We start from the raw sequence: 54,156 nt of genomic DNA on the forward strand, positions 1-54,156 counted from the left end.
CGTCGCGTACACCGGGTTGCCCAGGTAGTACGGGTGCCACTTCTGGGCGGTGTCCATCCGCAGGATGCCGTAGCCGACGTCGCGGTCCTTGTCGACGATGTTGGTGTATGTGTGGTGGATGTAGTTGTGCGAGTGCCGCCAGTTCTCGGCCGGCGCCACCGTGTCCCACTCGAAGCGCTGCGAGCTCAGCGCCGGGTCGCGCGTCCAGTCGTACTGGCCGTGCATGACGTTGTGGCCGATCTCCATGTTGTCCAGGATCTTCGCCACCGACAGCGCGCCGACGCCGGCGAGCCACGCGGGCGGGAAGAAGCCGGCGAACAGCAGTGCTCGGCCCGCGACCTCCAAGCCGCGCTGGGTCTTGATGACGTTGTGGATGTAGTCGACGTCCTCCTGGCCCAGGTCGTCGACGATCCGCTGCCGCAGCGCGTCGAGCTCGCGGCCGAACTCCTCGACCTGTTCCGGGGTCAGGCGGTCCTGCAGACCGGTCATGACAATCTCCTCTAGGCGTCGATCTCGACGTCCCCGACGGGGACGGAGATGCAGAGCTGGATTTCTTCGTCTTCGTCGCCGGACACCTCGCCGGTGCGGGCGTTGCGGACGCGCCCGGCGGTCTTGAGCTGCGTGCAGGAGAAGCAGATGCCCATCCGGCAGCCGTGCTCCGGCGACAGGCCCGCCTCCTCGGCCTGCTCCAGCAACGGCTTCCCGGAGTTGGCGCACTCCCGCCCGCTGCGCTTGAAGCGCACCTGGCCCTCCGCGGCGGCCGTGTCGAAGGTCAACGCCGGCGGCGTGAACTCTTCGGTGTGCACCCGTTCACCCAGCTCCTCGCGGACCGCGTCCATCAGCGGCTTCGGGCCGCAGACGAACGCCTCCGCGTCGCGGAACCACGGCGCCACGCGCGCGAGGTGTTCCGGCGTGAAGAAGCCGTTCAGGTCGCCGCCCTTCGAGTGCGTGTAGGCGTGGACGACCTTCAGTCGGGGGTGCCGGGCGGCGAGCTCGGCCAGTTCGGTGCGGTACAGCGCGTCGGCCGGCCCGTTCGAGTACTGCACGAACACGATCTCGCCGGCGTGCCCCTCGGCCACGAGCGTGCGGGCCATGGCGAGCACCGGCGTGATGCCGCTGCCGCCCGCGATCAACAGCACGCGGTCCGGCCGGGTGACCGGCAGCGTGAACCCACCGTCCGGAGTGGACAGGTTGACCACCGAGCCGACGCCGATCGCGCGGTTCAGGTGGCCGGAGACCAGGCCCTGCTCCTTGACCGTGAACTCCAGTTCGCCGTCGTACTGCGAACCGCAGGGCGAATAGCAGCGCGTGCGCCGGACGCCGTCGATCTCCACCTGCAGGCGGACGTACTGCCCGGCGGTGAAGCCGGGCCACGCGCGGCTGGGCTTGACGGTGAGGGTGACGGTGTCCGGCGTCTGCTTGCGCACCGCCGTGACCAGCCCGCGGATCTCGCGGCGGACCAGCATCGGGTCGACGAGCTCCAGGTAGCGGTCCATCCCGTGCGGCGTCAGCAGCGCCTCGGCCAGCGAGGCGAGGCTGCGCACCCGCCGGGGGATGAGCGCCGTCATCTGTCCTCCTCGATTACAGTGAACGACTGTACACTGAACAGTGCACTGCAGGAGTGGACTGCCTGTCAACGAAGAGCGCGGAGGATGTGACGTGAGCAACGCGGTGGACATCCGTACGCTGGACCCCGTGTCCGAAGACCCGCTGACGCCGGTGAGCCGTCAGGAGCGCAAACAGCGCACGCGCCAGGCGCTGCTGGACACCGCCCTCGACCTGCTGGCCGACCGCCCGTTCGCCACGCTCTCCCTGCGCGAAGTCGCGAAGGGCGCCGGCATCGTCCCGACGGCCTTCTACCGGCACTTCGCCTCGATGGAAGAACTCGGCGTCGCGCTCGTCGAAGAAGCGACGCGCACGCTGCGCGGCATGATGCGCTCGGCGCGCACCGACCCGGACACCTACCAGGGGATGATCAGCGCGTCGGTGGCGACGGTGCACCAATTCGTCCGGGCGCACGAGGACCATTTCCGGTTCCTGACGCGCGAGCGCTACGGCGGCGGCCCGCTCGCCCGCTCGATCGCCGTGGAACTGCGGATGTTCTCCGGCGATCTCGCGATCGACCTCGCGCGGTTCGCGCCGCTGCGGGCGTGGACCACCGAAGATCTGCACATGCTGGCCGACTTGATCGTTTCCGTGATGATCACGACGACCATCGAACTGCTGGAGGCCCGCCCAGGTGAGGACGGGAAAATCACCGGAACGGCGGAAAAACGGCTGCGGTTGATCCTGCTCGGGATCCCGCACTGGAAATCCGCCTGAACGTTTCCCGCACGGCACCCGTATTTCCCGGCACACACCCCGGACTTGCGACCCAGGTCACTGGGGACTGTCGGTCCGGCGTGGTACAACCCTCGGATCGTGCCTCGCCGATGAGGAGGTCGTGTGGCGGACAGCGAACAGCATCAGCAGCTCACCGTGGGTGTGGTGGCCGAGTCACGCCCCGGGGAGCGCCGGGTGGCCATGGTGCCCAAACTGGTCGGGAGACTCGCGCAGCGCGGGCTGCGCGTCCTGGTCGAACCGGGCGCCGGGTCGGGTGCGCACCTGAGTGACGACGCGTACACCCAAGCGGGCGCCGAACTCGGTGACGCCTGGGGCGCGTCCATCGTCGTGAAGGTCAACCCGCCGAACCCGGCCGAGGTCGCCAAGCTGAGCCGGGGTTCCGTGCTCATCGGCTTCCTCGACCCGCGCGGCAACCCGGACGGGCTCGCGAAGCTCGAAGAAGCGGGCCTGCGCGCGTTCGCGATGGAGGCGGTCCCGCGGATCTCCCGGGCGCAGGCGATGGACGCGCTGTCGTCGCAGGCCAGCATCGGCGGCTACCGCGCCGTGCTGCTCGCGGCGCAGAAGCTCCCGCGCTTCTTCCCGATGCTCACCACCGCGGCGGGCACCGTCCCGCCGGCCAAGGTGCTGGTGCTCGGCGCCGGCGTCGCGGGCTTGCAGGCGCTCGCCACGGCGAAGCGGCTCGGCGCGCAGACCACCGGTTACGACGTCCGGCCCGAGGTCGCCGAGCAGGTCAAGTCGCTCGGCGCGCAGTTCCTCGACCTCGGCATCGAAGCGGTCGGCGAAGGCGGGTACGCCCGCGAGCTGACGGCGGAGGAGCGCGAGGAGCAGCAGCGGCGGCTCACCGAGGCCATCACGAAGTTCGACGTCGTCATCACGACGGCGCTGGTGCCGGGCCGCAAGGCGCCGACGCTGGTCACCGCGGACGCCGTCAAGGGCATGCCCGCCGGTTCGGTCGTGGTCGACCTCGCCGGCGAGACCGGCGGCAACTGCGAGCTGACCAAGCCGGGCGAGGACGTCGTGGAGCACGACGTCACCATCTCCTCCCCGCTGAACCTGCCCGCCGAAATGCCTTCGCACGCCAGCGAGCTGTACGCGCGCAACGTCACCGAGCTGCTGGAGCTGCTCGTGACGAAGGAAGGCGCGCTGGAGCTGAACTTCGAAGACGAGATCGTCGCCGGTGCCTGCGTGGCCGGGCGCGAAGGGAGCACTTCGTGAGTCCTCTGGTGCAGAACCTCGCGGTGCTGGTGCTCGCCGGGTTCGTCGGCTTCGCCGTCATCTCGAAGGTGCCCAACACGCTGCACACCCCGCTGATGTCGGGCACCAACGCCATCCACGGCATCGTGCTGCTGGGCGGCCTGGTCGTGCTCGGCCTCGGCGTCGACGGCGTCTTCAACAAGATCCTGCTGGTGATCGCGATCGCCTTCGGCACGATCAACGTCGTCGGCGGGTTCCTGGTCACCGACCGGATGCTGTCGATGTTCAAGGGCAAGAAACCCGCTCCGGCCGAGGAGGACGAGAAGTGACCGACTTCATCGCGATCCTCTACATCATCGCGTTCGCCCTCTTCATCTACGGCCTGATGGGCCTGACCGGCCCGCGCACCGCCGTCCGCGGCAACTGGATCGCCGCGGTCGGCATGGGCATCGCCGTCATCGCCACGCTGCTCACCCCCGGGATGGGCAACTGGGCGCTGATCGCCCTCGGCGTCGGGATCGGCGTCGTCGTCGGCGTCCCGTCGGCGCGCAAGGTCAAGATGACCGCGATGCCGCAGATGGTGGCCCTGTTCAACGGCGTCGGCGGTGGCGCGGTCGCGCTCATCGCGTGGGTCGAGTTCAATTCGACCGACGGCTACGCGCACGAGCCGGTGTACATCGCGATCGCGTCGCTGTTCGCCGCGATCATCGGGTCGATCTCCTTCTGGGGCTCGAACGTCGCGTTCGGCAAGCTCCAGGAGCTGATCAGCGGCCGCCCGGTCACCATGGGCAAGCTGCAGCAGCCGGTGAACGCGCTGCTCCTGCTGGTCGCGATCGGCTGCGCGGTCGCCATCGTGGCCGGCGGTGACAACGAGCTGCTGATCATCGGCCTGCTCGTCGCGGCGGGCGTCCTCGGCCTCACCGTCGTGCTGCCGATCGGCGGCGCGGACATGCCGGTCGTCATCTCGCTGCTCAACGCCTTCACCGGCCTCTCGGCCGCGGCGATGGGTCTCGCGCTGGACAACACGGCGCTGATCGTGGCCGGCATGATCGTCGGCGCGTCCGGCTCGATCCTGACCAACCTGATGGCCAAGGCGATGAACCGGTCCATCCCGGCGATCGTCGCGGGCGGCTTCGGCGGCGGCCCGGCGGTCGCGGCCGGTGGCGGGACGAAGGAAGCCCGTCCGGTGCGCTCGACGAGCGCGGCCGACACCGCGATCCAGATGGCGTACGCCAGCAAGGTCGTCGTGGTGCCCGGGTACGGCATGGCCGTCGCGCAGGCGCAGCACACCGTCCGCGAGATGGCGAAGCTGCTGGAGAAGAAGGGCATCACGGTCGCGTACGCGATCCACCCGGTCGCCGGCCGGATGCCCGGGCACATGAACGTGCTGCTCGCCGAGGCCGACGTGCCGTACGAGCAGCTCAAGGAGATGGACGAGATCAACTCCGAGTTCGCCCAGACCGACGTCGCGCTGGTGATCGGCGCGAACGACGTCACGAACCCGGCGGCGCAGACCGACCCGAGCTCGCCGATCTACGGGATGCCGATCCTCAAGGTCAACGAGAGCCGGTCCGTGATCGTCTTGAAACGCGGGATGGCGTCCGGCTTCGCGGGCATCGACAACGACCTGTTCTACGATCCGAAGACCAGCATGCTCTTCGGGGACGCCAAGTCGTCGGTGGGCGAGATCGTGGAGGAACTCAAGGCGCTATGACGACCGGGTCGGATGTGCGTGCCGCGTTCACCGACCCCGCGGAGAACCTCGCGTTCGACGAAGCGCTCCTCCGGGTTGCGCCCGAGTCACCGGTGCTGTGGCTCTGGCGCAACCCGGTTTGCGTCGTGGTGGGGCGCGGCCAGCGGATCGCGCGTGAGGTGCGCGTTCCGGAGTGCGAGCGCGACGGCGTCCCGGTGCTGCGGCGGGCCAGCGGCGGCGGCACCGTGTTCCACGACCCGGGCAACCTGAACGTGACGCTGGTCCTGCCGGGCCCGACCGACCGGCCGTTGGAGACGCTCGGCAAGGTGATGAGCGCCGCCGTCGACCAGCTCGGGCTGGTCCCGCGGATCGGCGACCGCGGCCTGTTCGTCGAGGACGCGAAGCTGTGCGGCTTCGCCGTGTTCCGCACCAAGGGCGGGCTGCTGGCCCACTCGACGTTGCTGGTCGAGACGTCGGCGGCGCTGGTCGGCCGTTACCTGACGAGCGCGCCGCCGGATCCACGGCCGCTGGACTCCCACCGCAGCCCGGTGGCGTCGCTGGCCGAGCACGGACTGCGGCCGGGGTTCCCGGCCGTCGAGGCGGCGGTGCGGGCGGCGGCGTCGCAGATCCTCGGGACGCTGGTGCCGCGGCCGCCGTCCGCCGCCGAGCTGGGCCGGCAGCGGGCGCTGCTGCACACCCGGTACCGGTACCCGTCGTGGCACGCGGACGGTGCCCAGCGCGCGGCTTGACCTTCTGTCTACTGTGGACTCACTCCGGGGCCGAGAACGTGACGCCGGGCACCTTCCGCGCCGTCGCCCGCGTGGTCTTCTTCGGCTCCGCCGCCTTGCGGGTGCGCGTGGTCTTCGCCGGCTCGGCCTTCGCCTTGGTGCTCTTCGCGGCGGCCTTCGGCTCGGCCTTGGCGGTCACCTTCTTCGGCGTCGCCTTCGCCCGCGGCCGCTTCGCGCCCGGGACGATCCGCGGCCGGCGCTTGCGGCCACCGGTGCGGCGCCCGGCGTCGGCGTAGCGCTGCAGCAGCTCGCGCAGCGCGTCGGCGTTGGCGAAGGAGAGGTCGATGTCGTAGTCGATGCCGTCCAGCCCGAACCCGACGGTCTCCGCCGCGGGCTCGCCGGTCAGATCATCCAGCACCTGCACAGCCGTGTTCCTGGCCACGACAAACCTCCCGTGCTCCGAACGTGGTGTTTCGCGCGCACCGGAGCCGACGGCACCCCGGGCCGCCGATACCTTGCAGCTTCGAAGACGAGGATAGCCGCTGGCTTGCGCGAACTCGCGCGGTGGTGTGCGCTGATGCCATGTCCGGACAGACTTTTGACGTAGTGGTGATCGGCGCGGGCCCGGTGGGGGAGGTGGCCGCCGAACGGGCGGCACGCGGAGGCCTGAAGGTCGCGCTCGTCGAGCACGAGTTCTTCGGCGGCGAGTGCTCCTATTGGGCCTGCATCCCGAGCAAGGCGTTGCTGCGGCCGGGAAACCTCCTGGCCGCGGCGAAGCGGATCCCCGGCGTGCCGGTCGGCGACCGGCTCGACCCCGCGGCGGTGTTCGCGCGCCGTGACTGGTTCACCGGCAAGGGCGACGACGCGGGGCAGGTCGAGTGGGCGCGCGGCGCCGGCATCGAGCCGATCCGCGGGCACGGCGTGCTCACCGGTGAGCGGGAGGTCACCCTCGACGGCGACCGCGTGCTGACCGCGCGGCACGCGGTGATCGTGTGCACCGGCAGCGTGCCGAGCAAGCCGTCGATCCCGGGGCTCGACACGATCCGGCCGTGGGGTTCGCGGGAGGCGACGTCGGCGGAGTCGGTGCCGCGGCGCCTCGGCGTCCTCGGCGGCGGCGTGGTCGGCGTCGAGATGGCGCAGGCGTTCGCCACGCTCGGCTCGGAGGTCCACCTGGTGATCACCGGCGAGCGGCCGCTGCCGAAGAACGCCGCGTTCGCCGGCGACCTGGTCCTGCACGGGCTGCGCGAGGCGGGCGTGTACGTGCACACGGAGTCGGGCATCGAGCGCGTCGCGGCGGGCGAGGGCGGCACCGAGCTGACGTTGAAGGACGGCGAGACGGTCGTCGTCGACGAGCTCCTGCTGGCGACGGGCCGGCGTCCCGCGACGGCCGGGCTGGGCCTGGCCGCGTTCGGGGTCGAGGAGGGGCGCCCGCTGGAGGTCGACGACACCGGCCGCGTGTCCGCAGTGGACGGTGGCTGGCTGTACGCGGCGGGCGACGTCACCGGCCGCGCGCCGCTGACCCACCAGGGCAAGTACGGCGCCCGCGCGGCGGGCGACACGGTGGCGGCGCTGGCGGCGGGGACGTTCACGTCGGCTGAGCCGTGGAGCAGGTTCACCGCGACGGCCGACCACCACGCGGTGCCGCAGGTGGTGTTCACCGACCCGGAGGTGGCGGCGGTCGGGCTGGCGGACGCGCGGCCGGGGTCGGCCGACCGGGTCGTCGACATCGACATCGCGGTGGCGGGCTCGTCGCTGCACGCGGACGGCTACACGGGCAAAGCGCGGATCGTCGTCGACACCGAGCGGAACGTCCTGCTGGGTGTGACGTTCGTCGGTCAGGACGTCTCGGAGCTGCTGCACTCGGCGACGATCGCGATCGTCGGGGAGGTGCCGCTGGACCGGCTGTGGCACGCGGTGCCGTCGTTCCCGACGATCAGCGAGGTGTGGCTGCGGCTGCTGGAGGCGTACGGGCTCTGAGGGTTACTGGGCGGGCAGGTCGAGGGCGGCCTGCACGGCCCGGGTGAGGCCGGGATCGTCCGGAGTGGACGGTCCCGGCGCCCAGACGGCCTGGACGAGCCGCACGGACGTGCCTTCGACCTTGGAGGCGTAGGCGGCGTTCTCGAAGCGCGGCGCGGGCGTGGCGCCCCACTTGCCGGTCTCGGTCGCGAGATCCAGGACGCCGCCCCCGCCGGGGGTGTCGGCGACGGCCTTGAAGGCGGCGGCCTGGGCGGCATCGGGGAATTCGACGATCCCGATGGTGACGGCGGCCCCCCGCCCATCGACGTCGGCGGCGTAGGACGCGCGCCGGACGCCGGAGCAGCTGGTCTGCTGCAGGCTGGCTTGAGCGTCGCCGAAGGCGTGCGAAGCGCACCGCTGATCGTGATCGGCGGCGCGAAGCGAGAACTGCAGGCTCTGCGCGACGGGGGTGCTGGTCCGCGGCGGAGGCTGGGTCGCGGGGGTGGGAGGCCCGGTCGGAGCAGAGGCGGTGTCATCACCGGAGGTGGCAACGGCAACAGCGGCGACGACCAGGGCGATGAGGAGCCCGATCGCGGCCAGGGGGATCCAGCGGACGGTCTTGGAGGTGACGGTCTCGGGCGGGGTGGGGCGCGGGGTGGGGAACGGCTGCGGTGAGTCCGCTGGGGGCTGTGGTTGGGCGGCTTGGGGAATGGCCGGTGGGGTCGGTTTGGTTTGGTTGGGCCGTTCTGGGGTGGTCGGCCGCGGGCCGGTTGCCTCGGAGGCGGTCGTGAGGTTCTCGGTTCGCTCGGTGTCGGCGGCGAGATCGCCCGGCCGGACTGGTTGCGGCGGCACGGCGCCCGGGAACAGCGGGAGAACGGGGGCGTGCTGTGCTGGCGAGGGGAGCTTTTCGGTGCGTTCGGAGTCTGCGGGGGACTGGAGCTTCTCGGTTCGCTCGGAGTCCTCTGGCGCCGGGAGCGCTTGGGTGCGCTCGGAGCCTGCGGAAGACGGGAGCTTCTCGGTTCGCTCGGAGTCCTCTGTAGGCGGGAGCGCTTCGGTGCGCTCGGAGTCCGCGGACAGGTGCGAAGCCTCGGCGCTGGAAATCGGCGATGCCGAGTCGAGATCGGCTTCCGCCGACCCGGCGGCGGGCTCGGAGTCTTCGGCGGGTGATGGCGCCGGCCCCGCTTCGGCGGGGAGCGGAGTTTTGGTGTGCCAAACGGGTGTGCCCACAGTGGCCGAACTCGGCTCGGCTGAATTCGCGGCAGGTGAGGTCGGCTCGGCAGCGGAACTCGGCTGGGCCGAACCCGCGGTGGGCGATGTCTGCCGGGAGGGGGTCGCTGCAGGCGAATCTCCGCCGGGCGAACTCGGCTCGGCCGAGCCCGCGGCGGACGGGATCGCCTCGGCAGGGTGTGCGGCAGGCGAACCGTTGGCGGGGGAGCCTTGTTCGGCCGAGCCCGAAGCCGACGAAGCCGGCTCGGCAGCTGCTGCCGGTGCGCTCGGAGTGGCTCGGCTTGCGCTCGCTTCAGCCGAGGAGGCCGCGGCAGCCGCGCCGGCACCGGCCGGGCTTGCACTCGCCGCAGTCGAGTCGGCCGCTGCGGCCAAACCTGTCGCTGGGCCCGCGCTCGCTTCAGTCGAGGCGGCCGCAGCACCAGCCGCAGTCGGCTGGGTGGGCACCGCCGGCCCACTGTCCCAAAGGGACTCCGGTGGCGAATCGTCCGTGAACCTGCTGAAGCCCTCCCCCAACAGCACCTCGTCCGAAAACTCCGGTGCCTCCGGTGCCAGCCCGCGGATCAACGCCCGCACCTGGTCCACCGATCGGGGCCGGTGCGCGGTCGCCAATGACACCGTTGCCGCCAGCATCGTCGTCGGGGTCGGGTGCAACACCCTCACCGGGCCCGCCAGGTCCGAGGCCGGCTGGTCGACCGTCTCCACGTACGGTCCTACCGCGACTATCGTCCCCACCGGGCCCGTTCCCGGGACCAGGGAAGCGATCCGCCGCTCGCAGGCCTGCGATACGTCCAGTGCCTCGGTCGCAGGGTTGATCGCGTCGTCGTCGGCGACCAGGGGCCAGCCGTCCGCCTTCCACTCCGCACCCAGCGGGGCCTCCAGGCGCAGGGCCGGGTCCGGGAGGTCCACGCCGATCACGATGATCACCCCGTGGGGGAGCAGGACCACCGCCTCGATCGGGCGCTCGGTCACCGAGCCGACGCCCACCAGGGCGATCCCGCCGATCACGGTGCTGCCGCGGCCCAGGGACGCCAGTGCCGCCCGGACGTCGTCGGCGACCCGGGACTGCTGCCGCTCCAGGCGCACCAGTCGCACCGAAACCCCTCCCTGCTCGTCGTTCCGGGTCATCACGCTAGCGCGCCCGGCCGAATCCCCGGCGCGACACGGGGACGACGCGGCCGGGTGCCCTCCGAAAGTGGTGCCCCGGGTGACTTGTGGTGTTCGTGTGGCCAAACAGCACGGTTGGGGTGCAGAATGTGCTACAACGCATCGGAGGCGGCATTCGGGAGCCGCACTGAAGCCGTTCCGCAGCTCGAGTCAGGGCGTAGGGGAAGACGTCCCTCGTCGAGCAACAAGCGGAGGTAGCAGTGAGCACCCGTGGCAGCACCCGAGGTGTGGTGTACGTCCACTCGTCGCCGTCTGCGGTGTGTCCGCACGTCGAGTGGGCTATTTCGGGCACCCTGGGTGCCCGCGTTGACCTGAAGTGGACGGCGCAGCCGGCCAGTCCGGGTCAGCTTCGCGCCGAATGCGGCTGGCGCGCGCCCGCGGGCACCGGCGCCAAACTGGCGGCCGCGCTCAAGGCGTGGCCGATGATTCGGTTCGAGGTCACCGAAGAGCCCAGCGCGGGCGTCGACGGCGAGCGGTTCTGCTTCGCGCCCGGCCTCGGCCTGTGGCACGGGAGAACGAGCGCCAACGGCGACATCGTGGTGGGTGAGGACCAGCTGCGCGCCCTCGTGGCCATGACCCGCGGGGGTGAGACCCTCGCGCACAAGCTCGACGAGCTCCTCGCCGCGAGCTGGGACGAGGCGCTCGAGCCCTACCGCCACGCCGGCGACGGCGCCCCGGTGACCTGGCTCCACCAGGTCGGCTGACGGCAGAAGGCTTCGCTCGGGCGGTCCGGCGCGACCCCGGGTGATCCCGGGCGCGCCGGGCCGCCCGCGTGCGTTCACAGGGACCAGGACGGCCGGGCGTCCCGGCCGGGCCGGTACGCTCTGGAGGGTGACCGCCCCCGCCCCCAGCTCCCGTCAGCGCTGGCTGGTGCCCGTCGTGGTCGTGGTGCTTTCCGTGACCGTCGGGGCCGGCCTGCTCGCTCGCGAGGTCTACCGCCGGCCCGACCGGTCCGCCGACGAATCCACCGCCGCCTCGGCCACGTCGTCGCCCGCCAGCAGTGGTGCGCCCGCCGAGGCGGGCGTCGTCCGGATGACCGACGACGCGAAGCACCACCCGCAGGCCGAGGCCGTGGGCGAGCTCCTCAAGAAGTACTTCGACGCCATCAACGAGAAGTCGTACTCGCTGTGGCTGCAGGCCGTCAGCATCAAGCGGGCCGCCCAGCAGTCGGCCGGCGAGTGGAGGGCCGGCGTCAAGTCCACAAGGGACTCCGACCCCCTCGTCTACCGGATCGAGCGCGGCGCCGGCGGGTCGCTGCGGGTCCTGGTCGCCTTCACCAGCAGGCAGGAAAAAGCCGACGCCCCGGACTTCTTCCCGGAGACGTGCATCAAATGGCGGCTCGTCCTGCCGGTGGTCCAGGAGAAGCCCGGCCTGAAGATCGACACCGTCGACCCCGGTCCGACGCCCGAGCACGAGAAGTGCTGAAAAAGGGGCCCGGCCGAAGCCGGGCCCCTTTTTCAGCGGTGGACGATCAGGCCGCCGGGGTGAACAGCAGCGCGGTGTTGTGCCCGCCGAAGCCGAACGAGTTGCTGATCGCGGCGGTCAGCTCGACCTTGCGCGCCTCACCCGAAACGACGTCCAGCTGCACCCGCGGGTCCAGGTCGGTCAGGTTCAGGGTGGCCGGCACGATGCCGTGGTACAGCGACAGGATCGTGATGATCCCCTCGACCGCGCCGGCGCCGCCGACGAGGTGACCGAGCGCGCCCTTCGGCGCCGTCACGACCGGGTGTTCCCCGACCGCGTTGCGGATCGCCGCGGCCTCGCCGATGTCGCCGACCACAGTGGACGTCGCGTGGGCGTTCACGTGCCCGACGTCCGCGGGGGTGACGCCGGCCATCTTCATCGCCGCGCGCATCGCGGCGATCTGGCCGAGACCCTCGGGGTGGTTGCCGGTGATGTGGTAGGCGTCCGAGGTGATGCCGTGCCCGGCGATCGTCGCGTAGATGCGCGCCCCGCGGGCCTTCGCCTGGTCGGCGCGCTCCAGGATGACCACGCCGGAGCCCTCGCCGAGGACGAAGCCGTCCCGGCTCGCGTCGAACGGCCGCGACGCGCTCGCCGGGTCGTCGTTGCGGGTGGACACGGTGCGGGCCTGGGCGAAGCCGGCCAGCGTGATCGGGTGGATGCACGCTTCCGCGCCCCCCGCGATCACGACGTCGGCGCGGCCGGAGCGGATCATCTCCACCCCGCTAGCGATGCCCTCGGCACCCGAAGCGCAGGCCGAGGCCGGGGAGTGCACCCCGGCCCGCGCCTTCAGGTCGATGCCCACGTGCGCGGCCGGGCCGTTCGGCATCAGCATCGGCACGGTCAGCGGCGACACCTTGCGGAGACCCTGCTGGTGCAACAGATCGTTCTGGGTGAGCAGGGTGACCGGACCGCCGACACCCGTGCCGATCGACACGCCGAGGCGGTCGGGGTCCACGTCGGTGTGCTCGTCGGTCGGCTCCGAGTACCCGGCGTCGGCCCACGCCTGGCGGGCGGCGATCAGCGCGACCTGCTCGCAGCGGTCCATCCGGCGGGCCTGCACCCGCGGCAGGACCTCGCTGGGATCGACGGCCAGCTGGCCGCCGATCTTGACCGGCAGCTGCAGCTCCTCGACCCAGTCGGCCTCGATCGTCCGGATCCCGCTCCGTCCGGCCAGCAGACCGTCCCAGGTGGACGTGACGTCCCCGCCGAGCGGTGTGGTGGCGCCGAGACCGGTGATCACGACGTCGATGTTGCTCATGGGAGTCTCCTCAAGGAGGGAAGAGGACTTACTTCGAGTTGGCCGACACGTAGTTCACCGCGTCGCCCACGGTCTTGAGGTTGGCGAGCTCGTCGTCCGGGATCTTGACGCCGAACTTGTCCTCGGCCTGCACGGCGATCTCGACCATCGACAGCGAGTCGATGTCCAGGTCGTCCACGAACGACTTCTCGGCGGTGACGTCGTCCTGAGCCACACCGGCCACCTCTTCGACGATCTCGGCGAGGCCGGCGAGGATCTCAGCGTTGTCAGCCATGGGGTAGTTCCCTTCTCGGTCTTACTGTGGGTCTGTTGCCCTCGGGCGAATGCCCGCGGGGAGCGTAACGGTGATCAGGGGCAGACGAACGCCTGCCCGGCGTAGGACAGGCCCGCGCCGAACCCGACCGCCAGCACCACGTCGCCGGGCTTCGCCGTCCCGGCCTTGCGCATGTGGTCCAGCGCGAGGGGGATGGACGCCGACGAGGTGTTGCCGGAGTACTTGATGTCGTCGGCGACGACCATGTCCTCGCGGGCGCCGTTGGCCCGCAGCTTCTTCGCGATCGCCTCGACGATGCGCAGGTTGGCCTGGTGCGGGATCAGCACGTCCACATCGGACGGCTTGAGCCCGGCGGCCTCCAGCGCCTGCATCGCGATCGGCGCGATCTTCGTGGTCGCCCACCGGAAGACCGACTGGCCCTCCTGGTAGATGTACTTGTCGTCGCGCATGTAGATCAGGTCGACCAGGTCGCCCGCGCTGCCCCAGGTGACCGGGCCGATGCCCGGCTCGTCGGCCGCGCCGACGACCGCGGCGCCCGCGCCGTCGGCGAAGATGATCGCGTTGGCGCGGTCGACCGGGTCGACCGAGTCGGTGAGCTTCTCCGCGCCGATGACCAGGACCTTCTTCGCCGAGCCGGCCCGGATGAGGTCGGAGGCGACGCCGAGTCCGTAGCAGAACCCGGCGCACGCGGCGTTGAGGTCGAACGCGCCTGGGCTGGGGATGCCGATCCGCGCCGCGACCTGGGCGGCGGCGTTCGGGATCAGCGTCGGCATGGTGCAGTTCGGCAGGATCACCGTGTCCACTTCGGACGGGTCGACCCCGGCGTCGGCCAGCGCGGCGGTGCCGGCGGCGACGGCGAAGTCGGTGAGCGACTCGTCCTTCTCCGCGAACCGGCGCTCGATGATGCCGACGCGGTCGCGGATCCACTGGTCGTTGGTGTCCATGATCTGCGACAGGTCGTCGTTGGTGACGACCTTGTCCGGCTGCGCGCTGCCGATGCCCAGCACGCGGCTGCCGCGGGAGCCGGGGTTGAGGCTCAGGGTGGGTCGATCGGTCACGAGGCGTCCTCCTGGCGCAGCGCGGCCAGCTCGGCCGGCGTCTTCAGCGCGGTGGTAGTGGTGACGACGCCCTTGAGCTGCCGCTTGACCAGGCCGGTCAGCGTGCCCGCGGGCGCGAGTTCGACGGTGCGGGTGACGCCGAGGGAGACCAGGCCGTCCATCGTCAGGTCCCAGCGGACCGACCGGGTGACCTGCGCGACCAGGCGGTCCAGGTACTCGGCGCCGCTGGTGACGACCGCGCCGTCGGCGTTCGACAGCAGCGGGCGCGTCGGGTCGGCCGGGGTCAGCTCGGCGGCGTGGGCGCGCAGCGCCTCCTCGGCCGGTGCCATGTACTGCGTGTGGAACGCGCCGGCGACCTTGAGGGCGCGGATCTTCGTGCCTTCCAGGGGCTCGGCGACGATCTTCGCGATGGCGTCGGCGGCACCGGAGGCGACGATCTGCCCCGCTCCGTTGCGGTTCGCGGCGGTCAGGCCGTGCTCTTCCAGCCACGCGACGACCTGCTCGGGGTCCCCGAGCATGACCGCGGCCATCGACGTCGGTTCCAGCGCGCACGCCTTCGCCATCTCGGCGCCCCGGACGGCGGCCAGTGCGACGGCGTCTTCGGGCTCGAGCACCCCGGCGATCGCGGCCGCGGCGAGCTCGCCGACGGAGTGCCCGGCGACCGGCGCGTCCGCGGGGACCGGCGCGGTGGCCTGGAGGTGCTCGAAGGTGAGCAGCGACAGCGCGACGATCAGCGGCTGCGCGACGGCGGTGTCCTGGATCTCGTCGGCGTCCGCCTCGGTGCCGAGGCGGAGCAGGTCGAGGCCCGCGCGCTCGGACCACCGGGCGACGCGCTCGCGCGCGCCGTCGAGGTCGAGCCAGGGCGTGAACATACCGGGGGCCTGGGACCCCTGACCGGGAGCGAGGACTGCTGCTGTCACCCTTCAAGACAACACGTTCGCGGTGCCTCGGCGTGATGCCGACGCTCACAGTGTCTGTGCGACGTCTTTGTCGGAACCCTCCAAAGACGCGCCGGAGAAGCTCGCGCGTAACCCGGATGCCTTGTCGGGTTCAATCACCTTTCGCTGTTAAGTCCATCACGTGACGCCCGTCTCGGGAAGGACTCCTCAGGCCGCCTGCTCGGCCAGCGCGACGATGAGGCCCTCGGGGCCGCGGACGTAGGCGAGCCGGTGGCTGTCCCCGTACCGCACGCGCTCGCCGAGGAGCTCCGCGCCGTGCGGGCGCAGCCGGGCGAGGACGTCGTCGAGGTCGTCGACGGCGAACATGACGCGGCGGATCCCGAAGGCGTTGACCGGCTGGGCCGGCCCGGCGGCGGGGGAGGCCGGACTGCGGAACCTCATCAGCTCGAGCCGGCCGTGGCCGTCCGGGGTGCGCACCACGGCGAGGTCGCACCGGACGCCGTCCAGGGCGACGAGGCTGTCCACCGACGGCCCTTCGACCATGGCCTCGCCCTCGAGCTCCAGGCCGAGTTCGACGAAGAAGGCGACGGCGGCCGCCAGGTCCTCGACCACGATGCCGACGTTGTCCAGCCGCTGGATCGCCATGGGTTCACTCCCGTCCCGCGCGGCCCCCGTGGCCGCTTCCGCGCCGGGGACGGAGCCGGTGGCCCGTTCTCGACAGAGGCGGAGTCACCGCAGTCCGCAGGGCCTGAGCACGCGGTGCGCGGTGAAGTTCGCCGCCCGGTCGAGCAGGTCGGGCGGACTATCCCGTCACCAGAGCCCGCGGGCCCGGGCCAGTCGGCCGACGGTGAGCGCGATCCGCAGCACCAGCGCGTCGCGGGGGTCGGTCGGCTGGCAGCCCGTGAGGTCCGCCGCCTTCCGCAGCCGGTAGCGGACGGTGTTCGGGTGGACGAACAGCGTCTTGGCGCACGTCTCCAGCACGCCGCCGCTCTCGAGGTAGGCCTCGACCGTGCGCTGCAGCGTCGGGCCCGCCTCCTCCAGCGGCCGCGCGATCGTGTCCACCAGCAGGCGTTCGGCCTCGGCGTCGCCGGACAGCGCCCGCTCCGGCAGCAGGTCCGCCGAGCGCACCGGCCGGGGCGCGCCCGGCCAGCCGACGACCGCGCGCAGCCCCGACAACGCCTCGGCCGAGCTGTGGTGCGCCTCGGCCAGCGTCGGCACCGTCGGGCCGGCCACCACGGGACCGTCGGCGAACGCCACCGACATCCGCGCGAGGATTTCGCGTTCCTTCGGCCCGCCCTCGGTCGGGCCGCCGACCACGACCACCAGCCGGGAGCCCTGCACCGACAGCAGCACCGGGCGGCCGACGCGGGCCGCGCGGCTGCGGACCTCGAACACCACCGTCGGCGGGTCCTCCGACGGCGGGTTGCCGACCAGCACGGTCGCCGCCGCGCCCGGCTCCCAGCCCAGCGCCGTCGCCCGGGACAGCACGGACTCCTCGGCGTCGCCACGGACGATCCCGTCGACGACCAGGGCCTCCAGCCGGGCGTCCCACGCGCCGCGCGCTTCCGCCGCCGCCGCGTACGAGTTGGCCGCCGCGAACGCGATTTCCCGGCCGTAGCGCAGGATTCCCTCGATCAGCGCCGCGCGTTCGGCCTCGTTCGCGGCGAACTCGGGCAGCTGCTCCTCGAAGACCTCGATGGCCAGGCGCACCATGCCGACGGCCTGGCGCAGGCTGACCCAGCGGGACAGCTCGGCCGGCGCGTCGCGGAACGCCTCGGTCGTCAGCTGCAGGGCCTCCTTCGAGTCCCGCAGCCAGTCGACGAAGCCCGCGGCGCCCGCCTGGGTGATCAGCAGGACGCTCGCGCGCTGGTCGGCGGGCAGCCGGGCGAACCACGTCAGCCGCCGCTCCATCACCGCGATGCTCGCGCTCGCCAGGCTGCCGGACGCGTGCTCCAGCCGCCGAAGCGTCTTCGCGGAGAGTCCGTGGTGCTTCGGCACCCGGCGCGGGGCGGTGGTTCCATCCATGGCGGACGCGATCCTACGTGCTTCGCAACTTTCGCAGCGCTGGTGGCAACGCCCGGTGGTAGGCGGTGCGTGTACGGACTGCCTAGGATCGCGGGCGGGGGAGCCAGGGATGAATGGGGGAACCGGAATGACCGGTTTAGAGATCGACAAGGTCTCCAAACGCTACGGCGACGTGGTCGCGTTGCGGGAAATGACGTTCGACGTCCGGCCCGGCGAGCTCTTCGGCTTCGTCGGGAGCAACGGCGCCGGGAAGACGACGACCATGCGCATCGCGCTCGGCGTCCTTTCCGCCGACGGCGGCGAAGTCCGCTACGAGGGCGAGCCGGTGACGCACGAAACGCGCCGCCACATCGGGTACATGCCCGAAGAACGCGGGCTTTACCCGCGGATGAAGGTCGCCGAGCAGCTGACGTACCTCGCGCGGCTGCACGGCATGCCCGCCGCCGACGCGCGGAAGTCGGCGGAGAAGTGGACCGAACGGCTCGGCGTCGCCGGGCGCCGCGACGACGAGGTGCAGAAGCTGTCCCTCGGCAACCAGCAGCGCGTCCAGCTGGCCGCGGCGCTGGTGCACGAGCCGCGGATCCTGGTGCTCGACGAGCCGTTCTCCGGCCTCGACCCGGTCGCGGTCGACGTGATGAGCCAGGTGCTCAAGGAAAAGGCCGCCGAGGGCGTGCCGGTCGTGTTCTCCAGCCACCAGCTCGACCTGGTGGAGCGGCTCTGCGACCGGGTCGGGATCGTCCGGAGTGGACAGATGGTCGCCCTCGGCACCGTCGACGACCTGCGGGCCGGCGGTGCCGTCCGGCTGCGGGTCGACGTCCCGGAAGCCGGTGACGGCTGGGCCGACGGCCTGCCCGGGGTGACGGTGCTCGGCCGGAAGGGCCCGGTGACCGAGCTCGAGCTGGGCGACGGCGCCGACGACCAGGCCGTGCTCAAGGCCGCGCTGGCCACCGGTCCGGTCCGCGAGTTCGCCCGTGAGCAGCCGTCGCTGACGGAGCTGTTCCGTTCCGTCGTCACCCACCAGGAGGTTCCCGCATGAGCGCCCCGGTCCCGGACGTCGGGATGAGCCCGCTTTCCGCGGTGGGGCTGGTCGCCTCCCGCGAGATCACCACCCGCGTGAAGTCGAAGGCGTTCCGCGTCGCCACGGTCGTCATGCTGCTGCTGATCGTGGTCGGCATCGTGCTGCTCAAGCTGCTCTCCGGCGGGAGCGGTGCCGACGCGAAGGTCGGCTTCACCGCGGCCACCGCCGGGTTTTCGGCGCCGCTGAAGGCGTCCGGGCAGGCCGTCGGTGAGTCCATCGAGACCACGCAGGTCGCCGACGAGGCGACCGGGCGCGCGAAGCTGGCCGACGGTTCGCTCGACGCGCTGCTCACCGGCGACGGCAAGAGCGTGCACGTCCAGGTGAAGAAGGACCTCGACGGCAAGCTCGCGAACGTCCTGCAGCTGGTGGCCCGCCAGGTCGCGCTCGACCAGCAGATCACCGCCCTCGGCGGGAACCCGGCGCGGTTCGAGAGCGCCGTCGCGGCGGCGAAGTTCGTCGAAGACCCGCCGCTGGAGGAGCCGTACCCCTACAACGGCGCGCAGCTCGGGCTGGGCATCGCCGCGGGCATCCTCATCTACCTCTCCCTGATGATCAACGGCCAGAGCGTCGCGCAGGGCGTCGTCGAGGAGAAGACTTCCCGGGTCGTGGAGCTGCTGCTGTCGACGATCAAGCCGTGGCAGCTGATGGCCGGGAAGGTGCTCGGCATCGGCGTGGTGGGGCTGATCCAGATGCTCGTGATCGGCGTGGGCGGCCTGGTCGCCGTGACGGCGACCGGGGCGCTGCCGGACCTGTCGCTGTCGTCGGCGGTCGGGACCGTCGTGTGGCTGATCGTCTGGTACCTGCTCGGGTTCTTCATGTACTCGATCGTGTTCGCCGCGCTGGGTGCGCTGGTTTCGCGGCAGGAGGACGTCGGCGGCGCGACGATGCCGGCGCTGATGTTCGTGATCGCCGGGTACGTGATCGGTATTTCGGTGCTGCCGTCGAACCCGGGCAGCACGTTCGTCGAGGTGCTTTCCGTGATTCCGGTGTTCGCGCCGACCCTGATGCCGATCCGGCTGGCGATGGGCGGTGTTCCGGTGTGGGAGGCCGCGTTGTCGGTGTTGCTGGTGGTGCTGATGATTCCGGGATTGATCTGGCTGGCCGCGCGGATCTACCGGAATGCGGTGATGCGCACCGGCGCGAAGGTGAAACTGCGCGACGCGCTGCGCGCCGCCTGACGTTCGCCGAACGTTCACCCGGCCCTCGGACACCCCGGTGTCCGGGGGCCGGACTTATTGACCCGGTAAATGCTCGAGGCCGCCCGGCGCTCGCGGTTTTCGCTGCGCCGGACGGCCTCGTCTCCCCGGTCCCCACCGGTGAAACCAGTATGGCCACGGCTGATCTTCGCGCGCCAGTCGTCTCACTCGATCGTGGGGCGCACGAGTTGCCGCCCCTGGGTACTTGATCGACGATCCGGTGCAAATCCGTGGAGGGAGTCGATATGGGCGAGCAACTGAAGGACGGGCTCGGGCAGGCGTGGAACATGGTGGCCACGTTCGTCCCGAAACTCGTGGGGTTCCTGATCATCCTGCTGATCGGCTGGTTGATCGCGAAAGCGGTGTCGAAAGGCCTGGCGCTCGTGCTCGGGAAAGCCGGTTTCGGGAAACTCGTCGAGCGGACCGGGCTGAGCGGGAAGATCGGGCAGCAGAAGATCGACGCGACGGGCATCCTCGTCAAATTGGTCTACTACTTCATCCTGCTGATCGCGCTGCAGCTGGCGTTCGGCGTATTCGGGCCGACGAACCCGGTGAGCCAGCTGCTCAACGACATCATCGCGTTCCTGCCGCGGATCGTGGTCGCGCTGGTGCTCGTCGTGGTCGCCGCGGCCATCGCGAAGGTCGTGCGGGACGTCGTCGCGTCGGCGCTGTCCGGCCGGGGTGCGGCGCGGCCGCTGTCGCTGGGTGCCTACTGGCTGATCATGGCGTTCGGCATCATCGCGGCGCTCGGCCAGGTGAACATCGCGACGGCGATCACCGGCCCGGTGCTGATCGCGGTGCTCGCGACGATCGGAGGCGTGATCGTGGTCGGCTTCGGCGGCGGCCTGATCAAGCCGGCGCAGGACCGCTGGCGCGGCTGGATGGCGAACATGGAGCACCAGCTCGAGACGCCGCAGCAGCGTTCCGGTGAGATGGGCACGAGCGAGCGTCCGCGCACGACGGTCGGCGCGGACAACACGCCGACCCCGCCGGCCGGCACCCCGCGTCCCCAGCTCTGAGCGGAGCGGATGGGCGGGGCGGACCCGGCGGACGAGGAAGCCGCCGGGCCCGCCCCGCCGTTACGCTGGGGCGATGGGGGTCGTCGCGGCGCTGTGGCGCTATCCGGTGAAGTCGATGGTGGGCGAACGGCTGGCCGAGGTGGCCGTCGGCGAGCGCGGCCTCGACGGCGACCGCCGGTACGCCGTCCGCGATGCCGAGGGCAAGCTCGGCAGCGGCAAGAACTCCCGCCGGTTCCGGCGGATGCCCGGCCTGCACGAGTTCGCCGCGCGGTACGACGGCGCCGTCCCGGTGGTGACCTTCCCGGACGGCCGCGTGCTGCGGGGCAGCGAAATCACGACGGAAATCGCCGACGTCCTGGGTGTCCCGGGTGTCGAGCTGGCGAAGGAAGCCGACGTCCCGCACCACGACGAAGCCCCGCTGCACCTGGTCACGACGTCGTCGCTGGCTTGGCTGGCCGAGCACGCGCCCGGCGTCGCGCTCGACGAGCGGCGGTTCCGGGCCAACGTCCTGCTCGACACCGGCCCGGCGCCGGAGCTCGCCGAAGACGCCTGGGTCGGGCAGCGGCTCCGGATCGGCGAGGTCGAGCTGGAGGTCCTCCGCAAGGCCGTCCGCTGCGTGATGGTCGGGCTGCCGGCCGACGGGCTGCCGGCCGCGCCCGAACTGCTCAAGACCATCTCCGACGTCAACGCCTTGACCTTCGGTGTCCAGACCCGGGTCGTCCGCGGCGGGACGCTCCGCCTCGGCGACGTCCACGAAGTGGGATGTTCCGCGGCTCACAGTCTCTAGGGAATTCACCCCCGCCGGAGCATGTTTGATGCCGTAGGACGAAAGGGGCGTCAGGTGGATTTCCTGCTGCACCACGGAATCACGGTGCTCGGTCAGTGGATCTCGATCGCGGAGCTCGCCGGGCAGGTGTTCGCGCTCGCCGTCGTGTTCCTCGCGCAGCGTCGCACCTTGTGGACGTGGCCCGTGCAGGTCGGGGCCACCGTGCTGCTGTTCGCCGTCTACGCCTCCGCGCACCTCGGCGGGCTCGCAGCCCGCCAGGTCGCCATCCTCGCCATCTCCGTCTACGGCTGGTGGGCCTGGACCCGCCGCCAGGACCCGGTGTTCGGCGTCGTCGTCCGGCAGGGCCGGCTCGCCGAACGGCTGGCCATGCTCGGCGCCTTCGTCGCCGGCACCACCGTGATGGCCCTGGTCCTGGACGCGCTGAACGCCTCCTGGGCGCCCTGGCCGGACGCCGCCATCTTCGTCGGCACGCTCGTCGCCTTCGGGGCGCAGGGCGCCGGGCTGGTCGAGTTCTGGCTGGTCTGGCTGGTCGTCGACGCGATCGGCGTGCCGCTGCAGATCTCGTCCGGGCTGTACTTCTCCGCCGCGATCTACATCGTCTTCGCCGGGCTCGTCATCCACGGCTGGTGGAGCTGGAACCGCTCCGCGCGCCGCGTCGCCGAGCGCCGGGTCATGGCAGCATCCAGCTGAGCACCGCCGTGCTCTGCCCGAGCACGATCAGGCACATCACCAGCAGCAGCCCCACGCTCCACGGCAGCACCTTCCGCAGCAGCTTGCCCTCCTCACCGGGCAGGTTCGCCGCCACGCAGGCGATCGTGAGGTTCTGCGGCGAGACCATCTTGCCGAGCACGCCGCCGGAGCTGTTGGCCGCGGCCAGCAGGTCCGCGGCCAGGCCGGTCTTGTTCGCCGCCGTCACCTGCAGCGCGCCGAACAGCGCGTTCGCCGACGTGTCCGAGCCCGAGACGGCGACGCCGAACCAGCCCAGCACCGGGGACAGGAACGCCAGGCCGGCGCCGGCGGCCGCGATGAACGTGCCGATCGTCGACGTCTGGCCGGACAGGTTCATCACGTAGGCCAGCGCGAGCACGCTGGTGACGGTGAGGATCGCGAACCGCAGCTCCTTGACCGTCGCCAGCCACTCCTGCGCGGCGCCGCTCGCCGAGACGGCCAGGACCGCCGCCGTGATGAGGCCCGCCAGCAGGACGAGCGTGCCGCCGGTGTTGAGGAACGGCAGCGAGAACGTGTTGCCGGACACCGGTTTCCCGTTCGGCCCGGCGACGTTCAGGCCGGGCCAGTGGAACTTCCAGGTCGCCTTGTCCAGCAGCTTCTTGATCGGCGGCAGCACGGCCAAGGAGAAGATCACGATGATCAGCGCGTAGGGCAGGTAGGCCTTGACGACGTCGTCGCGGGAGTCTTCCGGCGGCGCTTCTTCCGTCGCCGTCCCGCCGGTGCCGATGCTGGTCCGGACGGCTTCGGGCACCGGACGGCGGGTCTGGGGGAGCGCGACCAGCGCGGCGGCACCCGCGAGCGCGGCCCCGATGTCGGCCAGCTGCGGCGCCACGAAGTTGGACGCGAGGAACTGCACGAGCCCGAACGCGACCCCGCAGACCAGCGCGGGCAGCCAGGTGTCCTTCAAGCCGCGCTTGCCGTCGACGATGATCACCAGCAGCAGCGGGACGACCAGCGCGAGCAGCGGCGTCTGGCGGCCGACGATCGAGGAGACGTCCTGCAGCGGCAGGCCGGTGACCTGCGCGAGCGTGACAACGGGCGTGCCCATCGCGCCGAACGCGACCGGCGCGGTGTTCGCGACGAGCGCGACGACGGCGGCCTTCACCGGGTGGAAGCCGACGGCCACGAGCATGACGGCGCTGATCGCGACCGGCGCTCCGAAGCCGGCGAGGGCCTCCATGAGCGCGCCGAAGCAGAAGGCGATGATCAGCGCCTGGATCCGCGGGTCGTCGGAGACCCGGCCGAACGAGCGGCGCAGGACGTCGAAGTGCCCGGTCCGCACGGTCAGCCGGTAGATCCACAGCGCGTTGACGACGATCCACATGATCGGCCACAGCCCGAACGCGGCGCCCGACAGCGCGCCGGAGACGGCCTGCACGACCGGCATGCCGTAGGCGGCGATCCCGACGACGAGCGCGACTAGCAGCCCGATCAGGGCGGCGAGGTGCGCCCGCATCCGGACGACGCCGAGGAGGACGAGGACGGTGGCGAGCGGCAGCACGGCGACGAGCGCCGACAGGCCCAGCGAACCGAGGGGGGTCAGGTTTTGCACGAACACGGGCGACCTCCGTTTTCCACGATGCGAAAACGGCCTTTCGGCGAGTGCCCGAGATCTTCGTCACAAACCGGTCGGTCCGTCAAGAACTTGAGACCGGTTGGCCCAACGGGTCAGCTGGTGACCGGCAGCACGGCCAGGGCGGTTTCGGCGATGCCGCGCAGGTCGGCCTGGTCGCACCCGCCTTTGCCCAGGGCTTCGATGCCGCGCATGGTCGCGAGGAGGAGGCCGGCCAGCCGGGCGGGGTCGTGGCCTTCGGCGATGTCGCCCGCGCGCTGAGCGGCCGCGACGCAGGCCGTCAGCATCGCGTTCAGCTCGCGGAACGCGCGCCGGGCCCGCGCCGCGACCTCCGGGTCGTGTTCGGCGCATTCGGCCGCGGACTTCGCGATCAGGCAGCCCCGGTGGATGTCGTCGGCGATGACGGCTTCGGCGTCGGCCAGGACGTAGTCGCGCAGTCGCTGGTAGGCGGTCTCGTCGGGGCCTTCGAGCTTGTGACGCGTCGCCTCGACGGCTTCGACGCAGTAATCGTCGAAGACGCGCAGGAACAACGCGTGCTTGTCGCCGAAGGCGCCGTAGAGGCTGCCTTTGCCCAGGCCGGTGGCCGCGGCGATGTCGTCGATCTTGGTGCCCGCGTAGCCGGTCGACCAGAACCGGTCCCGCGCCGTGCGCAGGACCGCGCGTTCGTCGAAGCTCCGGGGTCTCGCCATGGGCTCAGGATATCCATTCTTGACTATCTCGTCCAGAACCGCGTACGTTCTGGACGAGATAGTCAAGAACTCGGAGGGCATCGTGAACCTGGAGAACAAGACAGCGCTCGTGACCGGCGGCGGAACCGGCATCGGCCTGGGCATCGCCAAGCGCTTCGCGGCCGAAGGCGCCCATGTCGTCATCACCGGGCGGCGCAAGGAGGTCCTCGACGACGCCGTCGCCGAGATCGGCGGATCAGTCCAGGCGATCCGCGCCGACTCGGCGAACCTCGCCGACCTCGACGAGGTCTACCGCGCGATCGCCGAGCGCGGCCGCGGCCTGGACGTCGTGGTGGCCAACTCCGGCGGCGGCGTTTCGGCCCCGCTGGGCGAGATCACCGAGGAGCAGTTCGACGCGACCTTCGGCACGAACGTCAAGGGCGTCCTCTTCACCGTGCAGAAAGCCTTGCCGCTGCTGAACGAGAAGGCGTCGATCATCATCACCGGCTCGACGACGTCGACGCGCGTGGCGCCGGGCATGAGCATCTACGCCTCGACGAAGGCCGCCGTGCGCAACTTCGCCCGTACGTGGGCGCTCGACCTGCAGGGCAAGGGGATCCGCGTTAACGTGCTGAGCCCCGGGCCGACGCTCACCCCGGGCCTGCTCGGCCTGGCCGAGCCCGGAGCGGAGCAGGCGATGGTGGAGCAGATGGCGAGCGCGGTCCCGCTGGGCCGCCTCGGCGACCCGTCGGAGATCGCGGCGGCCGCGCTGTTCCTGGCCACCGACGAGGCGAGCTTCGTCAACGGCGTCGAGTTCTTCGTCGACGGCGGCCAGGCGCAGGTTTAACGCAGGGTCGCGTGGCTGGGCGTCAGGTCCGTGAGCGTCCGGACGCCCAGCAGCTGCATCGTGCGGACCATCTCCGTGCGCAGGATGTCGACGCACCGCTGGACCCCGCGCTCGCCGCCGGCCATCAGGCCGTACAGGAACGCGCGGCCGACCAGCACCGCGTCCGCGCCGCGCGCGATGGCCGCGACGATGTCGCCGCCGGACAGGATGCCCGTGTCGATCCAGACCTCGGCGCCGCCCTGGACCTCGTCCAGCACCGCGGGCAGCAGCTCCAGCGGCGTCGGGGCGCGGTCGAGCTGGCGGCCGCCGTGGTTGGACAGCAGGACGGCGTCCGCGCCGTGCTTCACGACGTCGCGGGCGTCGTCGACGTTCTGCACGCCCTTGACCACGAGCTTCCCGGGCCAGGTCTGGCGGACCCAGTCGAGGTCGTCGAAGTTCAGCGTCGGGTCGAAGAGCTTGTTCAGCAGCTCGGCGACCGTGCCGTCGAAGTGGCTGAGCGAAGCGAAGTTCAGCGGCTCGGTGGTGAGCAGGTTGAACCACCACGCGGGGTGCATCGCGCCGTCGAGGAACGTCTTGAGCGTCAGCGCCGGCGGGATGGTCAGGCCGTTGCGGACGTCGCGCAGGCGCGCGCCGCCGACCGGGGTGTCCACGGTCAGCATGAGCGTGTCGAAGCCGTTCTCCCACGCCCGATTCATCAGATCTTCGCCGGCGCCGTGGTCGCGCCAGACGTAGAGCTGGAACCACTTGCGGGCGCCGGGCGCGGCGGCGGCGAGGTCTTCGATCGACGTTGTCGCCATCGTCGACAGGCCCATCGGGATGCCGTTGCGCTCGGCGACGCGGGCCACCGCGATCTCGCCTTCGTGCTGCATCATCCGCGTGAACCCGGTGGGGGCGAGGGCGAACGGCAGCGCCGAGGTCTTGCCGAGGATCTCGCGCGTGGTGTCCACATCGGACACTCCGCGCAGCACGTTCGGGTGGAACTCGACCCGGCGGTAGGCCTGCCGCGCGCGGCGCAGGCTGTCCTCGAGCTCGGCCGCGCCGTCGGTGTAGTCGAAAGCCGCCCGCGGGGTGCGCTTGCGCGCGGCCATCCGCAGGTCGGCGATGGTGTGCGCGTTCGCCAGCCGCCGTTCGGTGGGGTTCAGCACGATCGGCTTCGGCCGCAGGATCTGCTTGAGCTCGTCCGGTTTCGGCAGTCGGCGCTTCGTCACCTTGATCAACTCCCTTGAACAGCCTGCACGGCGAACAGGACCCGGCAGACATCAGATGTCTGCCGGGTCCTTTCTAGCACCAGGTCACGCGTTCCCGGCGTCCGACGTCTGCGGCCCGGCGGCCGCGATGTCGTCGAGCCGGTACTTCGTGGCCGCTTCGAGGACCTTCGCCTGCTCGACCTCGCCGCGCTTGGCGAGGATCGACAGGGCGCCGACCGTGATCGACTCGGCGTCGACCAGGAACTTCCGCCGCGCGGCGGGGCGGGTGTCGGAGAAGCCGAAGCCGTCCGTGCCCAGCGTCAGCATGTCGGTCGGGACGTACGGGCGGATCAGGTCCGGCACCGCGCGCATCCAGTCCGACACCGCCACGACCGGCCCGTTCGAACCCGAAAGCGCCTCGGTCACGTACGGCACGCGCGGCTCGCTGCCCGGGTAGAGCAGGTTGTCGTGGTCGATCTCGACGGCCTCGCGCCGCAGCTCGGTCCACGACGTCGCCGACCACACCGCGGCCCGCACGCCCCACTCCTCGGCCAGCATCTTCTGCGCCTTCAGCGCGTCCGGCATCGTGACGCCCGAGACGAGGATCTGCACCTCCGGACCGTCCCCGTCGGGGGCGTCGGCGTACTTGTACAGACCCTTCAGCAGGCCGTCGACGTCGAGGTTCTCCGGCTCGGCGGGCTGCTGGTACGGCTCGTTGTAGATCGTCATGTAGTAGAAGACGTTCTCGCCGTTGCCGTCCGGCCCGGTCTCGCCGTACATCCGGCGGAGGCCGTCCTTGACGATGTGCGCGATCTCGAACGACCACGCCGGGTCGTAGGCGACCGCGGCCGGGTTGGTCGCCGCGAGCAGCAGCGAGTGCCCGTCGGCGTGCTGCAGGCCCTCACCCGTCAGGGTGGTGCGGCCGGCGGTGGCGCCGAGGACGAACCCGCGGGCCATCTGGTCGGCGGCCGCGTAGAGGCCGTCACCGGTGCGCTGGAACCCGAACATCGAGTAGAAGATGTAGATCGGGATCATCGGCTCGCCGTGCGTCGCGTACGACGTGCCGACGGCGGTGAACGACGCGGTCGAGCCCGCCTCGTTGATGCCCTCGTGCAGCAGCTGGCCCTTCTCGGACTCCTTGTAGGCCAGCATCAGGCTCGCGTCGACCGACGTGTACGTCTGGCCGTGCGGGTTGTAGATCTTGGCCGTCGGGAACATCGAGTCGAGGCCGAAGGTGCGGGCCTCGTCCGGGATGATCGGGACGACGCGCTTGCCGATTTCGGAGTCCTTCGCCAGCTCGCGGACCAGCCGGACGAACGCCATCGTGGTGGCGACCTCCTGCTTGCCGGAGCCCTTCCGGATGCCCTCGTAGACCTTGTCGCCGGGCAGGACCAGCGCCTTGGCGGCCTTCGGGCGGCGTTCCGGCAGGAAGCCGCCGAGCGCCTTGCGGCGGCCGATCAGGTACTCGATCTCGGGCGAGTTCGCGCCCGGGTGGTAGTACGGCGGCAGCTTCGGGTCGCGCTCGAGCTCCTCGTCGCTGATCGGGATCCGCTGCGAGTCGCGGAACAGCTTCAGGTCGTCGAGGGTGAGCTTCTTCATCTGGTGCGTGGCGTTGCGGCCCTCGAACGCCGGGCCCAGGCCGTAGCCCTTGATGGTGTGGGCCAGGATCACCGTCGGCTGGCCGTGGTGCTCCAGCGCCGACTTGTAGGCCGCGTACACCTTGCGGTAGTCGTGGCCGCCGCGCTTGAGGTTCCAGATGTCGGCGTCGGAGAGGTCCTTGACCAGGTCCTTCGTCCGCGGGTCGCGGCCGAAGAAGTGCTCGCGGACGAAGGCGCCGTCGTTGGCCTTGTACGTCTGGTAGTCGCCGTCCGGCGTCACGTTCATGAGGTTGACCAGGGCGCCGTCGCGGTCGGCGTGCAGCAGCGAGTCCCACTCGCGGCCCCAGATGACCTTGATGACGTTCCAGCCGGCGCCGCGGAAGTACGACTCCAGCTCCTGGATGATCTTGCCGTTGCCGCGCACCGGGCCGTCGAGCCGCTGCAGGTTGCAGTTGATCACGAAGGTCAGGTTGTCGAGGCCCTCGCCGGCCGCGACGTGGATCAGGCCGCGGGACTCGGCCTCGTCCATCTCGCCGTCGCCGAGGAACGCCCAGACGTGCTGGTCGTCGGTGTTCTTGATGCCGCGGTCGCGCAGGTAGCGGTTGAACCGCGCCTGGTAGATCGCGTTCATCGGGCCGAGGCCCATCGACACCGTCGGGTTCTCCCAGAACTCCGGCATCAGCCGCGGGTGCGGGTACGACGGCAGGCCGCCGCCCTCGCCGGCGTGGCTGAACTCCTGGCGGAAGCCGTCGAGCTGCGACTCGGTCAGGCGGCCCTCGAGGAACGCGCGGGCGTAGATGCCGGGGGAGGCGTGGCCCTGGATGTAGATCTGGTCGCCGCCGCCCGAGTGGTCCTTGCCGCGGAAGAAGTGGTTGAAGCCGACCTCGTACAGCGCGGCCGAGGACGCGTACGTCGAGATGTGGCCGCCGACGCCGACGCCGGGGCGCTGCGCGCGGTGCACCATGATCGCCGCGTTCCACCGGATGTAGGCCCGGTAGCGGCGCTCGATCTCCTCGTCGCCGGGGAACCACGGCTCGTTCTCGGTGGGGATCGTGTTGACGTAGTCCGTCGAGGTCAGCGCGGGGACGCCGACGTTCCGCTCACGGGCCCGCTCGAGGATGCGCAGCATCAGGTACCTGGCCCGCTGCTGCCCGCCCCTCGCGAGAGCCTCGTCGAAGGAGTCCAGCCACTCGGCGGTCTCCTCCGGGTCGATGTCGGGCAGGTGCGCCGCCAATCCGTCACGGATGACGCGTACGCGTGCCGGGGTCTCCTTGCCGGAGGCGCCGTCGTTCTGCGGGGCCAAGGGGTCTCCTTGCGAAAAGTTGCAGCCGGTGGTGCTCGTACTCGGGGGTGTACGACTCTCCATCGTCGTCTTCCGTCCCGGCTTCCGCACCGCTACTTGGCGGTAACATCGGCCGACCCGGTCGAGCCACTCCCCGCGCGCGGTGTATCGCGCGCGCGTTTTCTTCCTCCCCACCCTAGGGGACGCCCCCCGATGGGGTGGCAGACCGGTCCCGCGAGGCACCCGAAACGCCGTCGCGCGGGGCCGGTCGCGGGCCGTATCCTGCGACACGAGTTGTCAAAGATCCGGTGTGGACGGTTGCGCGCGGAGCCCTACCAGTGTTCGCTATCGGCAACCGGGTCGCCGAGTGTGGCGCCTCCGTACCCTCGATGAGGGTGCTGGACGCCACACTCCGTCGTAGTTGGAGGAGTGAAAGCAGTGGTCGCCGCGGGAGACGCTGATCAGAGCAGCGTCGCCGAGAGGCTCGGCATCAAGCCCGAGATGGTGGTCCAGGAGATCGGCTGGGACGAGGACGTCGACGACGACGTCCGCGCGGCGATCGAGGAGCAGATCGGCGGGGACATCCTCGACGAGGACGCCGACGAGGTCATCGACGTGGTGCTGCTGTGGTGGCGCGAAGACGACGGCGATCTCGGGGACGCGCTCATCGACGCCAGGGGCCCCCTGGAAGAGACCGGCGTGATCTGGGTGCTGACCCCGAAGACGGGACAGCCCGGGCACGTCGAGCCGAGCGAGATCGCCGAAGCGGTGCCCGCCGTCGGACTGGCCCAGACCGCCAACATGAGTGTGGGCGCGAACTGGATCGGGACGCGCCTGGTCTCCCCGAAGTCGAAGTCCAAGCAGCGCTGAACAGGTCCCGCCCGGCTGACACGATAGGGTTGTCGTCGCAGGCACGTGTCCGTACGGGAGAGGAAACGCGGTATGGCCGTCGAGGTCGGTTCTGAGGCCCCTGACTTCACGCTCAACGACTACAACAAGCAGCCGGTGCAGCTGTCGTCCTTCCGGGGCGACAAGCCGGTCCTGCTGGTCTTCTACCCGTTCGCGTTCAGCGGCATCTGCACCGGCGAGCTGTGCCAGCTCCGGGACGAGTTCGCCGACTACGACGGTAAGGGCGTCCAGGTCCTGGGCGTCTCGGTCGACACGCCGTTTTCGCTGAAGGCGTGGGCCGAGAAGGAGGGCTACCAGTTCCCGCTGCTGTCCGACTTCTGGCCGCACGGCGAGGTGGCCCAGGCGTACGGGGTGTTCAACTCCGACGCCGGCCTGGCGGTGCGCGGGACGTTCCTGATCGACACGTCCGGCGTGGTCCGGTTCGCCGAGGTCAACGCCCCGGGCGAGGCGCGCGACCAGCAGGGCTGGAAGAAGGCCGTGGCCGAACTGGTCTGATTTCTTCCTTCCGGACGGCGGTCCCCGGGTGGGGGCCGCCGCCCGAGGGGCGCATAGCTCAGCGGAAGAGCACTCGGCTTACACCCGAGCGGTCGCAGGTTCGAACCCTGCTGCGCCCACCAGCGGAAACGGGGCCCCGAGATCGTCAGGGGTTCTTGCGGAGCAGTTCGTGCGCGAGCGGCTGCAGTTACTCCGATCGAGTGGGCTTCGGCCATGACATCAACCTCTCCCCGGTTCAAGCGTGAGCCACCCGCCGGATGTGGCGGCACAAGCCGCGGTTCGGCAAGGGCACTGCGTCGGCAGTTGTCCTCGCGCGAGAACGAGAGGCACGCACGCATGCGATCGATGAGGTTCACGAGGCGTCGCGGCGGGATCGTCACCGCGGTGCCGATGGCGCTGCTCACACTGGTGCTGACGGCTCCGTCGGCCTCCGCGGCAGTGCGGAGCTGGTCGCCGGATCCGTTTCCGACCCCCTCCAACTGGTACTGCGCGGACAAATCACGCGTGGTCTACTCGTGCCTGATCAACTCGAGCGACGGCACCCAGTCGGTCTACAAAGCGGTGATGGTCGTCACCAACTACACCGCTGTCGGCTACCAGATGAGCGCGCCGGTGGTCAACATCTGGAGCACGCCCAGCCCGGCGCAGCAGATCCAGGACGACGCCTGCTACGCCAGCGCGCTCTCCGCCGGCTACACGGCGTCCTGCTACGGCTCCTGGGTCAAACGTTCGACCGTCTGCGCGACGCGGCCGAACGCGGCCACGATCACCGCCAACGTCGCCGTCTCCTTCGGCGGGACCCGGACCACGGTCGTGAGCCCGGCGTTGGCGGTGAACTGCTGATCAGAACCCGAATCGCCGGAGTGGCTGTGGTCGCAGGTGGCCGGCCGCTGCTCCGGCGAGGACGGCGGGGCGCGCAGGCCGGACCCCGATCAACGCCGAACCCACAGGTCGGCGACGTGAATCACCTGACTTGCACCCGAGCGGTCGCAGGTTCGAACCCTGCTGCGCCCACCACGTCGATCACCCCGCTGCCTGAGGCGATGCCGCCGCCGGTGGCTGAGGTGGAGGCGGCTGCGGTGATGGTGCTTGGGGCGTCGCGGTCGTCAATTTGTTGAACCGGTCGACGTAGTCGCGGAACTTCGAGCCGCTGTCGGCGAGTGACACGCTCCACCGGATGTCACGGGCCAGGGCGTCGAGCTTGTCGGCGATCAGCTTCGCGTTGGCGTAGGACTCGCTGGTCTTGAGGGTCGTGGCCAACGAGGTGAGCGCGGCCCCGACCACGGCCAGGACGGCGAAGACCGTCTTCAGCGCGCCCGAGGCCGGCGCCAGGCTCGTGACCCCCGAACCTCCCGCGAACAGGGCCGTCAGGAAGCCCAGGCTGTAGTTGAGCTGGGCCCACCGCCTCGCCGATCGGTGGTAGGTCTTCGCCGCTGCCGCCACGTCGTGGTAGAGACCGGCCATTTTCGGGTCTTCGGGCGGTTCCTCGGGTACGGCGACAGGCTGCCTCCCGCGCTTCTCGCGTGTCGACAGTTCAGCGGCAGCCAGGATGGCTACGACACCCATCGACTCGAGAACCAGGACGAAGATCCACACCGGCGTCCGGAACGAGAGGAACGTTCCGAGGACGGCCGCGACGATCAGGCCGGCCCAGCCCAGCGCTCGCACGCCGACGACCGACTGGTCGGGATCCGGTTCCCGGGAGCGCCCGTGGTAGCGGAACGCCGTGTAGAGGACCGCGACGAAGGCGAGGAGCGGCCCCGCGCCGAGCACGACCCAGGTCGTCCAGGGGAAGTCGAGGGTGAAGCGCGCCCGCTGCGAAATGATCGACGACGCGACGATCAAGAGGGTGATCAGGACCGGGAACAGCGCCGCGGAGAACAGCGGCCGGAGGAAGCGCGACTTCGGGCGTCGATTCGCGGCGGACCCCGGAGGTTCGACCTTGTCCATCAGCACTCCTCCTGCTCGTTCGGTAACCACCGGACTCGCATTCGGCGGTGCGTCCGTTACGACGACCGGACGCAGGTATCGGCATCGTTACCGAGCGGAGTGATGACTCGAGACATTCCGGGGTCGGGGTTTCCGGTCGCCGTCGCCACTAGCGTCCGAGGAGTGCCGCGGGGTGCGGATCAAGCCGTCAGCCCCGGCTGGATCGGGGAGACCTGCAAACAATGGCGAAGTACAGCGGGACCCCGGTGGCCGTCGTCGCCGAGGCCTACCGGGGTCGACGCCAACGGCGCCACCGTCACACCGCGGCAGCGTGCCACTCGTGTGCGGCGAACGCCTCGTCCAGCGGTGCGCCCGTCAGGCGGTTCGCGAACGTCGACAGCGTGTACGTCCCGATGCCCAGCACCACCTCCAGGGCGTTCCGGGTCGTGTACCCGGCCTCGACGAAGGCGGCCAGCGAGTCAGGTGGGACGTCGCCGGTCGTGTCCAGCACCGTCAAGACAAACCGCCGCAACGCCTCCAGTCGCGGCGAGGGCAACGCCGACTGCTCGCGCAACGCCGAAACCAGCTCCGGCGCGGCCGACATGCCCGTCAGGGACGCCGTGTGCATCGCCACGCACAGGTGACACCCGTTGCGGGCCGCCACCGTCATGACCAGTACTTCGCGGTCCAGCGCCGGCAGGGTCGACGACTCGAAGATCGAGTTGAGCTTGAGGAAGCCGTTCAGCAGCTCCGGCGACGTCGCCAACCGCGCGACGGCGGACGGGACTCGGCCGAACTTCTTCGCGGTGGCCGCCATCGCCGGGCGGGCGGCCGGGGGTGCAGACTCCGGGGTGTGATCGGGGAACAAGACGGCTCCAGACGTAGGATCGACAACGTGGTTGTCGAAACCGTAAACCTGGTTGTCGAAAAAGGCAAGGGGTAATGACCGACACGCCCGGCTACGAGCTGCCCTTCCTGCTCTTCGGCGGCTTCCGCACGCTCATCGACCGCCTCCACGCCGAGCTCGCGCGCCGCGGGCACCCGGACGTGCGGCCGTCCTACGGCTTCGCCATGCAGGCGATCGGCGTCCAGGGAGCGACGGCGTCGGAGATCGGCCGCCGCCTCGGTGTCTCGAAGCAGGCGGCGGGCAAGACGGTCGAGCGGCTCGAGGCGCTCGGGTACGCCGAACGCGCCGACGACCCCGGCGACGCGCGCCGCAAGATCGTGCGGCTCACCGCGCACGGCATCGACGCGCTCACGAAGTCCGCGGAAATCTTCGACGACCTGCGCAACGACTGGGCCCGCGCGGTCGGCGCCGAGCGGATCGGCGCGCTCGAGGCCGACCTGCGCAAGGTCGTCGGGCCCGCGGCCTACCGGCTGGACGCCGCGGGGTGGTTCTCCAGCTAGAAGCCGCAGCCCGGGTCCGGCGCGTCCTCCGACAGCGGGCTGCCCGCCGGGAGCACGTACAGGACTTCGAGCACGAGCGGCGTCGACCCGAGGTTGCGGCCGATGTGCACCTGGTCGGGCTTCTCGGTGAACGCGCGCCCGGTGCCGAAGACGCCGTCGATGCTGCAGTCGGCCAGGTTGTGCGTCAGCGTCCCGGATTTCACGTACGCGTAGAGCGTGCCGTCGTGGAAGTGCCAGCCGGTGTAGCCGCCGGGCTGGACGGTGATCTCCCGCAGCGTGTAGTCGGTGTGGCCGATCGTCTTCTTGGCCAGGATCGTGCCGGTGACGCCGCTGCCGGGCGTCGCGGACGCCGTCGCGGGCAGCAGGGCGAGGGCGAGCGCGGAGGCGGCGATGATCGTGCAGGTCTTGCGCATCGGGCAGTTCTCCTCACGATGAGCGCAGGGTGCGCCGCATCATCTTGCCCGATTCGGTGCGCGGCAGGCGATCGGTGAAGTCGAACCGCTTCGGCGTCTTGAACCCGGCCAGCGCCGCCCGGCAGTGTTCGGCCAGCCGCGCGGCCAGGTCGTCGTCCGCGGCGACGCCGGGGACCGGCTCGACGACGGCGACGACCCGCTGTCCCCACTCCTCGTCCGGCTCGCCGATCACCGCCGCGTCGGCGACGTCCGGGTGGCTCAGCAGCCGCGCCTCGATCTCGGCCGGGTAGATGTTGACGCCGCCGGAGAGGATCAGGTCGGTCCGGCGGTCGAGCAGGAAGACGCGGCCTTCGGCGTCGCGGTGGCCGAAGTCGCCCACGGTGATGAATTCGCCGAACCGGTTCGCCGCGGTCTTCTCCGGGTCGCCGAGGTAGTCGATCGCGGTGTGGGCGGAGCTGAACCAGATCGTGCCCGGCTCGCCGGCCGGGACCTCGGCGCCGTCGTCGTCGAGGATCTTCAGCCGCACGCCGGTCAGCGGCCGGCCCACGGTGCCCGGCGCGGCCAGCCATTCGGCGGCCGTGACGCCGCAGATCAGCCCTTCCGAGGCGCCGTAGTACTCGTGCACCACCGGGCCGAGCCAGGCGATCATCCGCTCCTTGACCTCGCGCGGGCACGGCGCCGCGCCGTGGATGACGCTGGTCAGGCTCGACGTGTCGTACCGCGCGCGGACGTCCTCGGGCAGCCGCAGCATCCGGTGGAACATGGTCGGCACGAGGTGGGTGCCGGTGACGCGGTGCCGTTCGATCAGCCGCAGCGTCTCCTCGGCGTCGAACCGGTCCATCAGCACCGCGCTGTGCCCGAGGTGCATGGCGTTGACGGCGAACGAACCGGGCGCCGCGTGGTACAGCGGGCACGCCACCAGGTGCACCCCCGGCCCCGGGACGACGTCGAACGAAGCCAGCAGATCGCGGTGGATCGGGTGCAGCGACGGCGGTTTCCCGCTGAGCGCGCGCCGGACGCCCTTCGGCCGCCCGGTGGTGCCCGACGTGTAGAGCATCGTCTGGCCCGCGGTCCGCGGTTCCGGTGGCGTCGACGGTTCGTCCTCGCCCCAGGACGCGTAGTCGCCCCAGCCGTCGGCCGCGCCGACGGAGAACCGCGGCAGGTCGAGGTCGCATTCGCGCGCGATGTCCGCGTCGGCGACGACGACCCGGGCGCCGCTGTTCGCCACCACGTAAGCGATTTCGGCCGGGGATGACCGGTAGTTGACCGGGGTGAAGTACATCCCGGCCTGCAGCGTGGCGAACAGCAGCTCGAAGTAGGGGAGTCCGTTGTGGACGATCGCGACGACGCCGTCGCCCTCCCCGAGCCCCAGCCGGTGCAGTGCGTGCGTCAGCCGGTTCGCCCGCGCCGCCAGCTCGCCGAAGGTCGCGGCGGTCCCGTCGGGCGCGAGCACCGCGAGCCGGTCCGGGTGCTGCTCGGCGACGTCGAAGAAGGTGCTCACGCCCCGCACGCTACCGGGTACCGTGCGACGCATGGACGCGGAGCTTTTCGGGCAGGTTCTCGGCGCGGTGCGCGACTTCGTGCGCAAGGAGGTCGTGCCGCGCGAGGCGGAGATCGACGAGCGCGACGAGATCCCGGCCGAGATCCGGGACAAGGCCGCCGAGCTGGGCCTGTTCGGCTGGGCGCTGCCGGAGGAGTACGGCGGCCTCGGCCTCGGCATGGCCGAAGACGTCCGGCTCGCGATCGAGCTCGGCCACACGACCCCCGCGTTCCGGTCGCTGTTCGGCACCAACAACGGCATCGCCGGCCAGGCGATCGTGCACTACGGGACGCCGGACCAGCGCACCCGCTGGCTGCCCCGGCTGGCCGCGGGGCAGGCGATCGCGTCGTTCGCGCTCACCGAGGCCGAAGCCGGCTCCGACCCGGGCGGGCTGACCAGCCGCGCGGTCCGCGACGGCGACCGCTACCGCCTCTCGGGCACCAAGCGGTTCATCACGAACGCGCCGCTGGCCGAGGTCTTCGTCGCGTTCGCGCGCACGGACCTCGACAGCACCGGCAGCCGCGGCATCTCGGCGTTCCTGGTGCCCGCGGGCGCGGCCGGCGTCACGGTCGGGCCGCACGACGCCAAGATGGGCCAGGCCGGCGCGTGGACGTCCGAGGTGGTCTTCGACGACGTCGAGTTGTCGGCCGACGCGCTGGTCGGCGAGGAGGGCAAGGGCTTCGGCATCGCGATGGCCTCGCTCGCCCGCGGCCGGCTGCACATCGCGGCCCTGTGCGTCGGCATGGCGGAGCGCGCGCTCGCCGAAGCCGTCGAGTACGCGCGGACAGCCCGTCAAGGCGGCCGCGTGATCGGCGAATACCAGCTCGTCCAGGCGCTGCTCGCGGAGTCGCACGCGGAGCTCGCGGCCGGCCGCGCGATGGTGCACGAAGCCGCCGCGAAGTACGACTCGGGCGAGGACCGCAAGCTCGGGCCGTCGTCGGCGAAGCTGTTCTGCACCGAGATGCTCGGCCGGGTCGCCGACCGCGCGGTCCAGGTGCACGGCGGGATGGGGTACGTCCGCGGCGTCACGGTCGAGCGGATCTACCGCGACGCGCGGCTGTTCCGCATCTACGAAGGCACCAGCGAAATCCAGAAGCTCGTCATCGCGCGGCAGCTGCTCAAGGACTGAACTTGCGCTGGAGTCCACTCCAGGACTTAGCGTCGGGTCATGACCACCGCACAGCACAAGATCGGCTCCGGCTTCGGAGCCGAGACCACCGCGGCCGAAGCCGTGGCGGGCGTCGACCTGACCGGCAAGCTCGCGATCGTCACCGGCGGCTACTCGGGCATCGGCCTGGAGACGACGCGGGCGCTGACGGCCGCGGGCGCGCACGTCGTCGTCCCGGCCCGCCGCCGCGCCACGGCGGAAGAAGCCTTGCGGGACTTCGAAAACGTCGAGATCGACGAGCTGGACCTCGGTGACCTCGACAGCGTCCGCGCGTTCGCCGAGCGGTTCCTCGCGTCGGGGCGCGGGATCGACGTCTTCATCGGCAGCGCCGGGATCATGGCGTTGCCGGAGACCCGCGTCGGGCCGGGCTGGGAAGCGCAGTTCGCGACCAACCACCTGGGCCACTTCGCCTTGGTGAACCGGCTTTGGCCCGCGTTCAACCCTGGTGCCCGGGTCGTTTCGGTCTCCTCACGCGGCCACCACTACGGCCCGGTCCGCTTCGACGACCTCGACTTCCGGCAGGGCTACGACAAGTGGCTCGCCTACGGCCAGGCGAAGACGGCGAACGTGCTCTTCGCCGTCCACCTCGACAAGCTGGCGCGCGACCACGGCGTCCGCGCGTTCGCCCTGCACCCGGGCCGGATCCTCACCGACCTCGTGCGCCACCTGGACCGCCAGGAGCTCGTCGACGCCGGCATGGTCGACGAGTCCGGGCGGGTCACCGGCGGCGCGAAGACGCCGGAGCAGGGCGCCGCGACCCAGGTCTGGGCGGCGACGTCCCCGCGGCTCGACGGCCTCGGCGGGGTCTACCTTGAGGACTGCGACGTCGCCGAGCCCGCGCCCGCCGACGGCACCCGCACGGGCGTCAAGGACTACGCGATCGACCCGGCGCAGGCCGAGCGGCTGTGGACGGTGTCGGCCGAGCTGACCGGCGTCAACGCCTTCTAGAGCTTCTCCACCTGCCGCACCAGCAGGTCGATCTCGTCCTCGGTGTTGTAGTAGTGCACCGACGCCCGGACCAGGTCCGGCAGGTCGCGCGCGGTGAAGTCGAACTGGGCCGACGTCCGCGACGACACCGACGTGTTGATGTTCGCCTCGGCGAGCCGCGCCTTGATCTCCGCGGCGGGCGTCCCCGCGAGGCTGAACGTGACGATGCCGCACTTGCGGGCGCCGACGTCGTGCACGCGCGCCCCGGCTTCGGCGAGCCGGCCGCGCAGCGTGGCCGCCAGGGAGGCGACGCGCTCTTCGATGGCCGGCAGGCCCCAGTCGAGCGCATAGTCGATCGCCGCGCCGAGGCCGAACACCGCGGCGAAGTCGCGTTCCCACACCTCGAAGCGCTTGGCGGTCGGGTCGACGACGTACTCCGTCGGGGACTCCCAGCTCGCCGAATGCAGGTCGAGCATCGCGGGCTCCAGCCGCTCGCGCAGCCGCGGGTGCACGTAGAGGAACCCGGTGCCGCGCGGGCCGCGCAGGTACTTCCGGCCGGTCGTCGACAGCGCGTCGCACTTCAAGCGCGAGACGTCGAGGTCGAGCTGGCCGGCGGACTGGCACGCGTCGAGCAGGAACGGGATGCCGGCCGCCTCGGCGACCGCGCCGACCTCCTCGGCCGGGTTGACCAGGCCGCCCTGGGTGGGCACGTGGCTGACGGCGATCAGCTTGACGTCGCCGTCGACGCGCCGCTTCAGGTCTTCGACGTCCAGCTGGCCCGACTCGTCGTCGCCGACCACCTCGACGACCGCGCCGGTGCGCTTGGCGACCTGCAGGTACGCGATCGCGTTGCTGGCGTACTCCGCGCGCGAGGTGAGGATCCGGTCGCCGGCCTTGAAGGGCAGCGCGTAGAAGACCGCCTGCCACGACCGGGTCGCGTTGTCGGTGAGCGCGATGTCGTCGGGTTCGGCGCCGACGAGCCGCGCCGCCGACGCGTACACCGCGGCGAGCCGGTCGGACGCCTCGGCCGCTGCCTCATAGCCGCCGCGCAGCGCTTCGTGGCGCAGGTACTCGACGACGGTGTCGGTCACGACGGCCGGCGGGAGCGCCGAACCGGCGTTGTTGAAGTGGACCACTTCGGCGCAGCCGGGCGTTTCCCGGCGGGCGCGGTCGACGTCGAAGGTCATGTGAACTGAATACAGTAGCTCTCTTCTGTATGCAATACTGCGCCCATGGCTCGGACCCCCTTGCGCAGCGACCTCATCGAGGAGATCACCACCCGCGTGCTGGACGGGCGGCTCGCCGCCGGCGCCCGCGTCAACGAGGTGCACCTGGCCCGCGAACTGGGCGTCAGCCGGACGCCGCTGCGGGAGGCGCTGATCGGGCTCGCGGACCGCGGGCTGCTCGTTTCCGCGCCGGGGCGGGGGTTCCTGGTGCCGCCGTTCGACCCCGACGAGGCCCGCCGCCTCTACCCGCTGGTCGCCGAGCTCGAAGCGCTGGCCCTGCGCTGGACGTCGCCGCTGGAGCTGGCCGGGCTGCCGGACGCGCTCGACGCCGTCGCCGACGAAATGGCGGCGGCGCTCGAGTCCGGCGCCGATCTGTCCGATGTGGACGAACGGTGGCACGCCCTGCTGCTGTCCCGCTGCCCCAACCCGCACCTGCTGCGGCTGATCGGGCAGACCAAGCCGCTGCTCAAGCGGTACGAATCGTGCTACTTCGGCGGGGCGGCCCGTGCCGGGGAGAGCATCGGCGAGCACCGCCGCATCGCCGCCGCGCTGCGCGACGGAGACCTGCCGACGGCGTCCGCGGTGCTCGTCCGGAACTGGGTGAAAGCGCTGGCGTACCTGGGGAAGGACTGAAGATGATCATCGCGCACCTGAGCGACCTGCACCTCGACGGCGACCCGCGGGCGGAAGACCGGGTCGCGGCCGTGATGGCCTGGCTCGGCGGCCTGGCCCGCCCGATCGACGCGGTCGTGGTGACCGGCGACATCGCCGACCACGGCGCGGCGTCCGAATACGCGCGCGCCGCCGAACTGCTGAAGCACCCGGCGCCGGTGCTGGTGTGCCCGGGCAACCACGACGTCCGTTCGGCGTTCCGCACCGGCTTGCTCGGCCTGCCCGCGTCCGACGGCCCGATCGACTTCGCCCAGGAGGTCGACGGCGTCCTGTTCGCGCTGTGCGACTCGACGATTCCCGGCCGCGGCGCGGGTTTCCTGGCCGACTCCACCTTGGCGTGGCTCGACGACACGCTCGCGAGCGGCGACGGCCCGGCGTTCGTCGCCTTCCACCACCCGCCGGTCGAGGTGGGAGTGGAGCTGGTCGACGCGATCCGCCAGTCCGGCGAGGACCGGCTGGCGGCGGTGCTGGCCCGGCACCCGCGCGTGAAGGCGCTCTTGGCCGGGCACGTGCACACGGGCGCGTCGACGACGTTCGCCGGAGTGCCGCTGCGCATCGCGCCGGGCGTGGTGTCGCAGTCGTTGCTGCCGGTGGAGCCGGGCGCGGACCGCGGCTGGGACGACGGCGGCCCGCTGGACTACGAGCGTCCGCCGTCCCTGCTGCTGCACGTCCTGCACGACGACGGCCGGGTGACCAGCCACCACCGCGTGGTCAGCCGCTGAACACCGGCAGCGTGAGCTTCGACGGCCGGGCGGCGTCGTGGAAGATCTCGAAGCGGTTCGGCTTGCCCTTCACCGCCGACGTGACCGGCTCGTCCGTCCCGTGGTTGCGCGCGAACCGCGGGAACGCCCCGCCCGCCACCTGGACGCGCAGGCGGTGGCCTCGGCGGAAGCGGTACGCCGTCGGGTCGAGCGTCACCTCCGCCGTCACCACCCCGTCGTCGTCGGCCGCCGGGAAACCGGGCCGCAGCCGCACGATCCCGTCGGTCACGTTGCGGGACACGCCGTTCGCGTCGACGTCGCAGAGCCGCACGTAGACGTCCGCGTGGCCGAGCTCGGTGCGCACGTGCACCGTCGCCGACACCTCGCCGATGACGTCCAGCTCCGCCGGCAGCGGCTCGCCGGTGAACACCAGCACGTCCGGCCGGGCCTCGACCTCCTGGTTGTCGCGCTGCTTCCACTCGCCGGTCAGCAGCGGGCCGCCGACCGCCGGTGTCGGGTCCGCCGGGTCGTAGGTGAACGTCGTCGGCCGCGCCTCGCCGGCGACGGTCTCGCCGAGCCCGCCGATCGGCCGCAGGTGCGACGCGGTCGCCGTCGAGGGCGGCGGCCACGACTCGAAGTCCAGCCACGTCCCGGCGCCCTGCAGGAACAGCCGGACCGGCGAACGCTGCAGCTGCGTCCGGTCGCCGAGCAGGTGCGCGCGCAGGAACCCGAGCTGGTCCCGGATCATCGGGCCCATGCTCGCCGGCTCGCCGTGCGCCCACGGCCCGACCGTGAGCCGCGGCGCCTTGCCCGCCTCGGCGAGGATCCGGAAGTCGCGCAGCTGGGAGCCGATGAACAGGTCGTACCAGCCGGTCACCATCGACACCGGGACGTCGAGCTTCGCGACTTCGGCGCTGTGGTCGGACATCGCCCAGTAGTCGTCTTCGGGGACGAAGTGCTCGGTGATGTCCTGGAGGAACTGCACCGGCTTCCCGATCGCGGCGACGTCGGCGCGGCTCAGCGGCAGGAACGACATCGCCTTCCGCGTCTTGCGCTTCTGCAGCGGGTTCGGCAGCGCGGCGAAGCGCTCTTCCTGGCGGCCGATCATCGCCGACCACGACACCATGTTGTCCGCCGCGAGCACGCCGCCGGGGTAGAACGTCGAGACGAACTCCGACGCCGTCACGCCGAGGCACATCGCCGCCAGGGGCGGGTCGAGGTACGGCCCGACCGCCCACTGCGTGTGGCCGAGGTAGCTGGCGCCCGCCATGGCGAGGTTGCCGTCGCACCACGGCTGCGCGCGCAGCCATTCGGCGGTCGCGAGGCCGTCCTCGCGCTCGAGGTGGAACGGCCGGAACTCGCCGCCGGAGCCGAACGAGCCGCGCGTGCTCTGGATGACCGTCTGCAGGCCGTGCCGGGCGAACGTGTCGCCGAAGAGCTTCGAGAGGATGCCCTTGCGCCCGTAGGGCGTGCGGATCAGCACCACCGGCGCCGACGTCGTCCCGGCCGGCGCGTACCGGTCGGCGAGCAGCGTGACGCCGTCGGGCATCGGCACGGTGAGGTCGCGCGTCACCACCGGCTTCGGGCCTTCGGGGCGGGGGAGTCCGAGCAGCTTGTCGACAAGTCGGTCCAGCACGGGCGCCCGCCTTCCGAAGTGGAGCAGATCCTTCCGGATCCGACCGTACCTCAGTTCGCGCGGGCGAGCGTTTCCGGACGCAGCAGCCTGGCGAGCTCCTCGGCGGGGATCAGGCCCTTCTCGACGACGAGCTCGGCGACGCCCCGCCCGGTCGCGAGGGCCTCCTTGGCGATCTCCGTCGCGGCCGCGTAGCCGATGCTCGGGTTGAGCGCGGTGACCAGCCCGATCGAGTTCTCGACGTAGGCGCGCAGCACGTCGACGTTCGCGGTGATCCCCGCGACGCACTTCGTGGCCAGCGTCCGGCAGGCCGCGCCCAGGTGCGTGATGCTCTCCGACAGCGCGTGCAGGATGATCGGCTCGAACGCGTTGAGCTGCAGCTGCCCGGCCTCGGCGGCCATCGTCACGGTGACGTCGTTGCCGATCACCTCGAACGCGACCTGGTTCACCACCTCGGGGATCACCGGGTTGATCTTGCCGGGCATGATCGACGACCCGGCCTGCACCGGCGGCAGGTTGATCTCGTTCAACCCGGCACGCGGACCCGACGACAGCAGCCGCAGGTCGTTGCAGCTCTTCGAAAGCTTGACGGCGATCCGCTTGAGCACGCCGGACAGGTGCACGAATGCGCCGCAGTCCTGGGTCGCCTCGACCAGGTCCGCAGCGGTGACGACGGGCAGCCCGGTGATCTCGCGCAGGTGCCGGCACGCGGCTTCGGCGTACCCCGGCGCGGCGTTGAGGCCGGTGCCGATCGCGGTCGCGCCGAGGTTGATCTCGTGCAGCAGCGCAACGGCTTCGTTCAGCCGCAGCCGGTCCTCGCCGAGCATCACCGCGTAGGTGCCGAACTCCTGGCCGAGCGTCATCGGGACCGCGTCCTGCAGCTGCGTGCGGCCCATCTTCAGCACGTCGTGGAACTCGACGGCCTTGGCGGCGAACGCCTTCTCCAGCACAACCATCGCTTCCGACAGCTCACGCACGGCGATGATTGTCGCGACGTTGACCGCGGTCGGGTACGCGTCGTTCGTCGACTGCCCGCGGTTGACGTGCTCGTTGGGGTGCACGACGTGGTAGTCGCCCTTGGCGTGCCCGAGCAGCTCGAGCGCGCGGTTGGCGATGACCTCGTTGGCGTTCATGTTGGTCGACGTCCCGGCGCCGCCCTGGATGACGTCGACGACGAACTCGCCGTGCAGTGCGCCTTCGCGGATCTCCCGGCAGGCCTCGCAGATGGCGTCGGCGATCTCGGGTTCGAGCAGCCCCAGCTCGGCGTTGGCGCGGGCCGCCGCTTCTTTCACCGAGGCCAGCGCTTCGATCAGGTGCGGGTAGGCGGCGATCGTCGTGCCGGTGATGGGGAAGTTCTCCCGGGCGCGGGCGGTGTGCACGCCCCAGTAGGCGTCGGCGGGGACGTCCTTGTCGCCGAGCAGGTCGTGTTCGCGGCGGGTGGTCATCGCAAGCTCCCCACAGAGGCGGCCAGTTTTCCGGTGACGCGCAGGTTGTCCGGTCCGTCCGGGACCTCGACCCCGCACAGCTCGAGCGCGGCGGCCAGCACGGGGTACCGCGCGCGGTCGCCGCCGTCGGCGATCTTGAAGGCGATCGCCGTGCCGTCCGGCAGCGCGGCGACCTGGACGGCCTCGAAGCCGTCCTTCGCGATCAGCCCGGGCACCGCGCGCATGACGGCGGTGACGTCCCGGCGGCTGCCGCCGACCAGCTCCGGGTGCCGGCGGATCCCGTCGGCGACCAGGTGTTCCGGCGTGCCGGGCGCGGCCGCGGCGATCTTCGAGACGGCGGTCGCGAGGCCGCGCAGTGTCGTCGCGAACAGCGGGGCACCGCAGCCGTCCACGGCCACGCGCTCGATGCCGTGCCCGGTGAGGTCCTCGACGGTGGCGGCGATCGCGCGCTGCAGCGGGTGCGCCGGGTCGAGGTAGCCGTCGACGGTCCAGCCGTTGAGCCGGCACGTCTTGAGCATCGCGGCGTGCTTGCCGGAGCAGTTGTGCGCCAGCCGGCTCGGCGCCCGTCCCGCGGCGAGCCAGCGGTCGCGCTCGACGGGGTCGTACGGGAAGTCGGCCGGATTACCCAGCTCGTCGGGGGAGTGGCCGTCGAGCACGGCGGACGCGGCGTCCAGGTGCTCCGGCTCGCCGGAGTGGCTCGCCGCGGCGATCGCGAACCCGGCGGGGGACAGGAGCAGCCCGAGCCGGGCCATCGCGGCGGCCTGCAGCGGTTTCGCCGTCGAGCGCGGGTACATCGCGGCGTCCGGATCGCCCGCGGCGAACAGCGTCGCGCCGTCCGGGGCGAGCACGATGGCGGAGCCGTGGTGCCCGCCCTCGACCATGCCGTCGCGGACCAGCTCGACCAGGGGTTCGGCGGTCACATGCCCTCCTCGTCGAACGCGCGCATGTCGATCCGCCGGCGGGCGGCGAACCAGCCCACCACCAGCGCGACGGCGATCGCGGGCAGCGCGAGCAGGGTGATCCGGCCGGTTTCGTCGAAGCCCATCAGCACGACGACGGCGGCCAGGAACACGAGCGTCGCGATCTCCGTGTACGGCGAGAACGGCAGCCGGAACGCGGGCCGCTCGAGCCCGTCGCGCTTGGTCTTCCGGACGAAGAGCAGGTGGCAGAGCACGATGATCGCCCAGGTGGCGAGGATGCCGATCGCGGCGAAGTTCAGCACGATGTCGAAGGCTTCCTTCGGCACCAGGTAATTCAGCCCGACGCCCAGCACGCAGACCGACGCGGTGAGCAGGATGCCGCCGTAGGGCACCTGGTTGCGGTTCATCACGCCGGTGAACTTCGGCGCCGAGCCCGCCTTGGCCATCGACCGCAGGATCCGGCCGGTCGAGTAGAGCCCGGAGTTCAGGCTCGACAGCGCCGCGGTGAGCACGACCAGGTTCATCACGCTGCCGGCCGCGGGCACGCCCAGGTGCGACAGCACGGTGACGAACGGGCTCTGGTCCTTCGTGTACGAGCTCCACGGCAGCAGCATCGCCAGCAGCACGACCGAACCGACGTAGAAGACGAGGATCCGCCACATGATGGAGTTGATCGCCTTCGGCATGATCTTCTCCGGGTTCTCGGTCTCGCCGGCGGCGACGCCGACCAGCTCGACCGAGGCGTAGGCGAACACGACGCCCTGCACGATCAGCACCATCGGCACCAGCCCGGTGGGGAAGATCCCGCCGTGGTCGGTGATCAGCTGCGGTCCGGGGACGGTGCCGTCGATCGGCGTCTGCGTCACCAGCAGGAAGATCCCGATCACCATGAACAGCACGAGCGCGGCGACCTTGACGATGGCGAACCAGAACTCCATCTCGCCGAACAGCTTCACCGAGACGAGGTTGAGCGTCAGGACGACGGCCAGCGCGATCAGCGCGAGCACCCACTGCGGGATCGGCGAGAAGAACGACCAGAAGTGCGCGTAGAGCGCGATCGCCGTGATGTCGGCGATGCCGGTGGTCGACCAGTTGAGGAAGTGCATCCAGCCGGCGACGTATGCGCCCTTCTCGCCCATGAACTCGCGGGCGTAGGAGACGAAGGCGCCGCTGGAGGGCCGGTACAGGATGAGCTCGCCGAGCGCGCGCACGACGAAGAAGGCGAAGAGGCCGCAGACGGCGTACACGATGGCGAGCGCGGGCCCGGCCTGGGCGAGCCGCCCGCCGGCGCCGAGGAATAGGCCGGTGCCGATCGCGCCGCCGATGGCGATCATGTTCACGTGCCGCGGCTTGAGGGCCTTGTTGTAGCCGGCGTCGCCCGCGTCCGCGGAGGTGGCCGTGAGGGTCTGCTCGGTCACTGGTCCCCGTTCACGATGCTGGTCAGAGTGGCTTCGACGTGCGTGAGGTGCGCGGTCATGGCTTCGACGGCTTGTCGTTCGGAACCGCTCTCGATCGCCGTGACGATCTCGCGGTGTTCGATGTTCGACTGCCGCCGCCGGTCGCCGAGCTGGTTGAGGAAGGCGGACTGGCGGGCCAGCGCGTCCCGGATCTCTTCGATCACCTTCCCGAAGACGGGGTTGCCCGAGGCCTGGGCGATGGTGATGTGGAAGAGCGAGTCGAGCGCGACCCAGGCGGTGTTGTCGGTCTCCGCGTCCATCCGGTCCACGAGGTGGCCGAGCAGGTCGAGGTCGTCCTGGCTGCGTCGCACGGCCGCGTAGCCCGCGACGGGGATCTCGACGTGCCGGCGCACCTCGATGAGGTCGCGGGCGGAGTAGGGCCCGAAGGTGGGGTTGTCGGCGGGGCCGGTCGCGGTGACGAACGTGCCCTTGCCGGTCTTGGACTCGGTCATGCCGAGGGCCTGCAGGCCGCGCAGGGCTTCCCGGATGACCGAGCGGCTGACCTCGAACTCCCTGCTCAGGGACGCTTCGGAGGGAAGCTTGGTGCCGACCGGGTAGTCACCGCGCTCGATGAGCTGCCGCAGGTGCGCCAGCACCGCTTCCATGGCGCTGACCCGCCGGGGACCACCTTGTCCGGCTGTCTGGCTGTCAGACAGGTTCATGCGGGGAATGCTCGGTGCCGAGGGGTGCGCTGTCAACGCGAGCCGGGGCGGCTGTGGCCCACCTCACCGGCGGCCGGTGGTGCCCGCCGCGTCTCCGGCGTACCCGCTCGCGACCCTCGGACCGGCGTCCCCCAGTGACCGCCCGGCAGCACCGCGTGCGCGTGATCACCACCGCCCGAAAAGGGGGCGCGTCGCAGCGGCGGAACACCTCCGGCGAGGAGCAGAATCGACCCCGGCGAGCGCGTGCGCGCCCGGCGGGAGCCACGGGTTAGGGTGAGGGACCCGGGCGCAGCCGGTCCCATTCACCTAGGGGAGGTTTTCGCTGGTGTCGAACGATTCCTTCGTCCACCTGCACGTCCACACCGAGTACTCGATGCTCGACGGTGCGGCGAAGATCGCTCCCCTCTTCGCGGAGGCGGCGCGCCTCGGCATGCCCGCGGTCGGCATGACCGACCACGGCAACATGTACGGCGGCGACGAGTTCTACCAGCAGTCGAAGAAGCACGGCCTCAAGCCGATCATCGGCATCGAGGCCTACATCGCGCCGGAGAGCCGGTTCCACAAGAAGCCGGTCTTCTGGGGACAGTCGAACCAGCGCGGGTCCGACGAGCTGGGCGAGGGCGGCGACGTCTCGGGCGCCGGCGCGTACACCCACATGACGATGCTCGCGCAGAACGCCACCGGCCTGCGGAACCTCTTCAAGCTGTCCTCGCTGGCCAGCATGCAGGGCTACTACCGCAAGCCCCGGATGGACCGCGAGCTGATCGCGGAAAACCACTCGGGGATCATCGCCACCACCGGCTGCCCGTCCGGCGAGGTGCAGACCCGGCTGCGGCTGGGCCAGAAGGAAGCGGCGATCCAGGCCGCGTCCGACTACAAGGACATCTTCGGCGCCGACAACTTCTTCCTCGAGCTGATGGACCACGGCCTGCCGATCGAGCGGTCGGTCCGCGAAGGCCTCCTCGAGATCGGCCGGCTGCTCGACCTCAAGCCCCTCGCCACGAACGACTCGCACTACGTCACCAAGGACCAGGCCGACACGCACTCGGCGCTCCTGTGCGTCCAGGCCGGCAAGACCCTCAACGACCCGACCCGGTTCAAGTTCGACGGCGACGGCTACTACCTCAAGTCCGCCGCCGAGATGCGCGAGTACTGGGACAAGGAGGTCCCCGGCGCCGCCGACACGACGCTGATGATCGCCGAGCGCATCGAGTCGTACGAAGACGTCTACGCGCACAAGGACCGGCTGCCGTTCTTCGAGGTGCCCGAGGGCTACGACCAGGGCGGCTGGCTGCGCGAAGAGGTCGCGAAGGGCCTGAAGTGGCGCTTCCCGGACGGGCCGCCCGAGGGCTACCACGAGCGCATCGAGAAGGAGCTCGACGTCATCATCGGGAAGGGCTTCCCGGCCTACTTCCTGATCGTCGCCGACCTCATCAGCTACGCCCGCCGCGTCGGCATCCGGGTCGGCCCGGGCCGTGGTTCGGCCGCCGGCTCGCTCGTCGCGTACGTCCTCGGCATCACGAACCTGGACCCGATCCCGCAGAAGCTGCTGTTCGAGCGGTTCCTGAACCCCGAGCGCGTCTCGATGCCCGACATCGACATCGACTTCGACGACCGCCGGCGCGGCGAGATGATCCGGTACGCGACCGACAAGTACGGCTCGGACAAGGTCGCCCAGGTCATCACCTTCGGCACCATTAAGACCAAGGCCGCGATCAAGGACTCCGCGCGCGTCCACTTCGGCCAGCCCGGCTACGCGATCGCGGACAAGATCTCCAAGGCGCTGCCCCCGCCGATCATGGCGAAGGACATCCCGCTCTCGGGCATCGTCGACTCGAAGCACGAGCGCTACGGCGAAGCCGCCGAGGTCCGCGCGCTCGTCGAGACCGACGAAGAGTGCAAGACGATCTTCGAGACCGCCCGCGGTCTCGAGGGCCTGATCCGCAACGCGGGCGTGCACGCCTGCGCGGTCATCATGTCGTGCGACCCGCTGACCGACGCCATCCCGCTCTGGCAGCGCGACGACGGCTCGATCATCACCGGCTGGGACTACCCGTCGTGCGAGGCCATCGGCCTGCTGAAGATGGACTTCCTGGGCCTGCGGAACCTGACGGTCATCGGGGACGCGATCGACAACATCAAGGCCAACCGCGGGATCGACATCGACCTCGACACCCTTGGCGTCGAGGACCCGGAGACGTACAAGCTGCTCGCCCGCGGCGACACGCTCGGCGTGTTCCAGCTGGACGGCGGGCCCATGCGAGACCTGCTCCGCCGCATGGAGCCCACGGTCTTCGACGACATCGTCGCGGTCGGCGCGCTGTACCGCCCCGGCCCGATGGGCATGAACGCGCACAACGACTACGCCGACCGGAAGAACAACCGGCAGAAGGTCAAGCCGATCCACCCGGAGCTCGACGAGCCGCTGCGGGAGATCCTGGCCGACACCTACGGCCTGATCGTGTACCAAGAGCAGATCATGCACATCGGCCAGAAGGTGGCCGGGTACACGATGGGGCGCGCGGACGTGCTCCGCCGCGCGATGGGCAAGAAGAAGAAGGAAGTCCTCGACCTCGAGTACGAGGGCTTCGAAGCCGGGATGAAGGCCAGTGACCTGGTCCCGGGCGGGTTCTCCGCCGAGGCCGTCAAGGCGCTCTGGGACACGATCCTCCCGTTCGCCGGCTACGCGTTCAACAAGAGCCACGCGGCCGCGTACGGCCTGGTCTCCTACTGGACCGCGTACCTCAAGGCGAACTTCACGGCCGAGTACATGGCGGCCCTGCTGACGTCGGTCGGCGACAACAAGGACAAGTCGGCGGTCTACCTGTCCGAGTGCCGCCGGCTCGGCATCAAGGTGCTGCCGCCGGACGTCAACGAGTCGGCCTTGCGGTTCGCGGCCGTCGGGGACGACATCCGCTTCGGGCTGGGTGCCGTCCGCAACGTCGGCGCGAACGTCGTCGAGTCGATCATCAAGACCCGCGAGGAGAAGGGCAAGTACGCCTCCTTCACCGACTTCCTCGACAAGTCCGAGCTCGTGGCCTGCAACAAGCGGGTCATCGAGTCGCTGATCAAGGCGGGCGGGTTCGACTCGCTCGGCCACACGCGGCTGTCGATGATCCAGGTCCACGAAGACGCGGTGGAAGCCGTCGTCCCGCTCAAGCGCCAGGAGGCGATGGGCCAGTTCGACCTGTTCGGCTTCGGCGGTGACGAGGGCGAGGCGGCTCCGTCGTCGTCGCCGCTCGCGCACCTGAAGTTCGGCGAGGAGGAGTACCCGCGCAAGCAGCTGCTCGCCTACGAGCGCGAGATGCTGGGCCTGTACGTGTCGGCCCACCCGCTGGACGGTGCCGAGCGGATCCTGCGCAAGCACGCGCCGAAACCGATCGCCGGCATCCTCGCGGACCCGCCGAAGGAAGGTGAGATCGTCATCTCGGGGCTGATCACGTCGCTGGAGCGGCGGGTCAACAAGAAGGGCGAGCCCTGGGCGATCTGCACGGTCGAGGACATGGACGCCTCACTCGAGGTGCTCTTCTTCCCGAAGTCGTACGCGCTCTTCGCGGGTGAGCTGATCGAAGACAACGCGGTGCTGGTCAAGGGCCGGGTCAACTGGCGTGAAGACAAGATGTCGATCTTCGGCGGCGGCCTCGCGACGCTCGACCTGTCCGAGGTCGGCACCGGCAACGGCGACGACGAGCCCCCGCTGGTCCTGCTGGCCGCGGCGGAGAAGATCGACCAGTCGGTGGTCAGCGAGCTGCGGTCCACGCTGCTGGCGCACAAGGGGGAGACCCCGGTGCACCTCAAGCTGGTGGGGCGGAACCAGACGGTCTTCGCGCTCTACGACTACCCGGTCAAGGTCAGCTCGATGCTGATCGGTGAGCTCAAGGGCATCCGGGGCATCACGGCTTCCACGTGACGTTTCGGGAGGCGGGATCCCTGCGCACAACGCGCGCGGATCCCGCCTTTCGTGTTTGCTGGACACGATGACTTACGAACCCGATCCCCGTCGCTGGAAAGCGCTTGCCGTTTCGCTGACGGCCGGGTTCATGGGGCTGCTCGACGTCAGCATCGTCAACGTCGCGCTCCCGTCGATGCAGTCCGGGCTGAACGCGACCAGCGGCGGCATCCGCTGGGTCGTCTCCGGCTACGCGCTGGCGTTCGGGCTGGTCCTGGTCACCGGCGGCCGGCTCGGCGACGCGTTCGGCCGCCGGAACATGTTCCTCGGCGCCCTCGCCGCGTTCGTCATCACGAGCGCGCTGGCCGGCGCGGCCCCGAACGAGACGACGCTGGTGATCGCGCGGCTCGCCCAGGGCGTCGCGGCCGGCATGCTCACCCCGCAGAACACCGGCCTGATCCAGGACCTCTTCCGCGGCGCCGAGCGCGGCCGCGCGTTCGGGATGTTCGGTGCCGTCGTCGGGATCTCGACGGCGGTCGGCCCGATCCTCGGCGGCGCGATCCTCGCCGTCTTCGGCGCGCAGGACGGCTGGCGCTGGGTGTTCTACGTCAACGTCCCCATCGGCGTCCTCGCGTTCGCGCTGGCCCTGCGGCTGCTGCCTCGCAGCGAGAAGAAGCAGATCAAGGTCCGGTCGGAGATCGACTTCGTCGGCATCGCGCTGCTCGCGATCGCCGTCCTCGGCGTGCTGCTGCCGGTCATCCAGTCCGACGACGGCGGGCCGGCCCGGTTCTGGTGGCTGTTCGTCGTCGCGCTGGTGTTCGGGTTCGCGTTCGTGCGCTGGGAGCGTTCGGTCGTCCGGCGCGGCCGGTCGCCGCTGCTGGACACCCGGCTGTTCACCGGCACGCCGGGCTACGCCGCCGGTGCCGCCGTCGGCGCCCTGTACTTCTGCGGGTTCGCCGGGATCTGGCTGGTCTTCGCGATGTTCTTCCAGCAGGGCCTCCACTACACGCCGCTGCAGTCGGGCCTGTCGGTGACGCCGTTCGCGGTCGGCTCGGCGGTGTCCGCGGCCGTCGCCGGGCGGCTCGTGCCGACCTTCGGCCGGCGGCTGACGGTCACCGGCCTGGCCATGGTCGCGCTGGGCCTGCTCGCGGTGGCGGTGCTCGCCGAGCTCGTCCCGCCGTCGGCGTCCGGGTGGGCGTTCGCCTTGCCGCTGCTGTTCGCGGGGGTGGGCGGCGGCATGGTGATCTCGCCGAACACGACGTTGACGCTCGAGTGCGTGCCGGTTCGGATGGCGGGTGTCGCCGGCGGCGCGCTGCAGACCGGGCAGCGGATCGGCACGGCCATCGGCACCGCGGTACTGGCTTCGGTGTTCGGCACGGTCGTCGTCGCGGCGAAGGACTACCCGCTCGCGCTGACCGTCGCGCTGTGCTGCGCGGCCGGCTTGACGTGCCTCGCGCTGGCCCTCGCGATCGCCGAACTGCGGGCGCGGCGCCACCGTGCGCAGACTTCCGACCACGAACGCGAAGACCGGCGGGCTGAGACGTCCGCCGCGGACGTCCAACGGGGCTGAGACACTACTTTCGGCAGATTCGCGATGCTCCAAACGAGTGACGAGCGCGGAAAGACACTGGTGCTACGCAGAGCAACCGGGTAGATCTTATGGAGCCTTCACTGCGCGGCTTCGGCTACCGACAGTGGCAATCGGTCGGCCACCCGGGGATGGGGTGACCGGCCCGAGCGATCGAGGCGTCCGGAGTTCGAGGGAATGGACACACTCGGTCACCTTCCATCCAGTGAGTTGTCGGCGTCCGCGGGGGACCGTCCGGCACTCGCGGAAGGGATGCCCATCGGCAGCCGCCGGCGCGTGACGGCAGCGGGTGGGCCCGGGTGAGGGGGAACCGGGCCCGCCCGTTCTTCGTGTCGTGCTTCCACCCCGCTCGTGATCATGTTGGGATGACCGCGTCCGACAGGCACGAGACCGGGAGCTTCGATGACCCAGCAGCCGTCGCGGCCGGAGAGCCGGCTGCGGGTGTGGTACCGGCCGATGCGCTCGCGCGACAGCGGTGAGCACCACCGCGTCGCGACACCCCTGGAACTGCTGTTCGACCTCTGCTTCGTGGTCGCCGTCGGCCAGGCCGCGGCTTCGCTGCACCACGCGCTGGCCGAGGGCCACGCCGCCCACGGCGTCACGTCGTTCGCGACGGTGTTCTTCGCGATCTGGTGGGGCTGGCTGAACTTCAGCTGGTTCGCTTCGGCGTTCGACACCGACGACGTCCCGTACCGGCTGGCCACGCTCGTGCAGATCGCCGGCGGGCTGACGGTCGCGGCGGCGGTGTCGAGCGCGTTCGAGGGCGACTTCCGGCTGATGGTCATCGGGTACGTGCTGATGCGGCTGGCGATGGTGTTCCAGTGGCTGCGGGCCGCGCGGTCCGATCCCCGCTGCCGCCCGGCGGCGCTGCGGTACGCGGCGGGCATCGCGGTGGTCCAGGTGCTGTGGGTGTCCTACCTGTGGCTGCCGGACGGGGTGCGGCTGATCGCCTTCATCGGGTTCGCGGTGCTGGAGATGGCCGTCCCGGTCTGGGCCGAGAGCCGGCACGGCACGACCTGGCACCCGCACCACATCGCGGAGCGGTACGGCTTGTTCACCTTGATCGTGCTCGGCGAGGTCATCCTCAGCGCGACGAACGCGATCAAGGAGGGCACCGCGGAGCCGGGGCACACCGGCGAGCTGATCTCGCTGGCCGCGGCCGGGCTGGTCCTCGTGTTCTCCATGTGGTGGCTGTACTTCGACCGGCCCGGACACGCGCGGCTCGTCCGCCGGCCGACGATGTTCACGTCGATGAGCTGGGGTTACGGCCACTACCTGATCTTCGCGTCCGTCGCGGCCGTCGGCGCGGGGCTCGAGGTGGCGGTCGCGTACGACACGGGGACCCTGCACCTCGGCGGCGTGGCCGCCGCGTTGCCGACCACGATCCCGGTCGCGGTCTTCCTGCTGAGCGTGTGGCTGTTGCACATCGGGCCGACCAACGAGTGCCGGCCGATCGCCGTCGGGTTCCCGGTGACGGCGGTGCTCGTCCTGGCGGCGTCGTTCACGCCGGCGCCGATCCACATCGCCGCGGTGCTGACGGCCGCGCTCGTCGCGCTGACGGTCGTCGCGACCCACGGGCAGCCCCAGCCGGCTTGATCGCGGATCGGTGCAGGTCAGCGGCCTGGCGCGATAAAAGGGACCCCCCTGTGCGAGGGGGTTTCGGGGGCATGTAAAGTTCTCCAAGTCGCCAGGGAAACCGGGTGGCCGCCGGGAACACGAACCAAGCTCCCACGATCGTGGTAGAGTGGGTGGTCCCGAACCAGGGTGGTATCCCTGGAACAAAGCTTGAAACAAAAGCCGAAGACCAAGGCGCTTCGCGGCGCGGCGGTTCGAAGTGTGTTGCTTGAGAACTCAACAGTGTGCTAGTGAACTAAGCCAGTAGAGCTTATGTATTGAACCTCGTATGAGGTTCCTTTGAGAGCAAGAAA

The 54,156-nt window shown here is 70.8% G+C and carries 49 protein-coding genes and 1 tRNA gene (1 of these 50 running past the window's edge); 26 read left to right on the plus strand and 24 right to left on the minus strand.

Going from position 1 to position 54,156, the window contains the following annotated elements:
• Together ACIRSS_RS38285 and ACIRSS_RS38290 are read right to left on the minus strand one after the other, a co-directional pair.
• A protein-coding gene (locus ACIRSS_RS38285; protein WP_400903910.1) for a fatty acid desaturase family protein crosses the window boundary here: on the minus strand, nucleotides 1-489 show its 5' end (the start). It extends 618 nt beyond the left edge of the window; only the first 489 of its 1,107 coding nucleotides appear in the window; it begins with the start codon at nucleotides 487-489; the stop codon falls past the left edge of the window.
• Between the two features lie 11 nt (nucleotides 490-500).
• Nucleotides 501-1,568 carry a ferredoxin reductase gene (locus ACIRSS_RS38290; RefSeq protein ID WP_400903912.1) on the minus strand — a complete coding sequence of 356 codons (1,068 nt, stop codon included), beginning with the start codon at nucleotides 1,566-1,568 and terminating at the stop codon, nucleotides 501-503.
• 91 nt (nucleotides 1,569-1,659) lie between these two features.
• Here ACIRSS_RS38290 and ACIRSS_RS38295 point away from each other — a divergent pair, with 91 nt between their 5' ends.
• The 5 genes from ACIRSS_RS38295 (at nucleotide 1,660) to ACIRSS_RS38315 (ending at nucleotide 5,979) form a co-directional block, all read left to right on the plus strand.
• Nucleotides 1,660-2,322, plus strand: a complete 663-nt coding sequence (locus ACIRSS_RS38295) for a TetR family transcriptional regulator (protein ID WP_400903914.1) — start codon at nucleotides 1,660-1,662, stop codon at nucleotides 2,320-2,322.
• A 123-nt stretch (nucleotides 2,323-2,445) separates the two neighbouring features.
• Nucleotides 2,446-3,558, plus strand: a complete 1,113-nt coding sequence (locus ACIRSS_RS38300; RefSeq protein WP_400903916.1) for a Re/Si-specific NAD(P)(+) transhydrogenase subunit alpha — start codon at nucleotides 2,446-2,448, stop codon at nucleotides 3,556-3,558.
• A gap of 5 nt (nucleotides 3,559-3,563) precedes the next feature.
• A complete protein-coding gene (locus ACIRSS_RS38305; RefSeq protein ID WP_072482404.1) occupies nucleotides 3,564-3,866 on the plus strand; it encodes an NAD(P) transhydrogenase subunit alpha in 303 nt (100 codons plus the stop codon).
• Nucleotides 3,863-5,251 (plus strand): NAD(P)(+) transhydrogenase (Re/Si-specific) subunit beta, encoded by a 1,389-nt coding sequence (locus tag ACIRSS_RS38310; RefSeq protein ID WP_400903918.1) that lies wholly within the window; start codon nucleotides 3,863-3,865, stop codon nucleotides 5,249-5,251. Before ACIRSS_RS38305 ends, ACIRSS_RS38310 begins: the two co-directional genes overlap by 4 nt.
• On the plus strand, nucleotides 5,248-5,979 hold the full coding sequence (locus ACIRSS_RS38315) for a lipoate--protein ligase family protein (protein ID WP_400903919.1): 732 nt from the start codon (nucleotides 5,248-5,250) through the stop codon (nucleotides 5,977-5,979). Before ACIRSS_RS38310 ends, ACIRSS_RS38315 begins: the two co-directional genes overlap by 4 nt.
• A gap of 19 nt (nucleotides 5,980-5,998) precedes the next feature.
• On the opposite strand, the gene ACIRSS_RS38320 is transcribed toward ACIRSS_RS38315, so the two are convergent.
• Nucleotides 5,999-6,400, minus strand: coding sequence for a histone-like nucleoid-structuring protein Lsr2 (locus tag ACIRSS_RS38320; RefSeq protein ID WP_400903920.1), 402 nt, complete (start codon nucleotides 6,398-6,400; stop codon nucleotides 5,999-6,001).
• Nucleotides 6,401-6,540: 140 nt separating this feature from the next.
• Between ACIRSS_RS38320 and ACIRSS_RS38325 the strand changes: the two genes are divergently transcribed.
• Nucleotides 6,541-7,935 (plus strand): dihydrolipoyl dehydrogenase family protein, encoded by a 1,395-nt coding sequence (locus ACIRSS_RS38325; RefSeq protein WP_400903922.1) that lies wholly within the window; start codon nucleotides 6,541-6,543, stop codon nucleotides 7,933-7,935.
• A gap of 3 nt (nucleotides 7,936-7,938) precedes the next feature.
• Here the strand turns inward: ACIRSS_RS38325 and ACIRSS_RS38330 are convergent, their stop codons facing one another.
• Nucleotides 7,939-10,266, minus strand: coding sequence for a hypothetical protein (locus ACIRSS_RS38330; protein ID WP_400903924.1), 2,328 nt, complete (start codon nucleotides 10,264-10,266; stop codon nucleotides 7,939-7,941).
• Between the two features lie 239 nt (nucleotides 10,267-10,505).
• On the opposite strand from ACIRSS_RS38330, the gene ACIRSS_RS38335 reads away from it, so the two are divergent.
• Nucleotides 10,506-11,009 carry a DUF3145 domain-containing protein gene (locus ACIRSS_RS38335; RefSeq protein WP_364450131.1) on the plus strand — a complete coding sequence of 168 codons (504 nt, stop codon included), beginning with the start codon at nucleotides 10,506-10,508 and terminating at the stop codon, nucleotides 11,007-11,009.
• Between the two features lie 127 nt (nucleotides 11,010-11,136).
• Complete coding sequence (locus tag ACIRSS_RS38340; RefSeq protein ID WP_400903926.1) at nucleotides 11,137-11,730, plus strand: hypothetical protein; 594 nt, start codon at nucleotides 11,137-11,139, stop codon at nucleotides 11,728-11,730.
• 46 nt (nucleotides 11,731-11,776) lie between these two features.
• On the opposite strand, the gene ACIRSS_RS38345 is transcribed toward ACIRSS_RS38340, so the two are convergent.
• From ACIRSS_RS38345 to ACIRSS_RS38370, 6 genes are all read right to left on the minus strand, one after another.
• The gene (locus ACIRSS_RS38345; protein WP_400903928.1) at nucleotides 11,777-13,027 is read right to left on the minus strand and encodes a beta-ketoacyl-[acyl-carrier-protein] synthase family protein; all 1,251 of its coding nucleotides are present in this window, start codon (nucleotides 13,025-13,027) and stop codon (nucleotides 11,777-11,779) included.
• Nucleotides 13,028-13,055: 28 nt separating this feature from the next.
• Nucleotides 13,056-13,301, minus strand: coding sequence for an acyl carrier protein (locus ACIRSS_RS38350; RefSeq protein ID WP_004559006.1), 246 nt, complete (start codon nucleotides 13,299-13,301; stop codon nucleotides 13,056-13,058).
• 74 nt (nucleotides 13,302-13,375) lie between these two features.
• A complete protein-coding gene (locus ACIRSS_RS38355; RefSeq protein WP_400903930.1) occupies nucleotides 13,376-14,359 on the minus strand; it encodes a beta-ketoacyl-ACP synthase III in 984 nt (327 codons plus the stop codon).
• Nucleotides 14,356-15,279 (minus strand): ACP S-malonyltransferase, encoded by a 924-nt coding sequence (locus ACIRSS_RS38360; RefSeq protein ID WP_400903931.1) that lies wholly within the window; start codon nucleotides 15,277-15,279, stop codon nucleotides 14,356-14,358. The genes ACIRSS_RS38355 and ACIRSS_RS38360 overlap by 4 nt, the downstream gene beginning before the upstream one ends.
• Before the next feature lie 186 nt (nucleotides 15,280-15,465).
• Nucleotides 15,466-15,903 (minus strand): VOC family protein, encoded by a 438-nt coding sequence (locus ACIRSS_RS38365; RefSeq protein ID WP_400903933.1) that lies wholly within the window; start codon nucleotides 15,901-15,903, stop codon nucleotides 15,466-15,468.
• A 165-nt stretch (nucleotides 15,904-16,068) separates the two neighbouring features.
• The gene (locus ACIRSS_RS38370) at nucleotides 16,069-17,283 is read right to left on the minus strand and encodes a PucR family transcriptional regulator (RefSeq protein WP_400903934.1); all 1,215 of its coding nucleotides are present in this window, start codon (nucleotides 17,281-17,283) and stop codon (nucleotides 16,069-16,071) included.
• A gap of 127 nt (nucleotides 17,284-17,410) precedes the next feature.
• Between ACIRSS_RS38370 and ACIRSS_RS38375 the strand changes: the two genes are divergently transcribed.
• The 5 genes from ACIRSS_RS38375 (at nucleotide 17,411) to ACIRSS_RS38395 (ending at nucleotide 22,053) form a co-directional block, all read left to right on the plus strand.
• Nucleotides 17,411-18,319: an ABC transporter ATP-binding protein gene (locus tag ACIRSS_RS38375; RefSeq protein ID WP_400903936.1), complete on the plus strand. Its 909-nt coding sequence runs from the start codon at nucleotides 17,411-17,413 to the stop codon at nucleotides 18,317-18,319.
• On the plus strand, nucleotides 18,316-19,539 hold the full coding sequence (locus ACIRSS_RS38380; RefSeq protein ID WP_400903937.1) for an ABC transporter permease: 1,224 nt from the start codon (nucleotides 18,316-18,318) through the stop codon (nucleotides 19,537-19,539). The genes ACIRSS_RS38375 and ACIRSS_RS38380 overlap by 4 nt, the downstream gene beginning before the upstream one ends.
• Nucleotides 19,540-19,802: 263 nt before the next feature.
• Nucleotides 19,803-20,576 carry a hypothetical protein gene (locus tag ACIRSS_RS38385; RefSeq protein WP_400903939.1) on the plus strand — a complete coding sequence of 258 codons (774 nt, stop codon included), beginning with the start codon at nucleotides 19,803-19,805 and terminating at the stop codon, nucleotides 20,574-20,576.
• Between the two features lie 73 nt (nucleotides 20,577-20,649).
• Nucleotides 20,650-21,363, plus strand: coding sequence for an MOSC domain-containing protein (locus tag ACIRSS_RS38390; protein WP_400903941.1), 714 nt, complete (start codon nucleotides 20,650-20,652; stop codon nucleotides 21,361-21,363).
• Nucleotides 21,364-21,417: 54 nt separating this feature from the next.
• Nucleotides 21,418-22,053 (plus strand): nicotinamide riboside transporter PnuC, encoded by a 636-nt coding sequence (locus ACIRSS_RS38395; RefSeq protein ID WP_400903943.1) that lies wholly within the window; start codon nucleotides 21,418-21,420, stop codon nucleotides 22,051-22,053.
• Here ACIRSS_RS38395 and ACIRSS_RS38400 read toward each other — a convergent pair.
• Both ACIRSS_RS38400 and ACIRSS_RS38405 read right to left on the minus strand, forming a co-directional pair.
• Nucleotides 22,034-23,650, minus strand: coding sequence for an L-lactate permease (locus ACIRSS_RS38400; protein WP_400903945.1), 1,617 nt, complete (start codon nucleotides 23,648-23,650; stop codon nucleotides 22,034-22,036). The two genes, ACIRSS_RS38395 and ACIRSS_RS38400, sit on opposite strands and share 20 nt — an antisense overlap.
• Before the next feature lie 110 nt (nucleotides 23,651-23,760).
• On the minus strand, nucleotides 23,761-24,354 hold the full coding sequence (locus ACIRSS_RS38405; RefSeq protein WP_400903947.1) for a TetR/AcrR family transcriptional regulator: 594 nt from the start codon (nucleotides 24,352-24,354) through the stop codon (nucleotides 23,761-23,763).
• Nucleotides 24,355-24,436: 82 nt separating this feature from the next.
• Here ACIRSS_RS38405 and ACIRSS_RS38410 point away from each other — a divergent pair, with 82 nt between their 5' ends.
• Complete coding sequence (locus tag ACIRSS_RS38410; RefSeq protein ID WP_400904053.1) at nucleotides 24,437-25,180, plus strand: SDR family oxidoreductase; 744 nt, start codon at nucleotides 24,437-24,439, stop codon at nucleotides 25,178-25,180.
• Here ACIRSS_RS38410 and ACIRSS_RS38415 read toward each other — a convergent pair.
• On the minus strand, nucleotides 25,177-26,388 hold the full coding sequence (locus tag ACIRSS_RS38415) for an alpha-hydroxy-acid oxidizing protein (RefSeq protein ID WP_400903949.1): 1,212 nt from the start codon (nucleotides 26,386-26,388) through the stop codon (nucleotides 25,177-25,179). The two genes, ACIRSS_RS38410 and ACIRSS_RS38415, sit on opposite strands and share 4 nt — an antisense overlap.
• Before the next feature lie 84 nt (nucleotides 26,389-26,472).
• Complete coding sequence (gene aceE / locus ACIRSS_RS38420) at nucleotides 26,473-29,268, minus strand: pyruvate dehydrogenase (acetyl-transferring), homodimeric type (RefSeq protein WP_400903950.1); 2,796 nt, start codon at nucleotides 29,266-29,268, stop codon at nucleotides 26,473-26,475.
• A gap of 417 nt (nucleotides 29,269-29,685) precedes the next feature.
• Here aceE and ACIRSS_RS38425 point away from each other — a divergent pair, with 417 nt between their 5' ends.
• The 4 genes from ACIRSS_RS38425 to ACIRSS_RS38440 all read left to right on the plus strand — a co-directional run bounded on the left by ACIRSS_RS38425 (nucleotide 29,686) and on the right by ACIRSS_RS38440 (nucleotide 31,494).
• Nucleotides 29,686-30,117 carry a DUF3052 domain-containing protein gene (locus ACIRSS_RS38425; RefSeq protein WP_125306217.1) on the plus strand — a complete coding sequence of 144 codons (432 nt, stop codon included), beginning with the start codon at nucleotides 29,686-29,688 and terminating at the stop codon, nucleotides 30,115-30,117.
• 72 nt (nucleotides 30,118-30,189) lie between these two features.
• Nucleotides 30,190-30,651 (plus strand): peroxiredoxin, encoded by a 462-nt coding sequence (locus ACIRSS_RS38430; RefSeq protein ID WP_400903953.1) that lies wholly within the window; start codon nucleotides 30,190-30,192, stop codon nucleotides 30,649-30,651.
• 47 nt (nucleotides 30,652-30,698) lie between these two features.
• Nucleotides 30,699-30,773: transfer RNA gene (locus ACIRSS_RS38435), tRNA-Val, on the plus strand.
• 223 nt (nucleotides 30,774-30,996) lie between these two features.
• Entirely contained in the window at nucleotides 30,997-31,494 is a 498-nt protein-coding gene (locus ACIRSS_RS38440; RefSeq protein WP_400903954.1) for a hypothetical protein, read from the plus strand.
• 180 nt (nucleotides 31,495-31,674) lie between these two features.
• On the opposite strand, the gene ACIRSS_RS38445 is transcribed toward ACIRSS_RS38440, so the two are convergent.
• Entirely contained in the window at nucleotides 31,675-32,601 is a 927-nt protein-coding gene (locus ACIRSS_RS38445) for a hypothetical protein (RefSeq protein WP_400903956.1), read from the minus strand.
• 295 nt (nucleotides 32,602-32,896) lie between these two features.
• Nucleotides 32,897-33,397 carry a carboxymuconolactone decarboxylase family protein gene (locus ACIRSS_RS38450; protein ID WP_400904055.1) on the minus strand — a complete coding sequence of 167 codons (501 nt, stop codon included), beginning with the start codon at nucleotides 33,395-33,397 and terminating at the stop codon, nucleotides 32,897-32,899.
• Nucleotides 33,398-33,522: 125 nt separating this feature from the next.
• Between ACIRSS_RS38450 and ACIRSS_RS38455 the strand changes: the two genes are divergently transcribed.
• The gene (locus ACIRSS_RS38455; protein ID WP_400903958.1) at nucleotides 33,523-33,987 is read left to right on the plus strand and encodes a MarR family winged helix-turn-helix transcriptional regulator; all 465 of its coding nucleotides are present in this window, start codon (nucleotides 33,523-33,525) and stop codon (nucleotides 33,985-33,987) included.
• Here the strand turns inward: ACIRSS_RS38455 and ACIRSS_RS38460 are convergent.
• Nucleotides 33,984-34,400 carry a cupin domain-containing protein gene (locus tag ACIRSS_RS38460; RefSeq protein ID WP_400903960.1) on the minus strand — a complete coding sequence of 139 codons (417 nt, stop codon included), beginning with the start codon at nucleotides 34,398-34,400 and terminating at the stop codon, nucleotides 33,984-33,986. The genes ACIRSS_RS38455 and ACIRSS_RS38460 overlap by 4 nt on opposite strands.
• Before the next feature lie 13 nt (nucleotides 34,401-34,413).
• On the minus strand, nucleotides 34,414-35,901 hold the full coding sequence (locus ACIRSS_RS38465; RefSeq protein WP_400903962.1) for an AMP-binding protein: 1,488 nt from the start codon (nucleotides 35,899-35,901) through the stop codon (nucleotides 34,414-34,416).
• A gap of 31 nt (nucleotides 35,902-35,932) precedes the next feature.
• On the opposite strand from ACIRSS_RS38465, the gene ACIRSS_RS38470 reads away from it, so the two are divergent.
• Together ACIRSS_RS38470 and ACIRSS_RS38475 are read left to right on the plus strand one after the other, a co-directional pair.
• Nucleotides 35,933-37,069 (plus strand): acyl-CoA dehydrogenase family protein, encoded by a 1,137-nt coding sequence (locus ACIRSS_RS38470; protein ID WP_400903963.1) that lies wholly within the window; start codon nucleotides 35,933-35,935, stop codon nucleotides 37,067-37,069.
• Nucleotides 37,070-37,108: 39 nt separating this feature from the next.
• Nucleotides 37,109-38,056, plus strand: a complete 948-nt coding sequence (locus ACIRSS_RS38475; RefSeq protein WP_400903964.1) for an SDR family NAD(P)-dependent oxidoreductase — start codon at nucleotides 37,109-37,111, stop codon at nucleotides 38,054-38,056.
• Here ACIRSS_RS38475 and ACIRSS_RS38480 read toward each other — a convergent pair.
• Nucleotides 38,053-39,222, minus strand: coding sequence for an aminotransferase class V-fold PLP-dependent enzyme (locus tag ACIRSS_RS38480; RefSeq protein WP_400903965.1), 1,170 nt, complete (start codon nucleotides 39,220-39,222; stop codon nucleotides 38,053-38,055). The genes ACIRSS_RS38475 and ACIRSS_RS38480 overlap by 4 nt on opposite strands.
• A 45-nt stretch (nucleotides 39,223-39,267) precedes the next feature.
• Here ACIRSS_RS38480 and ACIRSS_RS38485 point away from each other — a divergent pair, with 45 nt between their 5' ends.
• Nucleotides 39,268-39,894 (plus strand): GntR family transcriptional regulator, encoded by a 627-nt coding sequence (locus ACIRSS_RS38485; protein WP_400903967.1) that lies wholly within the window; start codon nucleotides 39,268-39,270, stop codon nucleotides 39,892-39,894.
• Between the two features lie 2 nt (nucleotides 39,895-39,896).
• Nucleotides 39,897-40,655 (plus strand): metallophosphoesterase, encoded by a 759-nt coding sequence (locus ACIRSS_RS38490; protein WP_400903968.1) that lies wholly within the window; start codon nucleotides 39,897-39,899, stop codon nucleotides 40,653-40,655.
• On the opposite strand, the gene ACIRSS_RS38495 is transcribed toward ACIRSS_RS38490, so the two are convergent.
• The 5 genes from ACIRSS_RS38495 to ACIRSS_RS38515 are packed head-to-tail and all read right to left on the minus strand — an operon-like array spanning nucleotide 40,645 to nucleotide 46,694.
• Nucleotides 40,645-42,270 (minus strand): CocE/NonD family hydrolase, encoded by a 1,626-nt coding sequence (locus ACIRSS_RS38495; protein WP_400903970.1) that lies wholly within the window; start codon nucleotides 42,268-42,270, stop codon nucleotides 40,645-40,647. The genes ACIRSS_RS38490 and ACIRSS_RS38495 overlap by 11 nt on opposite strands.
• 50 nt (nucleotides 42,271-42,320) lie before the next feature.
• Complete coding sequence (gene aspA / locus ACIRSS_RS38500) at nucleotides 42,321-43,712, minus strand: aspartate ammonia-lyase (protein WP_400903972.1); 1,392 nt, start codon at nucleotides 43,710-43,712, stop codon at nucleotides 42,321-42,323.
• Nucleotides 43,709-44,632, minus strand: coding sequence for an asparaginase (locus tag ACIRSS_RS38505; RefSeq protein WP_400903974.1), 924 nt, complete (start codon nucleotides 44,630-44,632; stop codon nucleotides 43,709-43,711). The genes aspA and ACIRSS_RS38505 overlap by 4 nt, the downstream gene beginning before the upstream one ends.
• Nucleotides 44,629-46,050, minus strand: coding sequence for an amino acid permease (locus tag ACIRSS_RS38510; protein WP_400903976.1), 1,422 nt, complete (start codon nucleotides 46,048-46,050; stop codon nucleotides 44,629-44,631). Before ACIRSS_RS38510 ends, ACIRSS_RS38505 begins: the two co-directional genes overlap by 4 nt.
• Nucleotides 46,047-46,694 (minus strand): FadR/GntR family transcriptional regulator, encoded by a 648-nt coding sequence (locus ACIRSS_RS38515; protein ID WP_400904056.1) that lies wholly within the window; start codon nucleotides 46,692-46,694, stop codon nucleotides 46,047-46,049. The genes ACIRSS_RS38510 and ACIRSS_RS38515 overlap by 4 nt, the downstream gene beginning before the upstream one ends.
• Before the next feature lie 382 nt (nucleotides 46,695-47,076).
• Here ACIRSS_RS38515 and dnaE point away from each other — a divergent pair, with 382 nt between their 5' ends.
• From dnaE to ACIRSS_RS38530, 3 genes are all read left to right on the plus strand, one after another.
• The gene (gene dnaE / locus ACIRSS_RS38520; protein ID WP_400903980.1) at nucleotides 47,077-50,661 is read left to right on the plus strand and encodes a DNA polymerase III subunit alpha; all 3,585 of its coding nucleotides are present in this window, start codon (nucleotides 47,077-47,079) and stop codon (nucleotides 50,659-50,661) included.
• A gap of 67 nt (nucleotides 50,662-50,728) precedes the next feature.
• Nucleotides 50,729-52,210, plus strand: a complete 1,482-nt coding sequence (locus tag ACIRSS_RS38525) for an MFS transporter (RefSeq protein WP_400903982.1) — start codon at nucleotides 50,729-50,731, stop codon at nucleotides 52,208-52,210.
• A gap of 420 nt (nucleotides 52,211-52,630) precedes the next feature.
• The gene (locus tag ACIRSS_RS38530) at nucleotides 52,631-53,824 is read left to right on the plus strand and encodes a low temperature requirement protein A (RefSeq protein WP_400903984.1); all 1,194 of its coding nucleotides are present in this window, start codon (nucleotides 52,631-52,633) and stop codon (nucleotides 53,822-53,824) included.
• The last annotated feature ends 332 nt before the right edge of the window (nucleotides 53,825-54,156 follow it).

This window comes from Amycolatopsis sp. NPDC101161 (assembly GCF_044768185.1).
Lineage (GTDB): Bacteria > Actinomycetota > Actinomycetes > Mycobacteriales > Pseudonocardiaceae > Amycolatopsis.

Excerpts from the sequence above, each read along its gene's own strand:
- ACIRSS_RS38290 (WP_400903912.1), bottom strand. The coding sequence starts at position 1,568 with ATGACGGCGCTCATCCCCCGGCGGGTGCGCAGCCTCGCCTCGCTGGCC.
- ACIRSS_RS38315 (WP_400903919.1), top strand. The coding sequence starts at position 5,248 with ATGACGACCGGGTCGGATGTGCGTGCCGCGTTCACCGACCCCGCGGAG.
- ACIRSS_RS38325 (WP_400903922.1), top strand. The coding sequence starts at position 6,541 with ATGTCCGGACAGACTTTTGACGTAGTGGTGATCGGCGCGGGCCCGGTG.
- ACIRSS_RS38330 (WP_400903924.1), bottom strand. The coding sequence starts at position 10,266 with ATGACCCGGAACGACGAGCAGGGAGGGGTTTCGGTGCGACTGGTGCGC.
- ACIRSS_RS38345 (WP_400903928.1), bottom strand. The coding sequence starts at position 13,027 with ATGAGCAACATCGACGTCGTGATCACCGGTCTCGGCGCCACCACACCG.
- ACIRSS_RS38350 (WP_004559006.1), bottom strand. The coding sequence starts at position 13,301 with ATGGCTGACAACGCTGAGATCCTCGCCGGCCTCGCCGAGATCGTCGAA.
- ACIRSS_RS38365 (WP_400903933.1), bottom strand. The coding sequence starts at position 15,903 with ATGGCGATCCAGCGGCTGGACAACGTCGGCATCGTGGTCGAGGACCTG.
- ACIRSS_RS38370 (WP_400903934.1), bottom strand. The coding sequence starts at position 17,283 with ATGGATGGAACCACCGCCCCGCGCCGGGTGCCGAAGCACCACGGACTC.
- ACIRSS_RS38375 (WP_400903936.1), top strand. The coding sequence starts at position 17,411 with ATGACCGGTTTAGAGATCGACAAGGTCTCCAAACGCTACGGCGACGTG.
- ACIRSS_RS38380 (WP_400903937.1), top strand. The coding sequence starts at position 18,316 with ATGAGCGCCCCGGTCCCGGACGTCGGGATGAGCCCGCTTTCCGCGGTG.
- ACIRSS_RS38385 (WP_400903939.1), top strand. The coding sequence starts at position 19,803 with ATGGGCGAGCAACTGAAGGACGGGCTCGGGCAGGCGTGGAACATGGTG.
- ACIRSS_RS38390 (WP_400903941.1), top strand. The coding sequence starts at position 20,650 with ATGGGGGTCGTCGCGGCGCTGTGGCGCTATCCGGTGAAGTCGATGGTG.
- ACIRSS_RS38405 (WP_400903947.1), bottom strand. The coding sequence starts at position 24,354 with ATGGCGAGACCCCGGAGCTTCGACGAACGCGCGGTCCTGCGCACGGCG.
- ACIRSS_RS38430 (WP_400903953.1), top strand. The coding sequence starts at position 30,190 with ATGGCCGTCGAGGTCGGTTCTGAGGCCCCTGACTTCACGCTCAACGAC.
- ACIRSS_RS38440 (WP_400903954.1), top strand. The coding sequence starts at position 30,997 with ATGAGGTTCACGAGGCGTCGCGGCGGGATCGTCACCGCGGTGCCGATG.
- ACIRSS_RS38445 (WP_400903956.1), bottom strand. The coding sequence starts at position 32,601 with ATGGACAAGGTCGAACCTCCGGGGTCCGCCGCGAATCGACGCCCGAAG.
- ACIRSS_RS38450 (WP_400904055.1), bottom strand. The coding sequence starts at position 33,397 with ATGGCGGCCACCGCGAAGAAGTTCGGCCGAGTCCCGTCCGCCGTCGCG.
- ACIRSS_RS38455 (WP_400903958.1), top strand. The coding sequence starts at position 33,523 with ATGACCGACACGCCCGGCTACGAGCTGCCCTTCCTGCTCTTCGGCGGC.
- ACIRSS_RS38460 (WP_400903960.1), bottom strand. The coding sequence starts at position 34,400 with ATGCGCAAGACCTGCACGATCATCGCCGCCTCCGCGCTCGCCCTCGCC.
- ACIRSS_RS38470 (WP_400903963.1), top strand. The coding sequence starts at position 35,933 with ATGGACGCGGAGCTTTTCGGGCAGGTTCTCGGCGCGGTGCGCGACTTC.
- ACIRSS_RS38475 (WP_400903964.1), top strand. The coding sequence starts at position 37,109 with ATGACCACCGCACAGCACAAGATCGGCTCCGGCTTCGGAGCCGAGACC.
- ACIRSS_RS38480 (WP_400903965.1), bottom strand. The coding sequence starts at position 39,222 with ATGACCTTCGACGTCGACCGCGCCCGCCGGGAAACGCCCGGCTGCGCC.
- ACIRSS_RS38485 (WP_400903967.1), top strand. The coding sequence starts at position 39,268 with ATGGCTCGGACCCCCTTGCGCAGCGACCTCATCGAGGAGATCACCACC.
- ACIRSS_RS38490 (WP_400903968.1), top strand. The coding sequence starts at position 39,897 with ATGATCATCGCGCACCTGAGCGACCTGCACCTCGACGGCGACCCGCGG.
- aspA (WP_400903972.1), bottom strand. The coding sequence starts at position 43,712 with ATGACCACCCGCCGCGAACACGACCTGCTCGGCGACAAGGACGTCCCC.
- ACIRSS_RS38515 (WP_400904056.1), bottom strand. The coding sequence starts at position 46,694 with ATGGAAGCGGTGCTGGCGCACCTGCGGCAGCTCATCGAGCGCGGTGAC.
- ACIRSS_RS38525 (WP_400903982.1), top strand. The coding sequence starts at position 50,729 with ATGACTTACGAACCCGATCCCCGTCGCTGGAAAGCGCTTGCCGTTTCG.
- ACIRSS_RS38530 (WP_400903984.1), top strand. The coding sequence starts at position 52,631 with ATGACCCAGCAGCCGTCGCGGCCGGAGAGCCGGCTGCGGGTGTGGTAC.